Here is a 55,664-nt window from a genome sequence, read left to right as displayed (position 1 = left end):
AAAGAAATAGCATTTGTCGTGATCGAAGAGCCGCTTCGTGACGATGTGGCTGCCGCGCACCAGCCGCACACCGCCCTGCTGGTTGGATTTCAGCGTGCCGCGCAGCACGTCACCGACCCATGGACCGGCCGCGTTCACCACCATGCGCGCGGTCACCCTGCGCCTGGTGTCGGTCTCGCTGTTATCCAGTCCCACCTGCCAGATGCCATCCACCACCTCGGCCCCCGTGACCCGCTCGCGCGGGCAGATCGTGGCACCGCGTGCCTCGGCATCGCGGGCGTTCAGGACCACAAGCCGCGAATCCTCGACCCAGCAGTCGGAGTATTCGTAGGCGCGCTCGAACTTCGGCTTCAGCGCCTTGCCCTCGACCGCGTTGCGCAGATCCAGACGGCTTGTGCCCGGCAGGATTTTCCGACCACCAAGGTTGTCGTACATGAACAGACCCAGACGGATCAGCCACGCGGGCCTGCGCCCCTTCATCCAGGGCATCACGGTATTCAGGATTTTCGAAGTCGGCGTCGTGCCGTCGAACCGCATGCTGGAATGGTAAGGCAGCACGAAGCGCATCGGCCACGAAATATGCGGCATGGCGCGCAGCAGTGTCTCGCGCTCGATCAGCGCTTCGCGCACCAGCCTGATCTCGAAATATTCGAGGTACCGCAGACCGCCGTGGAACAGTTTGGTGGAAGAGGCCGAGGTCGCCGATCCCAGATCGTTCATCTCGACCAGACAGACAGACAGCCCGCGACCCGCCGCATCCCGCGCTATGCCGCATCCATTGATGCCGCCGCCGATTATCAGCAGATCGAAATCCGGTGTCACTGGTGTCCCTCCCAAGGCGCTGATCGTTGCCGCACCCGCGACATTGGTGACAAAAAACGAGCGCAACTGGAAGAAAAAAATGTTCGTTTGGGCGCGAATTGACCTTTGCGCCTGAAATTCCTCACAACTTTTCCTGCGAAAAGAGCCGTTGCAGGGGCCAAACAGGGGCCTAAGAGCGCCTCGGCTTCGCAAACGCGCATAAACGAACAACAGAATCTATGACACGCGCAAGAAACGCGCTAAGACGAACGGGCCGGCCTTTAAGGAGAGCCCATGGTGCAGACGCTGCGCAAACCCGAGATTATCAATATCGCCCGCCGCGAAGGCCGGGTGACGGTCGAGGGGCTGGTGTCGTATTTCGGCGTCACACCGCAAACGATCCGGCGCGACCTGACGGAACTGGCCGAGGCAGGCCAGTTGGAGCGGGTCCACGGCGGGGCAATCCTGCCGTCCACCACCGTGAACATCGGTTACGCCGAAAGACGCGATCTGAACCAGTCGGCGAAGGTGGATATCGCCCGCATGTGCGCCCGCGCGATCCCCAACGATAGCTCCGTATTCCTCAATATCGGCACAACCACCGAAGCGGTCGCGCGCGAATTGCTGCTTCACGAAGGTCTCTTGGTGGTGACCAACAACGTCAATATCGCCACCATCCTGTCGGCCAACCCGAATGTCGAAGTCATCGTGACCGGCGGCAACCTGCGCCGCTCCGACGGCGGGCTTGTCGGGGATCTTGCCGCCCACACGATCCGCCAGTTCAGGTTCGACTATGCGGTGATCGGCTGTTCGGCCCTGCACGAGGGTGGCGATATCCTCGATTTCGACGTGCAGGAGGTCAGCGTCAGCCAGACCATCATCCAGCACAGCGACCACGTTTTCCTTGTTGCCGATGCATCGAAATACGAACGCAAGGCTCCCGCGCGGATCGCGTCGCTCGAGGATGTGGACGTGTTCTATACCGACCGGTCCCCGCCTCCACGCTCTGTCGAACGCTGCGCGGCGGCGGGCACCACGGTGGTGATTGCCGCACATCCCGACCTTTCGGAAGGCGGCGGCGCCTGATCGTCGTCAAGCAGGATGCGCGCGGCATTCCCGGCCGCGTCATCGTATTGATCCGACCGGACGGTCCAGAGGAACGCAACCAGGCCGATCCCGCCCAGCACCAGCGAAATCGGGATAAGCACGACAAGGACATTCATCGGACAAGCCTCATGCGTTGGGCGTTCAGCAGAACGGTGATGGACGAAACGGACATCGCCAGCGCCGCGGCCAGCGGGGTCGCCAGACCGGCCAGCGCAAGCGGCACGGCGATGCAGTTGTAAACCGCCGCAATCGCGAAATTCTGGTGCGACAATGCCCGGGTCGCCCGCCCGATCCGCAGGATCAGCGGCAGGGTGGCGAAGCTCTCGTTCAGGATGACGACATCGGAGGCGCTGCGCGCAGCCTCCAGCGCGGTGGCGGGCGCGACAGAGGCGTGCGCCGCGGCCAGCGCTGCGGTGTCGTTCAACCCGTCACCGACCATCAGAACGCGATAGCCCTGCGCGCGCAGGTCCAGAAGATGCGCCAGCTTGTCCTCGGGCCGCGCGTTGGCGCGCACCGGAAGGTCGATCATCTGGCCCAGCCGCCGCGCGGGGCCTTCGCCGTCGCCGGTCAGGACTTCGGCTGGCAGGTCGAGATCGCCGAGCGCGGCCAGTATGCCGGGGCGCAGGGCCTCTGTCGCCTCAAGCGGTTGCGCGGGGGCATCGCCGATCCTGAAACCCGGCCCCGCGAAGGACCCACCCAGCCACGGCCCCCGCCCCAGCCGGACGGGCAGGCCGTTCCAGCGCGCCGCGATCCCCTGCCCCTGCACCTCGGTCAGATCGGTCAGATCGGCGGCGGCGGTATCGCCCAGCGCCTCAACCAGCGCCCTTGAAAGCGGGTGGTGGGAGTTTTGCGCAAGACCGCGCAGAATGGCGCGATCGCGGGCGTCCAGACCCTCCGGCAGCGCCACGGCCGGGCGGGTCAGCGTGCCGGTCTTGTCGAACACAATCCGGTCGACTTCGGCCAGACGCTCCAGCGCGGTTGCGTGTTTCACCAGAACCCCCTCGCCGAACAAGCGGCTGACCGCGGCGGTGGATACGGCAGGGACCGCAAGCCCCAGCGCGCAAGGGCAGGTAATGATCAGCACCGCAATCGCGACATTGAGCGCATGGCGGATATCACCGGTTGCAGTCGCCCATCCCAGAAACGCGACAAGCGCCAGCAGATGCACCGCCGGAGCGTAGACCTGCGCGGCACGGTCGGCGAGCGCGGTGTAGCGGTTGCGCCCGTTCTCGGCAGTCTCGACCATCGCGGCCATACGGCGCAGTGTGGTGTCGGCCCCCACCGCAGTGGCCCGCAGGCGAACCGGATCGGCAAGGTTGACCTCACCCGCCTGCAACAGATCGGACATGCCCGCCGCCACCGCAGCACTTTCGCCGGTCAGAAAAGACCGGTCCAGAAGCGCATGATCGCTCAGCAGCACGCCGTCCACCGGCACCCGCGCCCCTGAGGGGACGATGACCTCGTCGCCGACGACAAGATCCGTCACCGGCACCCGCCGGGTTCCCCTGGCGGTGACCAGATCCGCCGAATGCACTTCGAGCGCCGTAAGCTCGCCCGCGGCCGAGCGCGCGGCGGACCGTGTGCGGTGATCCATGTACCGCCCGATCAGGAGGAAAAAGGTCAGCGACAGGGCGGCATCGAAATAGGCATGAGCGCCACCGTTGAGCGTTTCGAACAGCGACATCGCGGCGGCCAGAATGATGGCCAGCGAAATCGGCACGTCCATGTTCAGCCGCCCCACGCGCAGCGCGCCCCACGCGCTTTGGAAAAACGGCTGGCCCGCGTAGGCGACCACGGGAAAGGCGATCATCGCCGAGATCAGGTGGAACAGATCGCGTGTCGCATCCGTGGCGCCGGACCAGACCGCAACCGACAGAAGCATGACGTTCATCATCGCGAACCCCGCGACTGCCATGCGGGTCAACAGCGCGCGCCCGGCGTCATCCGCCACCTGCGACAGCGCCGCAAGGTCGAGCGGGAAGCTGTCGTAGCCCAGATCGGACAGCGCCCTGTGGATCCTGTCGGGATCGACGGTGCCCTGCACGGTGAGCCGTTTCAGCGACAGGTTCACACGGGCCGACACCACCCCCGGCACCTCCGCGAGGCCACGCTCGATCTTGCCGATGCAGGCTGCGCAATGGACCTGGGGCAGCGAAAATTGCAGTGCCGGGCCGCTGGCGACGTCCTGCGCCAGATCGGCGGCACTACAGGCGGGGCAGGCGGCGATCATGGCACAACCTTCACGATCAGGCGCTGCTGGAACAATGTGCCATCTTCGGCGCGCGCCTTCAGGCGCAGGTTCCAGTTGCCCCTGCCCGCCTCGACACGCGCGCGCAGGGCGGTGCCGTCAAATCCGAATTGCGGGGCCTGATCGGCGGCGACCGATGTGGCCCGTCCGAAAACCGCGCTTTCGATGACCGGCGCGATCGGCCTGCCGTGATCGAGGATCACAAGGCGCAATTCGTTGCCCTCAAGCGTTGCGCTTACGTCCCAGCCCAACGACAGCTGCGCCGCCCTGTCCGCGTCGAACGACTGGCTTGCCACGTAGGAATTCCTGACCTCCAGCCCCGGAAAACTGCGCACCGCACTCACCGCGAGCGTGAGGTTCACCGCGATGATGGTTCCGAAGGCCAAGGCGAAAACGGTGAAGACGTGCCAGCCCTTTATTTCCCGTGTCATGGTTCTCTCCCGTTGAAGGTGGTTGCGCGGCCGGCACGATCGCCAGAGCCGAGATCTTCGACCCAGATCCGCAGGTCGCTGCGCTGTGCCGTTGCCGCCGGGTCGTCCGCCCGCGCGGTCACATAGACCCGTTGCAGGACGGTGGTATCGGCGGGCACGCTGACGCTCAGGTCGTCTGTCCCCTCAAGCGAGATGCGCAGGATATAGTCGCTCGTCAGGCTGAGGTGGAATTGCCGCGCCTCGCCGGTCTTGTTGCGCAGGCGCACGTCATAGATGTTGCGGATCGCCCCGTCCGACTGGACCACGAAGGTGGGATTGCGGACCGGGCTAACGGTCAGTTCGATATCCGAGCGGATGAACAGCGCGTATACCAGCCCGAAACCGATCAGCGACCAAAGCGCGGTATAGAGGATCGTGCGGGGACGCAGCACGTGTTTCCAGACGGGGACCGGGGCGGCGCCGCCGCGCTCGGCGGTTTCGTCGGACAGCGCGAGGTAGTCGATCAATCCGCGCGGTTTGCCGATCCTGTCCATCACATCGTCGCAGGCGTCAATGCACAGCGCACAGGTGATGCACTCCATCTGCTGCCCCTCGCGGATGTCGATGCCCATGGGGCAGACATTCACGCAGGCCATACAATCGATGCAGTCGCCGTGATCCTGCCGCTCTGCCGCCTGCTTGGCTGTGCCGGCACCCTGCAGCCTGGGATTGGGATAGGGTGTCGGTGAATACCGTACCTGCCCGGGGCCGGCGGCCTGCGCCTCACGCTCGGCCCGCTCGGCTGCGGCGCGGTCACGCTTGCGAACGTTGCCCTTGCCGCGCGGTTCGCCGCGCCAGTCGCGGTAGGCCACGGTGATGGTGTCGGAATCCATCATCGCCGCCTGAATCCGTGGCCACGGACAGGCGTAGATACAAATCTGTTCGCGCATGAAGCCGCCGAAAACGAACGTCGTCGCGGTCAGGATCGCGATGGTAATATAGGCGACAGGATGGGCCGAGAGCGATAGCAGGTCGCGCATCAGCTGCGGTGCGTCGGTGAAGTAGAATACCCACGCGCCGCCCGTCGCCACCGCGATCAGCAGCCAGACCAGCCATTTGCTGATCCGCAACCGCCACTTGCGCAAGCTCCAGTCCGCGCGATGCAGACGGATGCGCGCGTTTCGGTCGCCCTCGATCCAGCGCTCGACCAGTATGAACAGATCGGTCCAGACGGTTTGCGGGCAGGCATAGCCGCACCAGACCCGGCCCAGTGCCGAGGTGAAGAGGAACAATCCCAGCCCCGCCATGATCAGCAGGCCCGCGACGAAATAGAACTCGTGCGGCCAGATCTCGATCCAGAAGAAATAGAAACGGCGGCTTGCCAGATCGACCAGCACGGCCTGATCCGGCAAGGACGGCCCGCGGTCCCAGCGGATCCAGGGGGTGAGGTAGTAGATCCCCAGCGTGACAAGCATGATCCCCCATTTGAGGTTCCGGAATCTGCCCGAGACACGGCGGGGGAAGATCGGCTCGCGCGCCGCGTAGAGTGATTGGTCTGACATGGTGTTCCGTCCTGTTCGCACAGACCCTTCTAGGCAGCGATTCCGCAGGCCGCCTTGATCTGAATCAAGAGGCCCCGAAGCAGGTCACCTGATGCGAACAGGACCGCTTCGGGGCCGGGCCGCCCGAGCCAAAGGGCGACCGATCTGCCTACTCGCCTCCTCCAAGGCTGTGAACGTAGACAGAAACCGCGTTTACATCGGCATCCGACAGGCGCTGGCCCCATGCGGGCATCACGCCGAAGCGCGCGTAGCGCACCGTTGTCTTGAGCGTTTCGCGATCCCCCCCGTAGAGCCAGATCGCATCCGACAGCGCGGGCGCGCCCAGATCACGGTTGCCTTCCGCGCTGTCCCCGTGACAGGCCGCGCAATTGTCGGCAAACACCGCGCTGCCCGCTTCGGCCAGCTGCGCGTCGTACTCCTGTGACGACAGGCTCACGACGTATTCGACCACCGCGTCGATTTCCCCGTCCTCGAGGATCTCCGCGAAGGCGGGCATCTCGGACCAGCGCGCGTCCGGGTCGGTTTCGTTGCGGATGCCGTGGTTGATCGTGTAGGCGATGCTTTCCACGTCCCCGCCCCAGAGCCATGCGTCATCGAGCAGGTTGGGATAGCCTTTCGCCCCCGCCGCACCCGATCCGTGGCACTGGCTGCATTGCGCGCGAAACACCGATGCGCCGCGCGCCACGGCATAGCGGTGCAGATCGTCAGCCGGCGCCAGCGCCGCCAGATCGGCAGAGACGAGATCGGCCACCAGCGCCTCGTTGCGCGCATCGTGGGTGGCAATGTCCTCGGCCACCTGTGCGCGGGTCGAGAAGCCCAACAACCCCGCGCTGGCCCCCGACAGCATCGGCCATGCCGGATAGGCGATGGTGTATCCCACGCCCCAGATGATCGTGGCGTAGAGCGTCCAGAGCCACCAGCGCGGCAGCGGATTGTTCAGCTCCTCGATGCCGTCCCAGTTGTGGCCGGTGGTCTCGACGCCGGTTTCCTTGTCGATCTTGGTGTCAGACATCGCGCTGTCCTTTCAGGTCCTTCAGGGCGAAGCCGCTGCACGCGCAGGTCTCGCAGGTGCCGCTACAGGTCTCGTCCTTGTCGGGCGTGTCATTTCGAAACGGGATCTGTGCCGCGTCGTCGCGGGCGTGGCGCTGGCTGGGCAGGAAGGCCCAGATCGCCGTCCCGATGAAAAATACGACCATCGCCAGCAAGACCCAGCTGTCGGCGATTTCACGCAAGAGCGAATAGGTATCCATGTTCAAGTCTCCTCAGCGGCTGGCATCGGGGGTGAAGGTCGAGAAATCGACCATGGTGCCCAGCACCTGCAAATAGGCGATAAGCGCGTCCATCTCGGTCAGCGCCGGCTGGCCGTCGAAGTTCGACACCACCGCACCGGGGTAGCGCTCGAGCAGACCGTCCCAATCGCCGTCGGGATCGGCCTGAACATTGAAATCGACCTCGGCCAGTTCGATCTGTTCGTCCGAATAGGGCACACCGACCAGCCGGTGTGTGCGCATCGTCGCCTCGATCATCTCGCCGTCCAGCCGGACGTCGCGCAGGAAGGCGTATTTGGGCATGATGCTTTCGGGGACCACGGATTGCGGATCCATCAAATGATCGACGTGCCAGGTGTCGGAATACCGCCCCCCGACGCGCGCCAGATCGGGACCGGTGCGCTTGCTGCCCCATTGGAACGGGTGATCGTACATCGATTCCGCCGCAAGGCTGTAATGCCCGTAGCGCTCGACCTCGTCGCGCATCGGGCGGATCATCTGGCTGTGGCAGACATAGCAGCCCTCGCGGACGTAGATGTCGCGTCCGGCCAGTTCGAGCGGTGAATAGGGGCGCACACCCTCGACCTCTTCGATGGTATTCTCCAGCCAGAAGAGCGGCGCGATTTCCACGATCCCGCCCACGGTGACCACCAGCAGCGAGAAGGTCAGAAGAAGGGTGGGGCTGCGTTCAAGCAGGGCGTGTTTGTCCAGAATTGCCATGATGGGCGTTCCTTATTCGGCTGGAGTTGCTTGGGGGGCTGCGACATGGGCGGGGCTGGCGCCGCGGATGGTCATCCACATGTTCCAGACCATCACCAGCGCACCGCTGAGGAACAGGATCCCGCCAAGGCCGCGGACCAGATACATCGGGAACTTGGCGCTGACCGTGTCGGCGAAAGAGTTCACGAGGAAGCCCTGGTCATCCACTTCGCGCCACATCAGGCCTTCCATGATGCCGGTCACCCACATCGACGCGGCGTAGAGAACGATACCAAGCGTGGCGAGCCAGAAGTGCCAGTTGATCGCGCTGACCGAATACATCCGCGCCTGCCCCCAAAGCTTGGGCGTCAGGAAATAGATGCAGGCGAAGGTAATCATCCCGTTCCAGCCCAGTGCGCCGGAATGCACGTGCCCGATGGTCCAGTCGGTATAGTGAGACAGCGAGTTGACCGCGCGGATCGACATCATCGGACCCTCGAAGGTCGACATGCCGTAGAACCCGAGGCTGAGCACGAACATCCGCAGGATCGGATCGGTGCGCAGCTTGTCCCACGCCCCTTGCAGGGTCATCAGACCGTTGATCATGCCGCCCCAGCTGGGCATCCACAGGATGATCGAGAACACCATGCCCAGCGTCGAGGCCCAATCCGGCAGCGCCGTGTAATGCAGGTGGTGCGGACCCGCCCAGATATACAAGAAAATCAGCGCCCAGAAGTGAATGATACTCAGCTTATAGCTGTAAACCGGGCGCCCCGCCTGTTTCGGTACGAAGTAATACATCATCCCAAGGAAACCGGCAGTAAGGAAGAAACCCACGGCGTTATGGCCGTACCACCACTGTGTCATCGCGTCCTGCACGCCGGCAAAGACCTGCACCGACTTGCTGCCCAGAAAGCTGACGGGAATGCTGAGGTTGTTGACCAGATGCAGCATCGCGACAGTGATGATAAAGCTCAGGAAAAACCAGTTGGCGACGTAGATGTGCTTCTCGCGCCGACGGAAGATCGTACCAAGGAAAACCGCAAGATAGCTCAGCCAGACCACGGTCAGCCAGATATCGACGTACCATTCGGGCTCTGCGTATTCCTTGCTCTGGGTCGCGCCCAGAAGATACCCGGTCGCCGCCAGCACGATGAAAAGCTGGTAGCCCCAGAAAACGAACCACGCGAGGTTTCCGCCCCAGAGGCGCACGCCGCTGGTGCGTTGCACCACGTAAAGCGATGTCGCGATCAGCGCGTTGCCACCAAAGGCGAATACCACCGCCGAAGTGTGCAGGGGCCGCAGGCGTCCGAAGTTGGTATAGGGCTGGCCCCAGTCGAAATTCAGTTCCGGGAACGCCAGCTGGAAAGCGATGAAGGTGCCGACCAGAAATCCCGCGATGCCCCAGAAGGTCGTCGCGATGACACCTGCGCGGATCACGCCGTCCATATAGTTTCCAGCCGGTTCGGCATCCATGCGTGGCGGCTCGTCCGTCTGGCGCAGCACCCAGATGAACATCCCCGCCGAGATCGCCATGATCAGGAAGGCGTGGAACCGGTAGGCGGCATCGTGGCCCCAGTTGCTGGCGATCGCGGCCAGCAGGGTCACAAGGCTCAACACGAGCAGTTTGACGTAATTCATGGCAAGGTCCCTTGTCGGCGACACGCATCTTGCGCGCCGGTTGTCGGGATCTTCCTATGGGGTCAGGAACCGCGATTCTTTGACATGGATCAAAAAGGACGTTTTCGCGCGACGACGCTCAGACGAGCACACCACCGTCGGCGTCATCGCCTGTCGCATCGTGCAGGGACGCCAGATCCTCGATGCCGAAATACCGCCGGTCGGTAAAGCTGATGACGCCTTCCTTCTTCAATGCGTTCAACTGCCGGCTGACTGTTTCGAGCGTCAGTCCGAGGAAATTGGCAATCTGGTCGCGCGTCATCGGCAGGGCGATCCGGGTGGGCATCTGGCCGTCGATCTGGCTGCGCCGCACCAGCATCAGCACGAATGTCGCGATCTTTTCGCGGGCGGTCTTGCGACCCAGGAGCAGCATCCAGTCGCGCGCCACGTCCAGTTCGTCCAGCGCCAGTTCCATCAGGCGCTGTGCAACATGCGGGGTATCCTCAACCAGCCGCTCGAACGGGGCGCGGCGGAAGCAGCACAATGTCACATCCGTTGTCGCCGTCACGTCGAAGTCGATCCGCGCCCGTCCGGGCCGTCCGATGAAATCCGACGGCAGCAGCAGGCCGACCATTTGCGTGCGCCCGTCCTCGAGCGTCTTGGACAGCGACGCAACACCCGAGACCAGTGAGGCCACGAACTCCAGCGGCTCGCCCCGCCACAGGATCGGCTCTCCCGCCGCAAAGCTGCGGTAGGACTTCATGCTTTCCAGCAACGCGAGTTCATCCTCGTCGCACCGCGCACAAACGGCACGGTGACGAATCGGGCATTCGCTGCATCTGACAGCGTTCAGGGACGGAGGAGGCATGGGTTGATCTGGGTCAAAGTCATTGGCTACGCAAGTCTTATAACCGATCCCATGGACAAGATCGACACACTTCGCGACCACGGCCTCTTTGACGCCAAGGTACCCCGCTATACCAGCTATCCCCCGGCGAACCATTTCAGGGAGGGGATCGGCCCCCGGTATCAGGCGCACTGGCTTGACGCCGTGCCGCAGGGATCGGACATTTCGGTCTATGTGCATATCCCCTTCTGCAAAAGGCTGTGCTGGTTCTGCGCCTGCCGGACACAGGGCACGCAGACAATGCGCCCGGTCGAGGCCTATGTCGCCACCCTGATCGATGAGCTGCACCGCGTGCGCGACCAGTTGCCCGCTGACCTGCGGATGGCGCGGCTGCATCTGGGCGGCGGCACCCCGACGATCCTGACCGCACCGCTGATGGAAAGCCTGCTCGACGCGATGTTCGCGGCGTTCGACCGCCCGGAAGATTTCGAATTCTCGGTCGAGATCGACCCGACAGAGGCGTCCGCCCCCCTGCTCGATACGCTGACCGACTACGGGATGAACCGCGCCAGCATCGGCGTGCAGGATTTCGCCCCCGAAGTGCAGCGCGCCATCGGCAGACCGCAAAGCTTTGCCCAGACCCGCGCCGTGGTAGACCATCTGCGCGCGCGGGGACTGGAAAGTCTCAATCTGGATCTGCTCTACGGGCTGCCACTGCAAACAGCGCGCAGCTTCGGTGACACCCTCGGTCTGGTGCGGCAGATGTCGCCGGACCGCCTTGCGATCTACGGCTACGCCCATGTGCCGTGGATGTCGAAGCGGCAGGTGATGATCAAGGACAAAGACCTGCCTGACGCGCAGACGCGGTTTGCACTGTCCGAACAGGCCCGCGCGTTCTTTACCGGCGATGGATACGACATGATCGGGATCGACCATTTCGCCCGCCCCGACGACAGCCTTGCCCGGGCGGCGCGCGACGGGCGTCTGCGCCGCAATTTTCAGGGCTATACCGACGATACCGCGCCAACGCTGGTCGGGCTCGGGGCCTCTGCCATCTCGCGATTCGGCGAAGGCTACGTCCAGAACGCCGCCGCGACATCAGCCTATCAGGCGCGGATCGCGGCAGGCGGGCTTGCCGGCCACAAGGGATACCGGATGCGCCCGCAGGACAGTCTCGTCGCGGCGATCATAGACGACCTGATGTGCCGTTTCGCATTGGACGAACGCGCACTGGCCGCCGCGTTTCCGGCGCAAGCGGCAGTTCTGCGCGACATCGTGCGCGGTCTGCTGGCGACCTTTCCGGGGCTCTTCCGCATCGGCCCCGGCGGTCTGCACCTTGAGGAGGACGCGCACCCGCTGGTGCGAATCATCGCTCATCACGTGGACAGCTTTGCCGCCACCGGACAGGCGCATTCCGCCGCGATCTGACCGGTCAGGCGGCGCGGTGGATTTCCGGTGCCATCTGAGCGGACACTTCGGACGCAAGGATACGCGCCGTCGCGGCAGACAGGGTCCAGCCCAGATGCCCGTGACCGGTGTTGAAGAACACGCCCTGCCCCGCACCCGCGCCCACACGCGGCATCATGTTGGGCATCATCGGACGCAGACCGGCCCATGGCACGACACTGTCGGTGTCCACACCGGGGAAATAGCGTTCACACCATTTCACCAACGGCCGGATGCGGTCGTCGCGGATATCGCGGTTCTCGCCGTTGAACTCGGCGGTGCCGGCAATGCGGAACCTGTCCGGCCCCAACCGCGAGGTCACGATTTTCGCCGCATCGTCCAGCAAGGATACAGTGGGGGCCGCCGCGCGCGAGCCTTCGTCGCGCAGGTTCACGGTGATCGAATAGCCTTTGACCGGATAGACATTCAGCCGCTCGCCCAGCTGCGCCGCGAACCCGCGCGAGGCGACGCCCGCGCACAGCACGACCGCATCGTAGTGGGTGCCGTCCACGTCGACGCCGCCACTGTCCTTGCGCACCAGCTTTTCGACGCCGCGGCCCATCTCGAAACGCACGCCGCGCGATTTCAGCCAACCGGCAACGCCCTTCGTGAATTTGTGGATATCGCCGGTCATGTCGCTTTCTGTCCAGAAGCCACCGACAAGATCACCGTTCAGCTCGGGACAACGGGCGCGCACCTCGTCGGGTGTAAGCTCGCGCCGTTCAAGCCCGCCCTCGGCCAGCAGACGCGTGACCTCCCGCGCGTGGTCCATATCGTGTTCGTTTCCGTAGAAATGCAGGATCCCCGCGGGCAGCAGGTCGAATTCCACCCCCGCAGTCTGCGCCATCTCGCGCAGCCCGTCGCGCGCGGCAATCGCCATGCGCGTGGTGCGGATCGTGTTCTCGCGGTATTGCGGAATCGCGCGGACAAATTCCGCCATCCAGCTGGCCTTGTGCCAGCTCGGTTTCAGGCTGACCAGAAGCGGCGCATCGCGGCGCCACATCCATTTCAGCCCCTTCAGAACGGTGCTGGCCTGATTCCAGACTTCGGCGTTGGAGGCCGAAAGCTGACCCCCGTTCGCAAAGCTGGTTTCCATCGCGGCATAGCGCTGGCGGTCATGGACCGTCACATCAAAGCCGAGGCGGTGAAGTTCGTAAGCAGTCGTCACGCCGGTCACACCGGCGCCAATGATGGCGATCGAGGGCATTGGGTTCCTCTCCCAAATCACGCCCCCTCCGTCACTGGCCTGAGAGATTCACCCGGAAAGTCCGGGCTTGCTCCTGCGGCGGGCGGCAGATGCCGCCACTCTTCGGAGTGTTAGAGGATCGCCGGTCCAGGGTGCCTGAGAGTTTACCGGGGCGGTTGCTCCTTCGGCGGCGGATGTCTCCGCTCTCTCCCGATCGATCCTTGCTGATGTTGCGCGGCAAGGTGCCTCGTCTGCCCCCTCCCGCGTGTTGTTTCGTATCGGAAACATGCGCGAAATCCGCCCCCCGCGTCAAGGTTCTTTGTGCTCCGGCCACCGGATTTTTCTGCGCTGCCGCATATTTCTGCATGACCCTTGCCAAGCAACCCCTGCGCCGCCTAGCCTGAACCGGCAGGGGATCGCGGTCACGGTCCCGCCGCTGCGCCTAATTCTTGCGCAGGATGTCGGAAGCGGGCGGGAAAAATATCCGGCATGGCTGGAACATTCGCCGCAACTTGCCAAACCTTGCACCGAAAGAGAGGTCCGATTCCATGCGCTACTCCGGCCTGAGGGTCATCAAGGAAGCCCTGACAGGCCACAAGGGATGGACGCCCGCATGGCGCGATCCAGAACCGCAGGCGGCCTATGACATCGTCATCATCGGCGGCGGCGGGCACGGTCTTGCCACGGCCCATTACCTCGCTTCGGTTTTCGGCGAACGGCGCGTTGCGGTGCTGGAAAAAGGCTGGATCGGCGGCGGCAACGTGGGTCGGAACACGACGATCATCCGGTCCAACTACCTGCTCGACGGCAATGAGCCGTTCTACGAATTCTCCCTCAAACTCTGGGAAGGTCTGGAACAGGATCTGAACTACAACGCCATGGTCAGCCAGCGCGGGGTGATGAACCTGATCCATTCCGACGCCCAGCGCGATGCCTACACCCGGCGTGGCAATGCGATGATCCTCAACGGGGCGGACGCGGAACTACTCGATGCCGCACAGGTCCGCCGCGAGGCGCCGTTTCTCGATTTCGACAATGCCCGCTTCCCGATCAAGGGCGCGCTGATGCAGCGGCGCGGCGGGACGGTGCGCCACGACGCGGTGGCCTGGGGCTACGCCCGCGCCGCCGACAGCCGCGACGTCGACATCATCCAGAACTGCGAGGTCACGGGCCTGCGCATCGAAGATGGCCGTTGCCTCGGGGTCGAGACGACGCGCGGCTTCATCGGCGCGAAAAAGGTCGGAAGCGCCGTCGCCGGCTCCTCCTCGCGCATCATGGACATGGCCGGGCTGCGCCTGCCCATCGAAAGCCACGTTCTCCAGGCCTTCGTTTCCGAAGGTCTCAAGCCGGTGATCCCGGGGGTCATCACCTTCGGTGCCGGGCATTTCTACGTCAGCCAGTCCGACAAGGGAGGGCTGGTTTTCGGCGGTGACATCGACGGCTATAACTCCTACGCCCAGCGCGGCAACCTGCCCGTGGTCGAAGATGTCTGCGAGGGCGGAATGGCCCTGATGCCGATGATCGGGCGCGCGCGCCTGCTGCGCATGTGGGGCGGGATCATGGACATGTCGATGGACGGCTCGCCGATCATCGACCGCACCCCGGTGGAGGGGCTCTATTTCAACGGTGGCTGGTGCTACGGCGGGTTCAAGGCCACGCCGGCCTCCGGCTACGCCTTCGCGCATCTGCTGGCCCGCGACGCGCCGCATGACACCGCGACCGCCTACCGGCTCGACCGGTTCGCAACTGGCCATATGATCGACGAAAAAGGGATGGGCAATCAGCCCAATCTGCACTGATGCACCGGCGCTTCTCCATTTTGCCAATAAACTCAATCCCGCAGCCCGCCCGAGGCACCGACAGATGATTATCGATCACCCTCTTCTCGGCCCGCGTGACAGCGCCGAGTTCACCTATATCGGAGACGCCTCGCTGATGCGCCGCCCCGATCCCGCAACGGCCAGCGCTGCGGACTGGCACGCCTACGCCTACCTGCGGGCCAACCCCGCAGGGACACACCGCGAGCTTTGGTTTCACGAGGGCGGTGACCGGTCGTATCTGGTGGTGACGCGCAACACGCTCACGCACGAGATCGAGGGCGTGGAACTCGCCCGCGACGCGGCCCGCGCGGAGCGGACCCCATGACGCGGAACCTGCGCCTGACCGGCGGGCTGATCGACCGCGACCGGACGGTAAAATTCATGTTCGACGGGCGCCACTATACCGGCCACCCCGGCGATACGCTCGCCTCGGCGCTGCTGGCCAACGGGGTACGCCTGATGGGGCGCTCGTTCAAATACCACCGCCCGCGCGGGCCGCTGACCGCAGGGTCCGAAGAGCCGAACGCGCTGGTCGAATTGCGCGGCGGCGCGCGGCAAGAGCCCAACACCCGCGCCACCACCGCCGAACTCTACGACGGGCTGGTCGCGCGCTCGCAGAACCGCTGGCCCAGCCTCGCCTTCGATGCGATGGCGGTCAACGATGCCGCCTCGGATTTCCTGACGGCGGGGTTCTATTACAAGACATTCATGTGGCCCGCGTCCTTCTGGGAAAAGCTCTACGAGCCGGTGATCCGGCGCGCGGCGGGCCTCGGGTCGCTGTCGCGCAAACCCGATCCCGACAGCTACGCCAAGGGATACCGTCATTGCGACCTTCTGATCGTCGGGGCCGGACCGGCAGGGCTGATGGCCGCGCTCACAGCCGGACGCAGCGGCCGTCAGGTGATCCTTGCAGACGAGGATTTCCGGCCCGGCGGACGGCTCAACGCCGAGTTCGACACGCTCGATGCCATGTCGGGCACCGAATGGGTCCGCGAGACGCTGGCCGAGCTCGACACCATGGCAAACGTGCGGCTGATGACGCGCACCACAGTCATCGGCGCATTCGACCACGGGATCACCGGCGCGGTCGAGCGGGTGTCAGACCATCTGCGCACCCCACCCGAAGGCAAACCGCGCCAGATTTTCTGGCATATCTACGCCCGTCAGACATTGCTCTGTGCAGGGGCGACCGAACGGTCCATCGCTTTTGACAACAACGACAGGCCGGGGATCATGCTCGCCTCGGCGCTGCGCACATACGCCAACCGCTATGCGGTGACGCCCGCACGGCGTGTCGCGGTCTTTACCAACAATGCCGACGGCCACCGCACCGCCGCCGATCTCGACCGTCTGGGGGTGCATGTCGCCGCCGTGATCGACACGCGCCCTGAAGCGCCGCTGTCGAAAGACTACCAGGTTCTGCGCGGGGCGCAGGTGGTGAACACCTCCGGCAGGCTGGGCCTGACTTTCGTCGAGGTGCGCCTTGCCGATGGCAGCCTGCGCACCATCGAATGCGGTGCGCTTGGCGTGGCAGGCGGGTGGAACCCCAACGTCCAGCTGACATGCCACCAGCGGGGCCGTCCGGTCTGGGACGAGGCGATACATGCTTTCGTTCCCGGCCCCGATCTGCCGGCGGGGATGCAGGTTGCAGGGGCTGCTGCAGGGGCGTTTTCCACACATGCCGCGCTGCTGTCGGGCACCCGAGCGGCGGCCCGAATGCTCGATATCGCGCCAGTGGACGTCCCCGTTGCCGAGGACGCCGCAATCGAACAGACGCCGTTCTGGTTCGTCGAGGGGGCCAGCCGCGCATGGGTGGACCAGCAAAACGACGTCACGGTCAAGGACATCAGGCTGAGCCATCAGGAAGGCTTTCGCGCGGTCGAACATCTGAAACGCTATACCACGCTGGGGATGGCGACCGATCAGGGCAAGACGTCCAACATCACCGGGCTGGCGATCATGGCCGGGATCGCGGGCAAGTCGATCCCGGAAATCGGCACGACGATGTATCGCCCCCCCTACACCCCCACCGCCATCGGTGCGCTTGCCGGACGCGCGCGCGGGTCCGATTTCAAACCCCTGCGCCTGACACCCTCGCATCACTGGGCCAAGGAACGCGGTGCGGTATTCGTGGAAACCGGCCAGTGGCTGCGCGCCCAGTGGTTCCCCCAAGCGGGCGAGACCCACTGGCGCGAAAGTGTAGACCGCGAGGTCCGCCAGACCCGCGCGTCCGTCGGGGTCTGCGATTGCACGACACTGGGCAAGATCGACGTGCAGGGGGCGGATGCTGCGGCGTTCCTGAATTTCGTCTACTGCAACGGTTTCGCGAAGCTGCCAGTGGGGCGTGTGCGCTACGGGCTGATGCTGCGCGAGGACGGGATCGTTCTGGACGATGGCACCGCCGCACGGCTGGCCGAGGATCACTTCGTGGTCACCACCACCACGGCCAACGCGGGCCGCGTGTTTCAGCATATGGAGTTCGTCCGCCAGTGCCTGCGCCCCGACATGGACGTGCAGCTAGTCTCGACCACCGACGCATGGGCGCAATATGCCGTGGCGGGGCCGAATGCACGCCGCCTTCTGCAAAAGATCGTCGATCCTGCGCACGACATTTCGGACACGGCTTTCCCCTTCATGGCCTGTGGCGCCATCACGGTCTGCGGCGGGCTGCGCGCGCGGCTCTTCCGGATTTCCTTTTCGGGGGAGCTCGCCTTCGAAATCGCGGTTCCCGCCCGCTACGGTGACGCGCTGATGCGCAGGCTGATGGAGGAAGGAGCCGAATTCGACGTGACCCCCTACGGCACGGAAGCCCTGGGCGTGATGCGGATCGAAAAAGGCCACGCGGCGGGCAACGAACTGAACGGCACGACGACCGCGCGCAACCTCGGGCTGGGCCGGATGGTGTCGGACAAGAAGGACAGCATCGGTGCCGCCCTGTCGCGGCGCGAGGGCCTGAACACGGAAGCCGACCTGCGCCTGATGGGGATCAAACCGCTGCGCCCGGGCGACAAGATCACCGCGGGCGGGCATCTGATGGCGGCGGACGGTCCGATCGACGCGGCCCACGATCAGGGCTACGTCACCTCTGCGTGTTTCTCACCGACGCTTCAAAGCATGATCGGCCTGTGCTTTGTCAAAAACGGTGACGCGCGAACGGGCGAGCGGATGCGCCTCGTTTCGCCCCTGACACGGTCAACGGTGGAGGTCGAAGTGACCTCGCCGCATTTCATCGATCCGCAAGGGGAGCGTATGCGTGGCTGACCTGATCCCCCTCAACGCCCTTGGCGGCGACACCCCCCGCAGCACCAGCCACCGCGACATGCGTCTGGTCGAGGTCCCCGATCTGGCATTCGCCTCTGTCGCCGCGCGGCGCGGGCGCGAGGACGCCTGTGAGGCAAAACTCGCAGGCTGGCTTGGCACTGATGCGCCTGCGGTCGCGCAATATACGGGCGACGACACCCGCGCGGCCTTCTGGACCGGTGCGGCGCAGTGGATCGTCGCGACACCCTATAGCGCGGGAGAGGACCTTGCTGCGACGGTGAAAGACGCCGTGGGCGCGACCGGATCGGTTACCGAACAGACCGACGGCTGGACTGCTATCGACCTCAAGGGGCCGCACGTCGTCGCGGTGATGGAGCTGTGTTGCAGGCTGGACAGGCGGTATCTGCGCGATCTGCCGGCGCAGCCCGCTACCGGTCCGGTCAGCGCCCAGCGCACCAGCATCCATCACATCGGATGCTTCGTCATCTGCCTCAGTCCCGAACACCTGCGGCTGATCGGCCCGCGGTCGATGGCACAAAGCCTGTTTCACGCTGTCGAGACCGAGATGCGGGCGATCTGAACGGCGCATCTGGCCGCGCCATCGCCGGGTCAGCTGGCAAGTGCGGCGGCAAGCCGCGCGTGGGCGGAAACACCGCGCGCGTCGAAGGTAATGTCGCGCAGGAATATCCCCTGTGACTGGTTCACCCGCTGCAACAGCTTCTCGGTCAGCGGCGTCTGGAACAGGGTCTGGCGCAGAATGTCACGTTCGGGCGCTGTCAGGCGCAAAACCTCCGGTCCGGTCTCTGACTGGACGCTGACATAGGTCAGGGGGGCAAGCCGCCAAAGCTCGGACTGTTCGACCACCAGATGCAGCTCTCCGTGTTTCATGCCGCGCCCCGCGGCGATGCGGGTCAGTGCAGCGCGCGCCTGAACCCGCAGCAGATCGAGCGCGCGGTCCGCCGCCGCCGCGTCGATCAACCGGCCCCGTCGCGATTTCGGAACCCGCAGCAGGCGCATTTCCACGAACCAGATCATTGCGACCATCAGGATCGGAGCCTGCGCCATCGGCAGGGCCATCGCATTCCAGCTCAGCCCGATCAGGATCAGCGGTGCGAGGGTGAGCGCATAGCGCAGCGCCTGGAATTCGGCAATCAGCCGCAGGAACCGCCAGAAGCCCACGCTGTCGCGCGGCCAGACCGTCACCCGCCCGAAGAATTTCCGGGGCAGTTGGCGCACCTTCAGGATCGCTGGGTTGCGCAGGGTGTCATGTGTGACAATCAACATCCGCCGAAGATAGCGGATTTCAGGACGGTGGACAGGGTGCGCGGTGCTGCGTAGCGTCGCGGCACGCAACCCGAAAGGACGCAACATGAAAGGCTTTCCCGATCTGCCGCCGCTCTGGTGGCTGGGCAGCATCGCGGTGATCTATGCGGGCCGCTACGCGCTGCCGGGCCTGCACGTCGACCATCCGCTGCTCGATGCCCTGTCGTGGCTCCTTTTTGCCGCCGCACTCGTGCTGGTGGCATGGTCGGCGATCTGGTTCTTTCGCAAGCGCACCCCGATCGAGCCGCACCATCGCCCGAAAACGCTGATCGTCGAAGGCCCCTACAGGGTTTCGCGCAATCCCATTTATCTGGCGCTCATCATGCTGACGCTTGCCTCGGCGGCTGGGCATGGATCCATCATCGGCCTCGTGGCCACCGGAGTGCTGTGGTGGATTCTCGACCGTCGGTTCGCCGCGCCCGAAGAGGCGCTTTTGCGCGACACCTTCGGGCGGGAGGCCGACGCCTACATCGCCAGAACCCGGCGCTGGATCTGATCCGATTCGCACCACTGCGCCGGATGCTGCGCGGTGACGTCCCTTAATTTTCCATCCTTCTCAAACCCTTGACCGCTTGCCGCGCTGCGGCGGTCAATTTTATTGACGCGAGGGCAGTCTCAATGTCTCCTGACTGAGCGATCAGTCAGCCACGGAGGATGCTGTGGGAGCCGCAGAAAAACGCCCGCGAGAGGACGGTGTCGAAGACAGCCGCTATGCCGCGATCCTGAACGCGGCAGAGATCGTTTTCGCCAACGAAGGCTTCAAGGGGGCCAGCCTGCGTGAAATTGCGCGCCGCGCGGAGGTGGCGCAGGCCCTGATCCACTACCACTTCGAAACCAAGGAAAAGCTGTTCGAAGCGATGGCCGCGCGTCAGGCCGTGGCGATCAACGATGCGCGGGGTCGGATGCTCGACAAGGTGCTGGCCTTTGCGGACCCGCAGCTTGAGCCTCTGGTAGAGGCGCTGTTCCGGCCCACCATCGAGAAAGGGCAGGACATCGCGATGCAGGGCGGCGGGTTCTCGCGGATCCTTGTCTCCATCGCCAATTCGACCGACCCGCGCGATCGCGCCTATACCGAACGCTATTACGATCCCATCGCACGGCGTTTCATCGCCGCACTGGAGAGGATCGAGCCGCAACTGGGCCGCAAGGACGCGGTCTGGGCGTATATGTTCTCGATCGGGGTGGGGATGATGATGATGGCGCAGACCGGACGCTCCACCCGCCTGTCGGACGGGCAATGCGACGACAGCCAGATCGAGGACATGCTGGCGGAAATCATCACCTACGTCTGCGGCGGCATCCGCGCACTGGCACATAAGGAAGACTGAAAACCATCTTTTGGGAGGAAGATACATGAGACATTTCATCATCGCGGCGGGGCTTGCCCTTGCCGCAGGCACGACAGCGACACCCGCCAGCGCCGAGGAGATTTCGGCAACCGTGGTGGCCGGTCACCCGCCGGTTTTCCGCTGGGTGAAACACACCGCCGAAACCTTCATACCGGCGGTCAATGCAGCGCTGGAGGGCACCGACTACACCATCGAGTGGTCCGAACAATACGGCGGATCGCTGGCCAAGGTCGGCGACGAGCTTGAGGCTGTCGAAGAAGGGCTGGCCGAGATCGGCCTTGTGTCATCGCTCTTCGATCCGGCCAAGATGGGGCCGCAGAACATTACCTATTTCACGCCTTTCGTATCGTCCGACGCGACATTGGTGGGCCAGTGGATGGACGATCTGCAATCCACCAACGACATCATGCAGGCGCGCTGGGAAGAGAACAATCTGAAGTACCTTGGCGCCGCCATCGGCATTGACGACTACCTTCTGATGACGAATTTTCCCGTCGAAAACATTTCGGACCTCGAAGGGCGCAAGATCGGTGCGCCGGGGCCTGCGGTGAACTGGCTGAAAGGAACCGGGGCGGTCGGCGTGTCCGGCAACCTGACCACCTACTACAACGAGATCAAGACAGGGGTGTACGATGGCGTGATCGTCTTTGCCTCGGCGGCTCTGCCCGGCAAGCTTCACGAAGTGGCCCCCTATATCACCCGCGTCGGTTTCGGCGCGCAATACGCGGGCGGGCTGGCCGCGAACCTTGACTGGTACGAGGGGCTGGATCCCGTGGTGCAACAGGCCCTCATCGACGGGGCGAAAGCATCGCGCATTGCCTATCATCAGGATCTGGACGCCTCCGTGTCGAAGTTCCTTGAAATGATGGAATCGCAGGGGGCAACAATTACCGAGGTCAGTGCGGATTTTCGCAAAGAATGGGCGGACGGCATGGATAACGTCGCCCTCGCCTTTGTCGAGACGTTGAACAGCGCCGGTCTGGACGGGACGGCGGTTCTGACGAGCTACATGGATACGATGCGCGCCGCAGGGGCCACGCCCGTGCGCGACTGGGACAAGGAATAGGGCTTGTCCGGCGCATCCGACACATCCGGTCTCCTGTCGCGGCTGCGGCAGGGGATCGACGCGTTGACGCTGGCGCTGAATGTCATCGGGACGTTGATGATCGTCGCGGTGATGCTTTTGGTGAATGCCGACGTGATCGGGCGGGCGGCTTTTTCCAGCCCGATCGCGGGCGTGCCGATGATGGTGTCGATGTCCATCGTGGCAATCGTTTTCCTTCAGGTGGCACAGGCGTTCCGCATGGGGCGCCTGACGCGGTCCGACGCTCTGCTCGGCGCACTGGCGCGACGGTTCGCCCGGGCGCGCAGCGCGGTGGAGGCGCTGTTCTGCGCAGCCGCGATTTTCATCATGGTCGAGCTTTTGCGCGCGTCCGCCCCCCTGTTTGCAAAGGCATGGACGCGGGGCACTTTCGAAGGGACCATCGGCAGCTTCACCGCACCGATATGGCCGGTAAAGCTCATCATCCTGATCGGCAGCACCGCTCTGATCGTACAGCTGGTGATCTCCGCAATTGTTGCGATCTGCGAAACAGTAGCACCCCGAAAGGCCCCCGATGGAAAGCTTTGATGTCGGCCTTCTGTCACTGGGTGCGATGGTCATCCTTGTCTACGCCGGACTGTGGGTGCCCTTCGCGCTGATGCTGTGTTCCTACGTCGGCGTTTGGATCATCAAGGGCTCTCCGGTGCTGGCGGGCAAATTGCTGGCGCTGGCGGCGTCCGAGACGATCAGCAGCTATTTCTTCGGGGTGGTGCCGCTGTTCGTGCTGATGGGATATGTGGTGTCGGTCACGGGGATGGGGCGCGACGCCTTCGATGTGGCAAACCATCTGTTCCGCAAACTGCGCGGAGGGCTGGGTGTCGGCACGGTCGGCGCAAATGCCATCTTTGCCGCGATCACCGGCATCTCCATCGCCTCGGCGGCAGTCTTCACACGCATCGCGGTGCCGGAAATGGTGCGCCACGGCTATACCAAGCAATTCTCCGTCGGGGTGGTGGCGGGCAGTTCGGTGCTGGGCATGCTGATCCCGCCCAGCCTGCTGCTGATCCTCTACGGTCTTCTGACGGAACAATCGGTGGGGGATCTGTTCATCGCCGGGATCATTCCGGGCATCCTGCTGGCGATGATCTTTGGCGGAGGCGTGCTGCTGATGGCGCGTTTCTTTCCGCGCTTCGTGGGCGAGAATATTACCCCGCCCGATGACATCGACCCGCTGACGGCACGCGAGCTGATGGTCAAGGGAGTGCCCATTGTCGCGCTGATCGCGCTGGTTCTGGGCGGCATCTACGGCGGTCTCTTCACCCCGATCGAGGCCGGTGCGGTCGGCTGTCTTGGGGCCATCGTGATCGGCCTTGCGCGCCGGCAGCTTTCGGCCCGCGATTTCTGGCAGGTGCTGACCGATACGGGACTGGTGACCGCCTCGATCTGTTTTCTGATCATCGCGGCACAGATGTACAGTCGGATGCTGGCGCTTTCGGGGCTGCCTGCGGGTTTCGGCGATTATGTCGCCACCGCCGAGATCGGCTACTGGGGCATCATCCTCGCCTATGTCGCGCTGGTAATTGCCATGGGCACGATCCTGGACAGCTCATCGATCATGCTGATCCTCGTCCCGCTGATGCTGCCGGTGGTGTCAGGCATGGACGTGAACCTGATCTGGTTCGGCGTCGTCACCGTGATCGCGGTCGAGATCGGGCTTCTGACACCGCCCTTCGGCATCTCGGTCTTCGTCATCAAATCCGCGCTGAACGACGACAGCATCACCCTTGGCGATATCTTCAGGGGGGCCGCGCCCTTCGCGCTGATGATGGTGTTCGTTCTGGCGCTCGTTCTCGCCTTCCCTTTCCTCGTGACCGCACTGCTTTAGGAGACTTCCATGCCCCGTCGCTTCATCGACATTTCCGTCGCCCTCGAGGCCGATATCGTCTCGGACCCCGAGATGATGCTGCCCCAGATCGAGTATCTGGACCACTCCGTCACCGCCGGTCAGGTGGCCGCCTTCTTTCCGGGACTGGAAAAAGAACAGCTGCCGGATGGGGAAGGCTGGGCCATCGAGCGGTTACAGATCGCCACCCACAACGGCACCCATCTGGATGCGCCCTACCACCACCATTCGACCATGAACCGCCGCCTGACCGAGGGCGGCGAGCCTGCATGGAAAATCGACGAGGTGCCGCTGGAATGGTGCATGAACCCCGCCGTCAAACTGGACTTCAGACATATGGAGGACGGCTATATCGTCACCCCGGGCGATATCGAGGCCGAACTGAAGCGCATCGGCCACGACCTGCGGCCGCTCGACATCGTGGTGGTGAACACCTCCGCCGGCGAACGCTACGGGCAGGACGACTACCTGATAAAGGGCTGCGGCATCGGGCGCGATGCGACGCTGTGGATGCTTGAACGCGGGGTCCGGGTGACGGGCACCGATGCCTGGTCGTGGGATGCGCCCTTTCCGCTGACCGCCAAGCGCTGGCTGCAGGATCACGATCCGTCGATCATCTGGGAAGGTCACCGCGCCTCGATCGAGATCGGCTATTGCCACATGGAAAAGCTGTCGAACCTCGACACCCTGCCCGACCACGGATTTGAAGTGTCCTGCTTTCCGTGGAAAATCAAAGGTGCAAGCGCGGGCTTCGTGCGCGCCGTCGCCATCATCGAGGAGGACTGAGACATGCGACTGGCCACGGTAAATAACGGCACATCCGATATTCTTGTCGCCGATCTGGGCGAGGGGCACCTTCTGGACCTCTCCGCCGCCGCGGGCGGCACCGAAGAGGCGCTTTTTTCCATGCAAGCGCTGATCGAAGGCGGCGAAGAGGCCCTGGCACGCGCCCGCGAACTGGTCGAGATCGCGCCCCACCCTGCACGGATCGCCAGCGCCGACGTCAGTTTCCGCGCGCCCCTGCCCCGGCCTGTGCAGATGCGGGACTGTCTGGTGTTCGAAGAACACCTCATCAACTCTTTCGAGCGGGCGACCCAGATGACCGGCAAGGAATTCGCGATCCCGGATATCTGGTACAAACAGCCGATCTACTACAAGGCCAACCGGTTTTCGGTGATCGGGGACGGACAGGACGTGCGCTGGCCTGCCTATAGCAAGCAGATGGATTTCGAACTGGAACTCGCCATCGTGATCGGCACCGGCGGATGCGACATCAGCGCCGAAGACGCGCCGAAGCACATCTTCGGCTACACGATCTTCAACGACATGAGCGCACGGGACGCGCAGATGCTCGAAATGCCCGGGCAGCTTGGCCCCGCCAAGGGCAAGGATTTCGATACCGGCAACATTCTGGGCCCCTTCATCGTCACGGCGGATGAAATCGCCCACCCCGTCGCGCTCGATATGGAGGCAAAGGTGAACGGCGAGGTCTGGGGCGGCGGCAATTCGGGCGCCATGCACCACAGCTTTGCCGATATCATCGCGCATATCTCGGCCTCGGAAACGCTCCACCCCGGCGAAGTCATCGGGTCCGGCACCGTCGGCACCGGCTGCGGTCTGGAACTGGGGCGGTTTCTGGAAGACGGCGACGTGATCGAACTGACGGTCGAGCGGATCGGAACACTGAAAAACAGGATCGTGAAATCATGAGCGACACTCCCAACGCGGGCCTGCCGCCGCAGGCAGAGGTCGTATTCGACTGCCACGGTGATGCCACGGGCAAGATGCGCAACGATCTGGTTGTGCACATGCGCGAACCGATGCTCGAAGGGCCGTTCGAGCTGGCCACCGACGAAGGCCCGTTTCACGGCGGCGACGCCAGTGCGCCTCCGCCGCTTGCGTTGTTCGTGGCGGGGCTGACGGGCTGCATCATGACCCAGATCCGCGCGTTCGCCAAACGACTGGACGTGACGCTGGACGACCTGTCGGTGGACTGTCGCGTGGCGTGGGACTGGACCGCGAAGGGCCGTATCTATGAAACCGCGCCAAAGAGTTTCGAGATTGATGTCGATATCACCTCGCCCGATGCGGAAGAGGCCGTAGTCGCGCTGATCAACGCCGCGAAGAAAGGCTGCTTTCTGGAGCAGACGCTGGGTGTCGCGAATACCATCAACCACCGCATGAAAACGCCGGATGGCTGGAAAGCCGGTTGATCAGAACCGCGCTTTTGCCTGCATCGCCAGACGCCCTTGCGGGGTAGCGGCGGCAAGGGTTACCTCATCCCCTTCGGTGCGGGCGTGAATGTTGAAGGGTGCGGTGTCGAACAGCGGGCTCATCGCGCGGAAATCGAACGCTAGGGGCGCGCGCCCCATCACCCTTTGGGCAAGATCCACAAGCAGCGTGGCGATGAGCGGGCCATGCACCACCAGACCGGCGTGCCCTTCGACACCGGTTGCATAGTCGCGGTCGTAGTGGATGCGATGGCCGTTGAAGGTCAGCGCTGAATACCGAAACAGCAGAACCTCGGACGGTGTCACCGTTTCGACCGTCTCCCAGTCGTCGCCGATCTCGGGCGTGGGGGCAGCGGGCGGCGCATCCGGTCCGGAGTCTTCGCGGTAGACGATATCGTGCTCCTCCCAGAACGCGCTCTGCGCATTGCTCGCAACCTCGTGCCGGACGGTGACGAAACACAGCGCACCGCTGCGTCCCTGCTTGACCGCGACATCCTTGATCGTTGAGGTCTTGGTCGCCTCCGTTCCCAGAACAAGCGGTTGCGAAAATCCGAACCGCCCGCCTGCCCACATGCGCCGGGGCAGCGCCACGGGCGGCAGAAAGCCTCCCTTTGCGGGGTGCCCGTCACGGCCAAGCGCGCTCATCCGCGCGGTTTGCAGAAAATAGAGCCAGTGCCACAGCGGTGGCAGCGCATCCCCGTCACCGAGCCGCGCCTCGCGGTCCAGTGTCAATTCCATCCGGCGGGCGGGGCCTGCGTCGATCCTGTCCTGCGCCGTTTCACGCTTGCCGATCCAGCGCGACAGGGTTTCGGGGTCCAATGTGGCGGTCATTTCGCAGTCCCTTCAGGCAACCAGCGCAGCATCCTGCGTCCGGCCCCAAGCGTCAAGAAACAGAACGCTTTCGATGAATACGTGCCTTTCAGCGCCGATGTGCTATCTCACCCCGATGTGGTTTTTGGGGAGACCGATCCTTGCGCGATACATGGCAGGACAATCCGGTAGATGCAGTAGTGACATGGGTGGACGGAAATGCACCCGCCCATCGCGCCTTGCGAGAATGCTACATGGCGCAACACCTCGGCACCCTGTCTGAAAACGCCAGCAATCCGCACCGGTGGACCTCGAACGACGAAATCTATTATTGCCTGTCCTCCATCGTGCAGCACGCGCCATGGGTTCGCACGATCTGGCTGGTTGTCGACAATACCACACCCGATCTGGCCCGCCTTCCCGCGAGTGTGCGCGACCGGCTCGAGGTGGTCTACCACCACGAGATCTTCGGCGGTTTCGAACATGTGCTGCCGACCTTCAACAGCCTCGCGATAGAGACGATGTTGTGGCGCATCGACGGTTTGGCCGACCGCTTTCTCTATTTCAACGACGACGTCTTTCTTACCGGGCCATTGACGCCCGAGGACATGTTCGACGGCGATGCGCCGGTTCTGCGCGGCAGGTGGAGGGATCTCAGCGGTCTTCTGGCCGATCCCGCGGCGCGGGACGATCCGGCGTGTTTCCACGGCTTCATGCAGATCAACGCAGGGGCCATGGCAGGCCAGCCCGCCGACCGGATCTTTGCGCCCGCGCATGTGGTGCATCCGATGCGGCGGTCGGTGATGGCGCGGCTTTTCGCACAACACAGGCAGGCGTTTCTGGACAATATCGGCCACCGTTTTCGCGATCTGGACCAGTTCCTGCCACAGGCGCTGCACAACCACATCCTGATTGCCGAAGACGCCGCGCGACAGGCCGCAGCGACCGACCATCTGCATATCCGCAGCGGTCAGGGGCGCGGCGGCAGCGGCGAAGATGTCCGCGCCCTGCTGACGCCGGACGCGCTGTCGGGCGTGAAATTCCTGTGCGTGAACGATCTGCCGCAGCTCGAAGAGGTTTTACCGGACGCGCGCAGCCTGATCGCACAGGCCATCGGCCAGCCCGACAGCAGCGTCATCGCCGCCTAGCCGGCGGCGAATTCGTCGTAAGCCTCGAGCGCCTTGGCGCCGAAGGCGATGGATGGCCCGCCGCCCATGTAGCCGATCATCTCGAGCGCCTCGCACATCTCTTCACGGGTCAGGCCGAGGCGCACCAGCGATTTGACATGAAAGCCGATGCAGCTGTCGCAGCGCGTCGAGATCGCGATGCCAAGCGCGATCAGCTCTTTGGTCTTTTCGTCCAGCGCCCCCTCGCGTTTTGCCGCGCGGCCCATGGTGGCAAAGCCCTCGAACATGCCCGGTGCCTCGCGGTGCAGCTTGCCCATGCGGGAGTTGGTTTCGTCCAGAAAATCTTTCCACTTCATCGCGGTCTCCTCAGCGGCTTTCATCTGCGCCCATCCGGCGTTCCAGCCAGCGCACGAAAAAGCTGATCGCGAGCACCAGCACGAGGTATTCGAGGATCAGCAGCGTATAGATTTCAAGCGGGCGGTATTCGGTCACCACCAGTTCGTTGGCGCGGCGTGTCAGCTCCTGCATCCCGATGACCGAGGCAAAGGCGCTCACCTTGACGATATAGATGAACTGGTTCGCCAGCGGCGGCAGAATGCGCCGGATCGCCTGCGGCAGGATGACATAGCGCATGGTCTGGCGATAGTTCAGGCCGATGGTTTTCGCGGCTTCGGTCTGGCCCTTGGCGATGGACTGGATGCCCGAGCGGTAGATTTCGGCGGTAAAGGCGCTGTCGGAGATCGCCAGCGTGATGATCGCGCCCCAGAAGGCATCGATTGTCACCTGAAAGCCCATTGATTTCAGCACAACAGGCAGCCCGTAGAACACCCAGAACAGCATCGGCAGAAGAGGGATCGCGCGGATGAACTCGATATAGATGCGGCTGGGCAGGCGCAGCCAGCGGTTCGCCGACATCCCCGGCAGGGCCACCAGCAACCCGATGACCATCGACAGCACGGCTGCGATGACCGACAACAGGATCGTGTTGCCGAACCCGTTCAGCAGAAAGCGGACGTTGGACAGGCCCTTGGGGGTGGTGGGGTCGATCACGTACCAGCCCCAGTTTCCCCCCGAACAGCCCGCGAGAAGAACCAGAGCGCCCAGCGCAATCAGCGTGGAGATTTTCAACGGCATCCTCAATGTCTCAGGATCTGGTTCAGGAAGGTGCGGCAGCGCTCGGTCTTGGGCCGCTCGAAGAAATCCCCGGGCGTGCCGGTTTCGACCACGGCGCCCTGATCCATGAAAACCATCCGGTCGGCGGCACGGCGGGCAAATCCCATCTCGTGGGTGACCACGATCATGGTCATGCCTGAATTCGCAAGATCAACGATCACGTCCAGCACCTCGGCAATCATTTCAGGATCCAGCGCCGAGGTCGGCTCGTCGAAGAGCATGATCTTCGGCTCCATGCACAGGCTGCGGGCAATGGCGACACGCTGCTGCTGGCCGCCTGACAGGGCGCTGGGTTTCTTGTCGGCCTGTTCGGGGATGCGCACCCGTTCGAGGTATTTCATCGCCCGTGCCTCGGCCTGCGATCGCGACAGCCCGCGTGCCTTCATCGGACCCAGCGTGAGGTTCTGCAATATCGTGAGATGCGGAAACAGATTGAACTGCTGGAACACCATCCCGACTTCGGACCGGATCGCGTCGATCGAACGCGCGTCGCGCAGCTCTCTGCCGTCCACGGTGATGCGGCCCTTGTCGTGCCGCTCGAGCGCGTTGACGCAGCGGATCAGCGTGGACTTCCCTGATCCCGACGGCCCGCAGACCACGATGCGTTCGCCGTGCCCCACCGTCAGGTCGATGTCGCGCAGCGCGTGGTAGTCGCCAAACCACTTGTTGACGCCCTCGATCTGGATCGCAGCCTCTTGATCGGACATGGACGCCTCCCCCGTGAGGTGCTTACAATAGACATAGCTTGCCCAAGGGCCAGTCGGGATTACCTTCTGGCGGGTGAAAACAAGGTCACACCAAGTGACTATTATTCGACTCCACAGGGGACAACATATGAAATTCTTGAAAAAACTCGGCCTTGCGGTCGGTTTTGCCGCATCCGTTGCGGCGGCTCCGGCGGTCGCGCAGTCCGCGCTGAACGATATTCTCAGCAATGGCGTGCTGAAAGTCGGCACAACCGGCGACTGGAACCCGATGACGATGCGCGATCCCGCGACCAATACGTTTCAGGGCTACGACATCGACATCATGACCGAACTGGCCAGCGATCTGGGCGTTGAACTCGAGATGGTGCCGACCGACTGGAAAACGCTGGTAAACGGCGTTGTCGCGGGCAACTACCACATGACCGGTTCCGCCTCTATCAGCCCCGCACGGCTGAAGGCCGCAGGCTATTCCAGCAGCTACACAGCGGTCGAGATGTTCCCCTTCACCACCGAGGACAAGCTCGAAGCCTACAGCGGCTGGGACAGCATCAACACACCCGAGACCAAAGTCGCAACCACTCTGGGCACGTCCTTCGAGGCGATGGTGCGCGAATGGTTCCCCGATGCCGAGATCATCGTCGTAGAGGCGCCCGCGCGCGGCTTTCAGGAGGTTCTGTCGGGCCGCGCGGATGTGTTCATCACCTCCAACATCGAAGGGTCGACCCTGCTGCAGAAGTTTCCCAACGTCCGCCAGATCGAGGTAACCGAGGCGCGCGCGCCCACGCCGATCGCGATGCTGCTGCCCCAGGACGATCAGGTCTGGATCAACTATGTGAACAGCTGGATCGAGCTGAAACGGACCCAAGGCTTCTTCGAGGAAGTGGCCCTGAAATGGGGTCTGTGATGCTCTCGGCATAACACCCATGCAGGGCGCCTTTCACCGAAGGCGCCCTTTCTTGTTCAAGAGGCTGCGATGATCGACGAAGATCTGACCCAAGGTCCGCTCAGCGGCCATTTCCGCCGCCTTGCGCTGCCCGCGGCGGTCGGGATGCTGTTTTCCACGCTCTACAATGTGGTCGATACCTTCTACGCAGGCTGGTTCGGCACCGAGGCGCAGGCGGGCCTGTCCGTGGGATTTCAGGCATTCTTCATCCTGCTGGCCATCGGGTTCGGCACATCGTCATCGCTCAGCGCGCTTGTCGGCAATGCCAAGGGCCGCAAGGATGCCGCCGACGCGCGCCATCTCGCGGCGCAGGGGCTCAGCTTTGCCGTGCTGGCCACCGTCGCGATGATCCTTGTGGCGATCCTCGCAGGTCCGTCCCTGATCGCGCTGGTGTCCGAACCCGGTGCCTACCGCGACGCCGGAGAGCGCTATTTCGGGGTTCTGATCTTTTCCCTGCCCGCCTTTATCATCGGCTACGGGTCGAACGGCATCCTTCAGGCGCGCGGCGACACACGGTCCTTGCAACGCGCGCTGGTGGTCGCCTTTTTCGTCAACGTCGGTCTGAACCCGCTTTTGATGTACGGGATTCCCGGCGTGGTGCCCGGGATCGGCTTTAACGGCATCGCGCTGGCCACTGTCATCAGCCAAAGCTGCGTCGCGGTGTTCATCCTGTCGCGGGTGTTCGGGCGCAACGTGATGAAAGACCTGCGCGCCCGCGAATTCGTCCCGCAGCTTGCGAGATTCCGCGAGATCGCGGCGCAGGCCTTTCCGGCGGGTTTTGCGCTGCTCGTCACGTTCTCCAGCGGCTTTATCGTTCAATACGCGCTCAAGGATTTCGGCGAGGCGTCGATCGCATCCTTCGGCATTACCATGCGGATAGAGCAGCTGTTCCTGCTGCCCGCATTGGGGATCACCATATCGCTGGTGCCCATCGCCGCGCAAAACTACGGGGCCGGCTATCACGCGCGGGTGCGCGCGGCGTTCCACCGCTGCTGGATGCTGGGCGGCGTGATGACGGCACTTGCCTTTCCGGTGCTGTGGTGGGGCGGAGCGGCGGCGGCTTCTGTCTTTTCCGACGATCCCGAAGTGATCCGCATCACCGCCCTGTTCCTGAAGGTAGAGGCGGCGATCCTGCCGCTCTATGTCGTCCTGTTCTCAATCAATTCGCTTTTGCAGGCCCTGAAGAAGGCAAGCTGGACGATGTGGATCGGCATCTACCGGCAATGGATCGGGATCGCCTTCTTTATCTGGCTCTTCACCGCCATCTTCGACGGCGGGTTGACGGGCGTGCGCCTTGGCATCGCCGCAGGCGTGGGAAGCGGTGTCTTGCTGTCGCTGGCCGTCGCCCTCTACGTGGCGCGCACGCGGATCGGCGGGCTGGTACCCGCGCGCGATGCCGCCGGGGCGGAACCGGTCTAGGCCGACAGGTCGATCACCTGCCCGAAGGGGGGTGCCGCGACCTGCGGCCTGTCTGCCGCCCAGATGACGCGCAGATTGCGCGGCGCGGGGCCGGCATCGCCCTCGAGATCGGTCAGGATCACCAATGCCGCCGCCCCCAGCGCACGCGCTTCGGCAATGACGGGCGGAAAGGCGGTGCCGCCGCCGCGCGGCAGGTCGGGCAAAGGCATCTGGCTTGCGGCAGGATCAAGCCGCGCTCGGTGACGGATCGCATCGTCGAAAACCATCAGGTGCACTTCGGCGCGCATCCGCCGCGCGATCCCGCTGACCTCGGCCCAGAACAGCGACAGGCGGGCGTTGTCCACGCTGCTGGAGGCATCGACCGCGATGGCGATGCGCGGCACGTCCGTCACCGGACGCCTGCCCGGCTCGAACCCCGGCACCGGCGTCCCCGCCCTGTCCGCCTGCGCCGCTGCAGCGATCCAGCGGCGGGCGGGGCGCGCGGGATGCACGCGCGGGGCCTGCATTACCGCCTGCGAGAGCAGCCTGCGCAGGATCACTTCCCACGGCACACGGGGCGCCGGAACATCGGCCAACCTGTGCCCTATCCGACCGATACCGCGCCCCGCCGCGCGGCCCGCATCCATCGCGCGCGTGATGTGCTGGCGCCAGCGCGCGCTGTCCTGTACATCGCCTTCGGCATCCGGATTGCCGGACTGCCGGTCGAGATCCTGCGCGAATTCCTGCGTCCGGGCGTAGTGTTGCGCGCGCCCCTCCTGTTTCTGCCCCTGCCCCTCACTGCCGCTGCTGGCCAGCGCAAAATAGAGCCGTTCCACATCCCACGCGCCCAGCGCTTCGACGCCTGACAGATCGTCGCCCCGCACCTCGCGCAGAAGGCCCGTCAGGGTCACCGCCGGACGCGGCAGGGCGTGATCGCCCGCCAGAACCGCCTCGTTCACCAGCGCATCGGCGGCGAGGTTGAAGAGCGCGTCATCGAATGCAGGCCCGAGCCGCGCGGCCAGCGCATCGGCCCGCGCCGAGTGGCGCAGCGCCACGTGCAGGATATGGTGGGCGGCCAGACCGCGTTGCTCATGCGCGGGCATGCCTTCGAATTCGGGCCCATAGGTGATCCGGTCTCCGGCGGTGGCGGTGCGCGGACCGTCGCGGTGAACGCACCACAGCGACAGCGCGGCAATGGCAGGGTCGTATTCGGCCAGCGCCTGTAGCGCAGGGGCCGCGCGGGCGGAGTGGACGTCGCTCACCCCCGGTCCCGGTCTGCCATGTAATCGGCATAGCTGCGCGAGGTGCGAAACGCCTCCTGCAACCCATCGGCCAGTGCTTTTTCGATCAGCAGTTCGAAACCGTAGGTCGTAAGTTCGGCGAGCGGCAGGCGCTGGAACTCGGGGTCGGAGCGCGCACTGGCGAGCGTTCGGATTTCGGCCATCACGTCGATTGCTGCGTCGATGGTATCGCGATCCGCGAGTGTGACCAGCGCATAGACCAGCGCCGTCAGCCCGTGCAGGCTGCGCGGATACAGCGCCAGCCGCGCGGCCTCGGTTTCTTCCAGCATCGCCTGTGCCTGAACGCTCGCCGCGATGTCATCGGCCACGAGGATGAACTCCGCCGCAGCAGCATCGCCCAATGTGCCCGCCAGCAGGACATCGCGCAGCGCCCGATCGTCGGTGGCGCGCAAGATCGCGCTTGCCCGTGCCCAGGACCGCGGCGTGCAGGCGATCATCTGGCCCCGGCGCAATGCCTCTTCGCCGGTATCGAGCAATTCGGGCCGTGTGCGGATGAATGCCGTGATCGCCGGATGCAGCCCCTGCGGAACCGCGTAGGACTTCAGCCAGTCCGACGCCTCGGCACGCAGGTTCAGGTGAACAAGCCGGTCGGACAATGCCGTTCCCATCTCGTAGGCCACGGCGCCATCGTCGACCATATTGCCCGCCGCGACGATAAAGGTGGCGTCCGGCAGGCGGTTCTGACCGATGCGCCGCTCTTGCAAAAGGCCGTAAACCGTTGGTTGCAGGGTCGGGGCCGCAGCGGTCAACTCGTCAAGAAACAGGATGGCAGGCGTGTCTTCCTGCGGCAGATCCTCGGGCGGATACCACACCGTACGCCCGGTCTGGTGGTCGTAGAACGGAAGGCCGCGCAAATCCTGTGCCTCGATCGTGGTCAGGCGCAGATCGAACAGGCGGCTGCCGGTTTCCTGCGCAAGCTGCTGAACAATCTCGGTTTTGCCGATGCCGGGACGGCCGTGCAACATCCACGAGGTGACAAGCTGCCCCGCCGCCTGCGCCGCATATCCCGCGCGCAGCGCGTCAAGCGCGCGACCGGCCGATACCGGAGTTGTGTTGACTGACATCGCAAGCGTCCCCCTCGGCAGGCAAGGTAACCCCACGGCGGGCCGTGGCAAGCGGTGGACCCGCGCGCAATCAGTCCCGCGTGCGGTTCGGCCAAACGGTTGTTTCGGCGCGCCGTCCAACGGATCGGCATCTTTTCTCCGACTAAAATGATCGGAAATCTTGCAATCCAGTACAGAATCGGTAATTGACTAAAACAGTCGGAATACAAACCAAGGAGTCACCATGACCCGTACCTCTTTCATCACCTCCACCGCAGTCGGTGCCCTTGCCCTTGCGGCGACCACGCTTGGCGCCGCCGCCGAAAACCATTCCGGGGAGGTCAATCTCTACTCTTCGCGTCACTATGATACCGACGAGCGGCTTTATTCCGACTTTACCGAAGCGACCGGGATCACCGTCAACCGGATCGAAGGCAACGCCGACGAACTGCTGGCACGCATGCAGGCCGAAGGCGCGAATTCGCCCGCCGATGTGCTGATCACAGTCGATACCTCCCGTCTGGCGCGGGCCAAGGAGGCAGGCGTTCTGCAATCCATCGACAGCGCCACACTCGAAGAGCGGATCCCTGCGAACCTTCAGGATGCGGACAACCAGTGGTTCGGCTTTTCCCAACGTGCGCGGATCATTTTTTACGACAAGCAGGACGTGCAGGATCCCCCGATGGACTACCTGTCTCTCGCGGACCCGAAATACAAAGGCCTTGTCTGCCACCGGTCTTCGACAAACGTCTACACCCAGACACTGGTCGCCTCGATCATCGAGAACCACGGCGAAGAAGCCGCACAGGACTGGGCCGAGGGAATGGTCGCCAACTTTGCGCGTGATCCCCAGGGCGGCGATACCGACCAGCTTCGTGCGCTCATCTCGGGCGAATGCGAAATCTCTGTCGCCAACAGCTACTACTTTGCCCGCGCCCTGCGCACCGATGTCAGCGGCGTGACCGAAAACATCGACCGGATCGAGTGGATTTTCCCAGCGCAGGACGCCGAAGGGGCGCATATGAACCTTTCGGGCGCCGGTGTCGCGGCAAATGCTCCCAACCGCGAGAACGCGATTGCCTTCCTTGAATATCTCGCCTCCGATCAGGCGCAGGAATACTTCTCGGCCGGAAACGATGAGTTCCCCGCCGTGCCCGGCGTCGAGAAGAGCGAAAGCGTCGCCAAACTGGGCGAGTTCAAGGCAGACGAGGTCAACCTGTCGGACGTGGCCGAAAACCTCGCAACCGCGCAGAAAATCCTGAACGCGGCAGGCTGGAAATAATCCGCCTCAGCTGACAGCCCCTGCTGAGAAACAAGAACGCCGGCCCAGACGGGCCGGCGTTTTTGTTGCGAACGGGCGCGCGGCGATCAGGCGAGATGCGCACGCATCATCCACGCAAATTTCTCGTGAACCTGCCCGCGTGCGATGCACAGATCCTCGGACAGGCTGTCGCCCGCCTCCGCCGACGTTTCAGCCGCGTCTGCCAGCGTCTTGGCAAGGGTTTCCTGCGCGCTGTGCATCATGGAAATCATTTCCTTGTCCGTGGCGTGGCCGTCGCTTTCCGCGACCTTGGAGCGTTCGAGCATGGTCGCAAGCCTGCCCTCGGCGTGGCCGCCCAGCGCGCGCACACGCTCGGCCAGATCATCCTGCGCGGCAAAGTGATCCTCGTAGATCTCCTGGAACAGCGCGTGCAGCGATCCGAACGCCATGCCCTTCACGTTCCAGTGAAAATTCTGCGCCAGCATCGTGGTTACCGCTGTTTCGGCAAGGCTTTGGTTCAGCGCATCGACAATCCGCGCCTGTGTGTCATTGGGCAGCGATTTTGCAGTCTCGGTCATTCCAGTCTCCTTCTCGTGCTGCGGCGACATCTGCCACCGCCGTTGCTCCTTGAGATACGGTTGATCCGGAAAATTCCAAGCCCAGTTTAGAATAATTCTAATACTTCGCGGATTCTTGCCTCGCCACCCTTTCCTTCCCGAGACGTTCGGCCCTATTGTCCAATCGATCCCATGACCGGAAGGACCGCCCATGTACCTCGCCATGAACCGCTTTACCGTACCCACCGGCAATGCAGACGCGTTCGAGGATTTATGGCTGGGCCGTGACAGCCATCTCAAGCAGATGGACGGCTTCGTTGCCTTCCATATGCTCAAGGGTGCGGAAAGCGACGGGGCGATCCTCTATGCGTCGCATACCGTTTGGCGCGACGAGGACGCCTTTCGCGCGTGGACCCGCAGCGATGCCTTCCGCGAAGCGCATAAAGGGGCGGGCGACACCCGCAAGCTTTATTCCGGAACGCCCGCCTTCGAGGGGTTCACGTCGATTCAGGAGATCACCTGAACCGCGCAGGCGTTCACGATATCAGGCAGACGGGCAAAGTCGTCGAAGCTGGCATCGCTGCGGATCTCTTCGACCGGTGATTTCCGGTATCCTTCGGTGAATAGCGCGAAGGGCGTCTCCGCCGCCTTGGCGGTTGCCGCGTCGACCTCGCTGTCGCCGACAAAGATCGCGGGCCCCTCGCCCAGAGCTTCCAGCGCCGCGCGCAGCGGTGCGGGATCGGGTTTGGACTGGGCCAGCGTGTCACCACCGATCACCACATCGAAAAACCGCGCCAGATCCAGATGCGCCAGCACGGCCCGACAGGGTGCTTCCGGCTTGTTGGTGCAGATGGCGAGCCGATGGCCGGCACCGTGCAGCACCTCAAGGCCCTCGACGACGCCCGGATAGATCGTGGTCAGGGAAACGGCGTCGTCGTAGCCCGCGCGGAACTGGGCGACCATCGCCGCGTGAAACGCATCGGGCAGGCCCAGCGCCGTGCGGGTACGGCGTACGAACACATCAACACCGTTGCCGATAAATTCCCGCGTCTGCGCAAGTGTTATCTCGCCCCCGCCCAACGCCGCGAGCACCTCGTTCATCAAGGCATGGATGTCAGGCGCGCTGTCGATCAGCGTGCCGTCCAGATCGAAAACGATGCGGGCCATCAGGTGATGGGCAACCGCTGCCGGACAAGCGTTGTCCAGTAGGAACAGCCCCAGGCGATCACATCATCGTTGAAGTCATACTTCGGATGGTGAAGCCCCGCCGAGGGGCCATTGCCGACATTGATCATCGCGCCCTGCACCTCGTTGAGCATGAAGGAAAAATCCTCCCCCCCGAGAGAGGCCGGCATATCGCGCGCAACCTTGTCTTCGCCCGCAACCTCGACCGCCGCAGCCGCTGCACGTTCGACACCCAACGGATCGTTCACGGTGACAGGATACATGCGGGTGTATTCCAGATGCCCCTTCGCCCCCTGCGCGGCACAGGTCTGTTCCACCAGTGTGCGCAGGCGGCCTTCGATGTGATCGCGCACCTCTTCGCGCAATGTGCGCACGGTGCCGGTGATCTCGATTTCCTGCGGGACCACGTTGAAGGCATCGCCCCCGTGGATCGAGCAGAGAGATACCACAGCGCTGTCCATCGGATCGAGGCTGCGCGAGGTCATGCCCTGAACCGCCTGTATCAGCGCGGCGGCGATGGGCATGGGATCGACCGTGGTGTGGGGCATGGCGGCGTGGCCTCCGACACCTTCGACCACGATCTTGACGGAATCGACCGATCCCATGATCGGACCCTCGTTGATGGTGAACTGCCCGACCGGCAGGTTCGGCCGGTTGTGCATGCCGTAGACTTCATCGCAGGGCCAACGGGTGAAAAGACCGTCCTTGATCATCGCGTCGGCGCCCGCGCCCCCCTCTTCGGCAGGCTGGAAAATGACCAGAACGCGGCCATCGAAGCTGCGGGTTTCGCACAGCTGCTTGGCGGCGCCCAACAGCATCGTTGTATGTCCGTCGTGCCCGCAGGCGTGCATCTTGCCGGGCACCGTCGATGCCCACTCCGCGTCCGTCTCCTCGTGAATGGGCAGCGCGTCCATATCCGCACGCAGCCCGATCGTACGGCCCGAGGTATTGGACCGGCCCATGATCACGCCGACAACGCCGGTTTGGCCGATGCCCTCGGCGACCTCGTCACAGCCGTAGGCGCGCAGGCGCTCGGCCACCGATGCCGCGGTGCGGTTCACATCATAGAGCAGTTCGGGATTGCGGTGCAGATCGCGGCGGAATTCGGTGAGTTCTGCAATATCCTTGGCGACCCAGTTCTCGACGGCCATGTTCAGCCCTCCTTTTTCATGCGGTAGCGGAAATCGCAGTGCGTCGCGCCCTTCATGATCGTCTGGGTGCGCGTCAGCTCCATGTCGGGGTTGTACCCGATGCAGAAATCCCCGTCGCGATTGCACGACAGAAGATGGCCGATATCGCCCAGTCCCATCTCGCGGTACATCTCGGAGTATTTGCAGCGGGTCACGTTGAAATCCATTTTCTCGTCGCTGACTTCCAGCGGTTCGATCTCGAGCGCGCCGCTGGCGCGCCACTGCGGCATGATCGCCTCGAAATCGTGGAAGGTGGGATCGCGGTCCTTCTCCTCGCGGTTGCGTTCGCGCAGCCCTGCGCCCTGTTCGATGGCCGAGCGTGAACATGTCTCGCCGATGACGGCCTCGGCTTCCTCGCGCCCCGACCGTTCGGTGATGACCTCAAGCACGTGCGCCAGCAGCATTGCCTCGATCTTGCGGCGCAGAAGGATCGGGATGTTGTGCAGATCGACTTCGGCGAATTCGGTGTTGGCTTGCTCGGACATGGAAGGCTCCTAGTGTTTGATTTCTTTGGTGTCGGCGCGTTTGAGCCACGCAAGATAGGTTGGTGCAACCCGTCTGAGCAAACCCTGCACCGGAAACGGTTCGGGGTCTGTCAGCGGCATGGCGAGGGTTTCGATGTCTTCACCGGTGACCGCACGGGCCAGTTCGCGGCCCATGGCGGTGCCGAAGGCAACGCCGCGACCGTTACAGGCCATCCACGCAAAGGCATCCGGACCGATCTGGTGGATGCGCGGGAAACGGTCCCAGTTCATGCCCACGTATCCCGACCAGACGTGGGTCATCTCGGGTACGCCGAGTTCGGGAAAGGCCTCGGCGATGTTACGCGCGGCTTTCTCCTTCACGCGCCGGGCCATGTCGTGGCTGCCCATGACGGCGCCGCCGGTGATCAGGCGGTTGCGCGCGTCGTAACGGAAGAACCGCAGGTCGCCGCGCGTGTCCGACACGGCCTGACGGCCCGGCAGGATGCGGGCGCGCAGGTTGTCGCCCACGGGCTCTGTTGCCATCTGCCAGCTCAGCACCGGGATCAGGGACCGCGCCAGCCGCGGGGCCAGTTTCGGTACCAGCTCGCCTGTATAGGCATTCGTCGCCAGGATCAGCGCGCGCGCTTTCAGAGTGCCGGTTTCGGTGCGGACCACCCATTCCGATCCGACGCGGTCGTATCCGATGACGGGCGATTGTTCATGCACCACGGCACCCTTCCGCTCGGCGGCCTGCGCGAGGCCACGGGCGAAGGCCAGCGGGTTGATGTGGCCACCGGTCGGGTTGGCCATCGCCCCGTACCAGAAATCCGTTCCCAGCAGGTCCGCCGTTTCGGCCCGGTCTTTCAGCTCGGCCGGGAAGCCGTACCGCTGCCACGCCTCGACGCGTTTTTGCACCAGTTTCACACGGCCCGGCGAATGCGCCGGCTGCATCCATCCGGCCTGTTCGGCCTCGGCGTCCATGTCGAATTCGCGTGCCAGCCCGAAAAGCATATCGGCCGAATTGCCGATCAGGTCGACGACCCGCCGACCGGCATCGCCGTAGCGTTCGACCCATGCGTCCGGCTCGGCGCTGGTCAGGATCGGGATCACCTGTCCGTTGTTGCGGCCCGACGCCCCCCAGCCCACGGCCATGCCTTCCAGCACGGTCACCGCGTGGCCGCGCCGTGCGGCCTCAAGCGCGGCAGACAGGCCGGTGAAGCCGCCGCCGATCACGGCGACGTCCGTCTCGTGCGTTCCTGTCAGAGCCGGGCGCGGCACGCGCACGGGTGCTGTCGCGGCCCAGATCGACGGTTGGTGCCGGATCTTGGTCATGCTGCGGGCACTTCCAGGCGGGGCGGTGTCCAGTCCCGCCCGGGGATCGAGGTCATCAGCGTGCGGGTATATTCGTGCTGCGGATTTGCGAAAACCTCGGCGGTCAGGCCGCTTTCCACGATCTCGCCCTTCTGCATCACGATGATCCTGTCGCACAGTTGCGCCGCGACGCGCAGATCGTGGGTGACGAAGAGCAGCGACAGCGACATCCGCTCGCGCAGATCCGCCAGCAGCCTCAGCACCTGTGCCTGCACGGAAACATCCAGCGCCGACACAGGTTCATCCGCCACGATCACCCTCGGTTCAAGCGCGAGCGCGCGGGCGATCCCGATCCGCTGGCGCTGGCCACCGGAGAATTCGTGCGGAAACCGGTTGGCCGCCGCCGGGGAAAGCTCGACCAGTTCAAGCAATTCGCGCGCCTTTTCGCGCGCTTGGGCACGCGGCATTCCGTGGACGATCGGGCCCTGCGCGATCAGGTCCACCACCCGCTTGCGCGGGTTAAGCGATGCCATGGGATCCTGAAACACCATCTGGATCTGTTTGCGCTGTGCCCGCAACTCTGCCGGAGAGCATGCCAGAAGGTCCACATCGCCCATCTGTACCGCGCCGCTGTCGGCCTCGAGCAGGCGGGTGACGATGCGGCTGACCGTGGTCTTGCCCGATCCGCTTTCGCCTACCACACCAAGGGTTTCACCCCGGCGCAGGGTGAAGGACAGATCGTTCACTGCAACGACCGCACGCCGCTTGCCGGTCAGAAATCCGCCGCGGGCCTTGAAAGTCTTGCGCAGGTTTCGCCCTTCCAGCACCACGGGCGCATCGCTGGGGATCGGCGCCGGTGGCTTGAGATCGGGAACAGACGCGATCAGCGCCTTGGTATAGGCGTGTTGCGGCGCGTTCAGCACCTGATCGGCGGGTCCGCTTTCCACCATTTCGCCTTCACGCAGGACCACGACGTGATCCGCAATCTCGGCCACGACGCCGAAGTCGTGGGTGATGAACAGAACGCCCGCGCCTTCTTCTTCCTGCAATTCGCGGATCAGCTTGAGGATCTGCAACTGCGTCGTCACATCCAGCGCGGTGGTGGGTTCGTCCGCGATGATCAGCTTGGGGCTGAGCGACAGCGCCATGGCGATCATCACCCGCTGACGCTGGCCGCCCGAAATCTGGTGCGGATAGGCGTTATAGGCACCCTCCGGATCGGGGATCTGCACCCGGTTGAGCATCTCGATCGCGTGCGCGCGCCGCTCCTTGCGTCCGGCGTTCATGTGCAGGCGCAACACTTCGTCCAGCTGCCAGCCCACGGGTTTCTGCGGGTTCAGGGCCGTCATCGGCTCTTGGAAGATCATCGCGATGTCCTTGCCGCGGATCTTTTTCATCTGCGCCTCGGACTGGGCGATGATGTCGGTCCCGTCAAAGGTGATTGCCCCTCCGGCCACATGCACATGCGGTTCCGGCAGCAGGCGCATCACGGCGCCTGCGGTCAGCGACTTGCCCGACCCGCTTTCGCCGACAAGGCAGACGACCTCCCCCGGTTTGACTTCGAGGTCCAGCCCGTCGAGCGCAAGCGGGCGGTCCGATCCTTTCGGCAGGGCGATTTGCAGCCCCTCGATTTTCAGCACCGGGTTCATTGTTTCTGCCTTGGGTTCAGCGCGTCGTTCAGCCCTTCGCCCACCAGCGAAAAGCTGAGCACGGTAAAGACGATGACGATGCCGGGGATCGCGGCGCAGTACCAGTCGGTGCGCAAGACGGCGCGCCCCTGCCCGATCATGTTGCCCCAGCTTGCATAGTTCGGATCGCCAAGCGCGAGAAACGCGAGCGCGGATTCCAGCAGGATCGACAGCGCCATGATGACAGAGGCATAGACGATGATCGGTGGCAGCGCGTTGGGCAGGATTTCCTTGAAGATGAGCGCCGTGTTCGACACGCCGAGGTTGCGCGCCGCATCGACGAATTCGCGGTCGCGCAGGGACATGAACTCGGCCCGGACCATGCGCGCGGGTGCGGTCCAGCTGACGATCCCGATGGCCACCGTGATCCATTCGATCTTGGACCCCATGATTGCCACGAGCGTCAGCAGCAGCACGAAGTTCGGGATGGTCTGGAACGCTTCGGTCACGCGCATCAGCAGATCGTCGATCCAGCCGCCGAAGTAGCCCGACAGCGCGCCGATGACCACGCCGATGGCAATGGCGACCAGGGTTGCCGCAACGCCGACCAGCAGCGAAATCCGTGCCCCGTAGAGGATACCGGCAAGAATATCGCGGCCAAGCTGGTCCGTGCCCAGCGGGACCGACCAGTCCTGAAACGGCGGCGTCAGCGGATCACCGGCACGCGACAACGGATCACCGGGCGTGATGACACCCGCGAGCAATGCCATCAGCAACACGATGATGAACAGGCCAAGGCCCAGCATCGCCGCGCGGTTCCGGCGATAGCGACGCCAGAAGACGACGGGGCGGGACGGCTCGGGCGCGCTGAGCTGCGTATCGGTCAGGGTCATTTCAACTCAATCCTGCTGTCGAGGCGGGCGTAAATCAGATCGGTCGCGAAATTCACGACAATCACGATGATGGAGCAGAGGAAAATGATCCCCATCAGGGTGTTCATGTCACGCTGTACCACCGACTGGTAGGCCAGCTGTCCCAGCCCCGGCAGGGTAAAGATGGTCTCGACCACCACGGACCCGCCCAGCACGGTTGAAAATTGCAGGCCCAAAAGCGTTACCACCGGCAACAGGGCGTTGCGCATGATGTGGTGGATCATCAGCCGCCCCTCGCTCGCGCCCTTGGCGCGGGCGGTGCGGACGTAATCCAGTTCGGCCACTTCCATCACCGAGGCCCGCATCAGGCGCAGATAGAAGCTGAGATAGATCAGCGACAAGGCGGCCGTGGGCATCACGAGGTGGCGCGCCACATCCAGCACATGGTCCCAGCCGGTGTAGAACCCCGCGATGGTCTTGATCCCGCCGACGGGCAGCCAGCCCAGCTTGACCGCGAAAAGCAGCATCATCATCAGGGACAGAAAGAAAGAAGGCGTGGCGTAAAAGACCAGCCCCAGCGTGGAGATCACGTTGTCGGTCAGCGAATAGGCCCGCCGTGCGGCGATCGCCCCCAGCGTGATCCCGATGGTGAACGCAAGGCTCAGCGAGGTGGCCATCAGCAGGAGCGTGACGCCCAGCCGGTCCCACAGGACGGTCGCCACGGGCTGTTCGTAGACGAAGGACCAGCCGAAATCGAATGTCGCAAGTTTGGTCATGTAGACCCAGAGCTGTACGTAGACAGGCTGGTCCAAGCCGTACTCCGCCCTCAGACGGGCAATGAATTGGGCATCCGCGCCGCCCATATCGCCCACAAGCGCATCGACCGTATCGCCGGGGGCGAGTTTCAGCAGCAGGAAAGTTCCCACCATGATCAGGATCACGACCGGAACCGCCTGCAAGAGGCGGCGCAGGGCGTAGATCAGCAGGGGGGGGAGCGGCAGCTTCATCTCTTCTTACCTGAATTCTGGCAGCCGCCGCGGCGGCAAGGGTGTGTCGGCCCCCGTCAGGCGGGGACCGACAGGGTCAAATCACTCGTCGAGCCACAGATCATACCAGCTGGAGGAATTCCAGCGCGGGGTGTTGTGGTGGTTCTTGAGCTTCTTGTTCGTGACCGAGATGAAGGGATGCTCGATCGCGAACATGACAGGCAGGATTTCCTGATTCTTGCGCTGGATCTCATGGTACATCTCGGCGCGTTTCTCAGGGTCCAGCTCGGAGGCGGCATCGTCGATCATCTGGTCGATCTCTTCGTTCTTCCACCCGAACTGGTTGGTCCATGGCGTGCCCTCAGGCTGGCCGGAGCGCAGCCAGACCATGGTCGACACGGCAGGGTCGGAGCGGAACTGGTGCCAGCCGTTCGCCGTATCGAAATCGTGGTCGCGATAGACACCGTTCAGAAAGCCCGGCGCGTCATTTGTCAGGATTTCCACCTCGATACCGACTTCGGCAAGAGCCTGCGCGAAATACTCGCCCCAAAGCTGGGTGTATTCGCCCCATGGCGCGGGGCGGTGGCGCAGGCTGAACCGGATGCCGTCATCGCCGGCGGGATAGCCCGCCTCGTCAAGCAGCGCTTTGGCCTTTTCGACATCGTATTCGTAGACCGTCACATCGTCGGTGTAATTCGCCCCACCGGCCTTTGGCACCGGGCCACGGCCGGGCGCCGCAAAGCCGCGCATGATGGTTTCGATCGCATAGTCGATGTCGAGCGCGTGGTGGATCGCCTGCCGGACCTTCGGATTGGCCAGGATCTCGTTGCGATGATTGAATTCGACCGTGGAGTGGGCGACGTTGTTTTCATACCCCTTGGTGCCCACGTCGAACCGGTCGTCATTGGACAGACGCTCGATGTCGGCCATCGACACGCCGATGAATCCGCTTTCGTGCACCTCTCCCGCCTCGAGCGCTGCGGCAGCGGCGGATTTATCCTTGATGAAGCGCCAGACGATCCGGTCGAGGTACGGATACCCCTCGCGCCAGTAGTCCTCGTTGCGGACAGCCATCACGTATTGGCCGCGCTCGTATTCGACGAACTTGAACGGGCCGGTCCCGACCGGCGCGGTGTTGTATTCGTTCTTCAGGATGTCCGTGCCCTCGTAGAGGTGTTTTGGCATCGGATGGCCCAGATCGGGCATCGCGGCCACGAACAGCGGCAGCGGCATGGGCTTGGAATAGTTGAAGACCGCGGTGTGGTCGTCCGTGCAATCGACAGACTCAAGGTTGGATTGCAGCGCCGAGGAATAGTTCAGCAGCGGCTTCCACATCTCCATCGCGGTGAAAGCCACGTCATCACAGGCGAAATCCTCGCCGTCGTGCCATTTCACGCCTTCGCGCAGTTTCACGGTGATCGTCAGGCCATCATCGCTGCCCGACCATTCTGTCGCCAGAACGGGCTCGTAGCCGTCATAGCTGCGGTCGATCAGCGGCTCCACGATCTTGCCCGAAATGTTGTAAACACCGGTGGATGCCCGCAGCGCCGGGTTGAGCGTGCGCTGTTCGGAAATCATGTGGACAACCGCGGTCCCGCCGCGCTTGGGTTCTTCCTGCGCCTGCGCCGCCGTGCCCAGCGCGAGCGTCGCCACGCCGGCCAGCAGCAAACTGCCGCGTTTCATCGTTGTTTTCATCATTTTGAACTCCCTGATTTGGTGCCGTTATTCCGGTTAGCAGATCGAGCATCCACAATTCTAAGTCTCCGAAAGAAGCGGTCAATACGGCCCACCGCCCCCTTCGCGCAGGACGGGAAAAGCCAAGGTGGCGAATCCCGATCATTGTTGACAATATCATTGACAGTAACGGGAATGACCAGCCGCACAAAAATTCACCAAACCCGAAAGGATACTCCCTTGGCGCACCCCACTCTCGGCATCGATCACTGTTTTGCCCTCGTGAACGACCTCGAAGAGGCCGCAGACCAGTACCGGCGCCTCGGCTTTACGCTGTCGCCACGCGGCCTGCATTCGGAAGCGAAGGGATCGGCGAATTACACCATCATGTTTCCGCGCGATTACTTCGAACTGCTGGGCCTGCTGAAGGATACCCCGCTGAACGCTCCCCGGCGCGCGATGCTGGACAAGATGGGCGAAGGGCTGCACGCCATCGCCTGCCGGATCGAGGATGCCGCCGCCGGAGAAAAGGCATTGGCCGAGCTTGGGATCGCGGCGGGCAACCTGAGTGATTTCGAGCGCCCGGTCCCCCTGCCCGATGGCAGCACGGGACGCGCCGCGTTTTCGACAATCGCCTACGAGCCCGGCGAAGTGCCCCGCGGGATCGTGTTCATGTGCCAGCACAGGACGCCCGAAACCGTCTGGCTGCCCGAGCTTCAGGACCATGCAAACGGGGCGACCGGGCTTGCGGCGATTGTTGCCGTTTCGGAGGATCCGGCAGCCGAAGCGCCACGTTTCGCGCGGCTCTGGCGGGACGCTGAAGTCCATGGTGACGACGACACCCGCGTCGTCGAGACCGGCAAGGACTCGGCGCCGCTGATCCTGATGACGGCACAAGCCTTCGGGCGCGCATATCCCGGCATCGATCTGGGCGATACAGCGCAGGGTGCCTTCACGGTGCTGCGGCTCACATCATCGAAGCCGGACGCGGCGAAAGAGCTGATCGAGGCGAATGGCATCGAGACCCACAAGACCGCTGAAGGCTTCGCCGTGGCTCCATCGGTCGCCAGCGGATGCGTTGTGGAATTTGTCAGCGGCTGAGGGCGCTTTGCCTAGGACACAGGCATTTCGCGGGACCGTACATCCAATGCGAACTGCTTCATCTTCATCATCGCCGCCTGTGACCGGTCGCCATCCAGCTCCATGACCGGACCGGCGGGAAAGGCGCTCATCCCGATGCGCTTGCACCAGCGGTGGAACACGGCCGGCACGATCCCGATGATATAAGAGCATCCCAGCCCGCGCGCGGTAATCGCCATCTGCTCCATCAGAATGGTCTGAACCCGCCCGCGGCGTTTCGCGGTGACACGCTGGGACACGAAAAGCCGCGTTGCTTCCCAGATCTTGTCATTCACCGGCGCTTCGAAAAACAGGACGCTGCGCGGGATGCTGGGTAGCAAGCCGTCCTGCGCATCCTTGATCATATAGGTCGACTGCCCACAACGTGCAGTGGTAGGGGTCAACCGTATTCCGGCAAGGATCTCGCCGTACTCGTGCAGGATGACCCACTTGCTGAGCGGCGTGTCGTACTGGTCGAACTCCATTCCCGAGACCTGCGGAAGATCCCACCCCTTATGATCGATGAAGGTCTCGCGCCGGGCGCGAAGGTAGTTGACGAACAATTCGCCGTGTTGGTGGATTGTCGTGAAATCGAGGGTGGTGACCCGGATGCCCGGCTCGTCGACGGGTGACGTGGGCAGGATCGGTGGCAATTGCTGTGGCACAGAAATGGCATCATAGGCCTGCGCGCTCTCTGCGCTCTGCTGCCTTGCAGGAGAGTCGTCAAGAGTGGGAAATACATCCCTCGCACGGCGAGGAAATGCTTCATACCGTTGATAGGTCATCTGTTTTTTGCTCGCTTCTTCACCTACCTTCTTAACCTAAGGTTGCAATCAATCAACACGAAAGCGCCACATTTAGGCAACAATCTGAGACTAGCTGCTGAATTGTCTCAGACGCAGCCGGTCACCCGAGCCACAAAATGGAGCGCGTGACATCTTGAAGGTAGCGAGACAGGAAGCAGGACCGAGTATGATGATAGGGCCAAACGGCATCATTAACCCATGGCGGCATCCACCAGACCTCGACACTCTGGTGACGCAGATCAATGACTATTGCGCGGTCGGCCGCGCTCTTGTCGTTCAACGCACCCTGATCTTTATGGCGGCGCTGGTCCTGCAGGCCGTTTATATCAGCACAACCAACGCGGGTATCTGCCTTGTCCTGATCCTGATCGCGGAGCTCTTCGATTTCAAGACATTCCGCATGGCGCGCCTTATGGACCGCACGGACCCGAAACAGGTGCGGTCGATCCTGCGACGCATCCACTTCGGCACCCTGCTGAGTTCTGGAGTGATCAGTTTCTTCGCCATCTCGATCTCTGTCATGCAGACCGAGAGCAACTATTTCATGCCGCTGTTCTTCCTGCTGGCAGCGGCGATCTTTGCCGCGATGAACAACCACCAGATCGTGTCGGTTCTCGTGATTCGCATAGGGATCTATGGCGCGACCTTCATCTTCATCCCGATGTGGGATCTGGTCCTGTCCGGCGCGGGGCTCAGCGATCCAATGTGGCTGAACTTCTTCACCAGCCTCTTCGTGCTCTATTTCATCATCGACTGCTCGATGACGGCGCTGAAATACTACCGCACCAGCAAGCGCCATCTGAAACAGCTTCGTTTTGAGAACGAACGCGCCCGCGCGGCGCTGGTAGCCAAGACCGAGTTTCTTTCGACCGTCAGCCATGAATTGCGTACCCCGCTGACATCGATCAAGGCGTCTCTGGACATGACAATGGCCGGCGCGTTCGGCCCGGTACCCGAAAAATCCGAAGCGGTTCTGAAGATCGCGCAACGCAATGCTGGCCGCCTGAGCCAGTTGATCAACGAGCTTCTTGATCTTCAGAGAATGGAAATCGGGAAGATGAATTTCAATTTCGCCCCGGTCGAGATCGCTTCGCTGCTTGCGGACGCCCTTGCGGACAACCGCTGCTTTGCGGACGAGCTCGGCGTGAAGCTGGCCCTCACTCCGGTAGAGGCAGGCCTGACCGTCAACGGGGACCGGATGCGGCTTGAACAGGTTGTCACGAACCTCTTGTCCAACGCCGCGAAATTTTCGGACTCCGGAAAGGAAATCCACCTTTCTGCCAGGAAATGCGGGGACAACCGCGTTCAGATCGCCGTCCGCGACCAAGGCTTTGGTATCAACGAGTCGGATCGCGATCGTATTTTCGAAAGCTTCACCCAGCTTGACGCATCCGACCGCCGCAAGGTCGGTGGCACCGGGCTCGGACTGAACATCACCAAACGGCTGGTCGAAGCCCATGGCGGCGACATCGATTTCACAAGGAACTCGGACGGCGGAACCACGTTTTTCGTGACGCTCGACCTTATCGAAGATCAACCCAAACCTGTCGACACTTCAAAAAAAAACATGGCGGCCAATAGTCCACTCAGCCCCGTCCGCAGGGCAGTCCGCTGATCCGGTCAGACGACCCGCAGATCAATAGCTGGGATCCGGCGAGGAACACCGCGCCCCGCGATCATTCCCAGCCTCTGGGCAAGCCGCAGAACGGTCCAGTACCCCAGATCCGTCGCCTCGGCGGCGGCGGTGCGGCAGGACGGCAGCAGGATCGCTTCGTCGAATTCGCCATTGCGGACGCCCGGCCTGAAGCCCTCCCTCTCGAAGACATCGATATAAACAAGGTGCAGGCTGCCGCGCATCCATGGAAGCGTCGGCAGGCGGCTCAGCCGGTCGAGAACGGCATCAACCATGGCCGCCTCGCCCACGGCCAGAACATCCGGCCCCGAAAGACCACCGGCGAGCACACCGCCCGCGACATCCCCGCTGTCGGCGCAGGTCAGGATTTCAACGAAGGGGGCAGGCGCGTCCTGAATACAGCGGCGCGCGGCCAGTGAAAGTATCGTCATGTCAGTCTCCTCGGGTCCGTAAACCTCGGCAGGATTGCCTGACCTGTTGTCTATTCCACTAGTTTAAAAGAGCATAATTCAAAATACTGGCCTTTAAGGGTATAATTACTCATGCGAAACAGCTCCCATCCGGGGCACATCGGCGTCATCACCGATCCTGGCCGCGGATCCGAGGATCGCATCCTGATCTTCCTCGGCCTTGTTCGCAACTTGGGCAAGGCTCGCGCGGGCGGTGGCGGCGATATCTGGCTTCAGATCATCGCGCCAGACCGACCAGACCGGATAGGCGAACCGAGGCGCCTCGGGCACCAGATGCAGGCGCCCCGCATCCAGATACCGCTGGACACTACGCGCGGGCAGGTAGGCTGCGAGGCGCCGGTTAACGATGTATTCCGCCCCCAGCGCCCCCAGCGCCATTGTCACACCGCTGTCGGTCAGATGCGGCAGGCTGAGCGCGTGGGCATGGGTGAATTCGGGCCCCCAGTCCACGAAGACATAGCTGCCTTCCAGATGGGTGTCCTGCGCCGGCCAGGACGCGACAAGGACCAGTTCGTCCTCCATCACCGGCTCGACCGTCAGGCCCGGTCTTTGCTGGGGGGCGTAGGTCAGTGCCACCTGGATGACCCCTTCGATCAGGAAACGGGTCAGGCGATCCGGCATGCCAACCTCGGAGCGGATGCTGAGAGCGGGGTCGCGACGTTGCATCTCGTCGATCATCCGGAAACCTAAGCGCGGCCAGAGCGAATATTGCGCACCGAGGGTCAGCGCCTTGCTGTAGCCTTCGGGGATCGCGATTTGCTGGCGCGCTTCCTCCCACAGCTTGATCAGGCTGAAGGCGTAGGTTTCAAATTCCTGTCCAGCGGAGGTTAGGATCGCCCCCGCCTTGGACCGGGTGAAAAGCGGCGTTCCAAGACTGTCTTCCAGTCGCTGGATCCGCAGGCTGACCGCAGATTGCGTTACGAAGAGACGCTCGGATGCGGCGACGAAGGACCCCGTTGCTGCGACTTCGAGAAAGGTCTTGATCAGTGTGATATCCATTCGCGCACCTTGACCGACCGGATCGCGCCACGCCAGTTTCTTTTTATCGCGGCCCTGCCCGCAAGGCGCGGTGATAGAGAGCCCCAGCGAACCGATGCCGGGCGCCGAAAATAGAACTGTTACCTATTTTATTCTTCTGCCGGATTGGTCTAGAAAGTCACAAATTGTATCAGTTACCGGAAAATCCGTGACATGACGACTGCACCGACCGAAGACAAGGACGCCCTCGCCCGGACGCTCGAGCTTGATATCATTTTCGGTCGACTGTTTCCCAATCAACGCCTGATCGAGGACGAATTGATGGCCCGTTTCGGGCAGTCCCGCCACCGGGTCCGCCGCGCCATCGACACGCTGGTGCTCAGCGGTCTCGCGGTGCGCGAGGTCAACAAGGGCGCGCATGTCTGCAGCTACTCGGGCAACGAAATCAGCCATATGTACGAATTGCGCAACATCCTTGAGGAAGCGGCAATCGGGCGGATCAAACTGCCGGTTTCGCAAGAGCTTATCGATGATCTGTGGAAGCAGCACGCGCAACAGATCGCCGCGGTGAAGGCACAGGATCTGCCGGAGGTTTTCCAGCTGAACAATGCCTTCCACCAGACCATCTTTGCCTGCTGCGGCAACCTTGTCCTGTGCGAGGCGATCGAGGCGCAGGCGCGGCGGACACAGCCGATCCGTGCGCTGAATTTCAACAATTCGGTCTACCTCGACGAAGCACTGGTCGAGCACGAGCGGATGATCGAGACGCTCCAAACGGGCGATCTGGACGAGCTGGTGCTGCTCAACCGCGCGCATATCCTGCGCCCGATGCAGGCATACCTTGCGCAATACGGGTTGAGTTCGACGTTCTGATTTCAGCGGTCCGCGCGACCATTGACATATCAAATAGTCGAAACAATGCAGCCAAGAAGCCCTTACTATTTCTTAATCTGTCCTACTTTCGCCACCTTTTCAGGGGAAGTTAAGACCTAGCCGATAGGCTGATTATGATTATGGAGTTGGCACATGAAAATTTTGGCGGTCGATGATGATCCCATCATCCTTGAGCTTTTGGGCCAGTTCATCGCGGCTTTCGGTGAGCATGACCTGATCACTGCGGAATCTGGAAAAGACGCGCTCGACCTTCTCAACGGAAGAAACGCACCGGATTTCGACTGCTTCATGCTCGACATCCAGATGCCGGTGATGGATGGCATAACACTTGCCAGAAAAATCAGGGCATTGGACGGACACCAGCAGACGCCGATCGTCATGCTGACAGCCATGTCCGAAAAGCGCTATATTGACGGTGCTTTCACTGCGGGTGCGACGGATTACGTCACAAAACCATTCGATATCACCGAACTCCGGACCCGTCTCGGGCTGGTTTCGCAGCTGACGAAAGAGCGCAAGGCGAAGACCGACAAGATCTTCGCGACACAGTCGCTGGCTGCAGGCGGCAGAGACCCCAACCAGATCGAACTGCACTCGCCGATTCCACTCTACGACGTGGATAATGTGATCGATTGCACCGCGATGGAAAACTACGTGGCACAGCTGTCGCGGTCGTCCCTCTTCGGCTCTACGGTCTTTGCCTTTACCATCCGCAAGATCAGCGGGTTCCACAGCACGCTCAGCACGGCCGAGTTCAAGTTCCTGATCGAAGACGTGGCGGAAGTGATCTCGGACACGCTGTCGGGGCACCAGTTCCTGATGTCATACGCCGGCAGCGGCACGTTCATGTGCATCACCGAAAGCGGCTGGCGGCCCGAGATGACGCGGCTGATGGATCAGGTAAACCTTTACCTGAGCCGTGCGCAGATTGTATCAAATGATGGAGTAGAGCTGCATCCGCGCGTCAGCGCCGGTAACGCGATCCGCCTTGTTTGGAAATCCGGAGACCAGATCATGAATGCACTCGGTCAGGCGCAATCGACGGCTGAACACGCGGCTGACGAACATGAACGGCTCAAGACTGACTTCTTCCAGTTCGGGAGAACCGCATGAACGCCGCGGCCCTGGAACTTCCCGGGCTGGACCGGATCAGGGCACGGTTTGTCGAACTGCTCGACGACCGGCGGACCCTGATTGCGCAGCACGCGCTGGCCGCGTGGGATGCCGAGACATCCGAAGACATCAACGGCAATCTCGAGGCCGCGAAAGCGCTTCTTCACCAGATCGCGGGAACGGCAGGCACCGTCGGCTATCCGCAGCTTGGCTCAGCCGCGCAGCAATGCGAGGCGGAGATCATTGCACATCTCGAAGGCGATTATGCCGATCTGGCAGTCTGCCCCGGAGAGATCATCTGGCGCATCGACGGCTTCGTCGCCGCCTGCGAGGAAGTCGTCGCTCTCTAAGCCCATACAAAGACATGCAAAACGCCGCGCAGGGAAATCCTGCGCGGCGTTTTGCTTTGCCCCTTACGCTCCATCCCGCCTGCTCGACCCGAATGGCGATCCGGTCGTGCGCTGTGGCACTTCAAGGTTTGAAAAGGGAGTGTAACGGGCGGCTCAGCCCATTGCCGCCTTGATCTGTTCGGCCAGCGACATCGGATCGAAAGGCTTGCTGATCACGGCTGCCGCCCCCATTGCACGCAATTCATCCAGTTCGGATTCCTGCGCGCGTGCTGTCATGAATACTGCGGGAGTGTCACGCAGATGGGGCATTTCGCGCATCAGCTCGAGCGTCTCTTTGCCGGTCATGCCTGGCATCATCATGTCGAGCAGAATAATGTCGGGTGTGTTGTCTTTTACGAACTCAAGAGCCTCCGGTCCTGAGTCGCACTGCGTCACATCAAACTCTCCTGAAAGTTCCAATGAGAGCTTTGCGATTTCGCGTATGTCCGCGTCATCTTCGACGTGAAGCAATTTAATCATCCGGTAATCCCTATCGGCTGGCGCAGGGGCTATCCTGCCTGCCGCATCTCTATCGCAGCGCCGGAGGGCTGTTCAATGATTTCTTGCTTTGGCAAAGAAAAATAGAATGTCGAGCCACAGCCTTCGACGCTGCGGAACCCGATTGTTCCGTTCAGGCTTTCGACGATGGCCTTGCAGATGCTCAGCCCCAGCCCGGTGCCACCCTTTGTGGATCGGTCGGAATTGCTCATGTCCGCAAATCTCTGGAAGATCTTGTGTTGTTCGGCCTTCGGGATGCCAACGCCACTGTCTGTCACGCTGATGCAGATGTCGACGTCGGTGTCTTCAAGCGCGAGGGTGACCTTGCCACCCGGCTTGGAAAACTTCGCGGCATTTGTCAGCAGGTTGGTCAGCACCTGGTGGATCCGGTTTGCATCCGTATAGATCTCAAGCGGACGGTCCGCGCCCAGCACTTCGACCTCCATATCGAAGCGCTGGAGGTAGACGCAGGACGCTTCAACCGCCTCTCGCGCCAATGCGGACAGGTCGACCGGGCTGTAATCGAACTCCATCCCGCCCTGAGCGATCTTTTCCAGATCGAGAATGTCGTTGATGATCAGCACAAGGCGCTCTGCGTTGCGATGCGCGATCTCCAGCAGGCCGCGTGCGGACTTGGGCAGTTCGCCCGCCGCATTGGACAGCAACAGCCCCATGGACCCCTTGATAGAGGTCAGCGGCGAGCGCAATTCGTGGCTGACGGTGGAAACGAAATTGGCCTTCATCTGCTCGTGTTCGATGCGGTCCGAAATATCGTGAAGCGTAATCAGAACCTGCGGCTTTTCACCCGGCGGCGTGAACCGCTGCAACGTCACCTCAAAGCTCGCCTCGCGAAGCCGCAGAAGGCTTTCGGTCGGCATGTCCTCGCCCGCCCGCAAAGCATTAAACAGCTTGTTGTGCTTTTCGGGGTTCAGCAGATCAAAAAGAGTGTACTTGCGATACTGGCCTTCTTCCAGGCCGGAGCGATCCAGTGCCGCCTTGTTGAGGAACCGCAGTTGCAGCGTCTCCTCATCCAGAAGCCACAACTCGTCGCGCATGGTGTTCAGCAGCTTCGGATGGCGCTCTGCGTTCTGGGTTACCACGATCGGCGCCGGGCTGCGCGTGTTGCGACGGCGCAGCATCCTCAGCGCAAGTGGAACCCCTCCGCCGATGGCAGCGGCGCCAAGACCCGATATCAGTTGAACCGGACCCGCCGGCAGCGCGGCCGCGGCCCCCACGAAAAAGAAGGAGCCCGTCGCAGTCCCAATCAAGAAAGTTTTCAATTCATTAGGATACGGTCGAGTCATCGGATAAATGCCTGTATAAATCTTACCGACAGAAAGGCCAGTATTTCATTTCGTATGGACAGACGTATGATATATCAAAATGTCGATAATGAGGCAGCGACCTGATCAACCCGAGAAACTTTTTGTCGATCCCGCGTCGCCTTCGCTGGATGCACGGATCAGTTCCACGATCTCCTCGATCTCGACTTGCGACTTCGTAAGCGTCAATTCGACCTTCGGGTGGTCCGCTTCCTTGTTGGCTGCGGACAGGACGATCACGCGCGTATCGGGATGATCGGCTTCGATCTGGTCCAGCAGCGCATGCCCGTCTCCGTCCGGCAAGCTCCAGTCGATCAGGACGATATCCCACTCGCGTGCGTCGATCTGGCGGCGCGCAACCGCCAGCGACGGGGCATGCGCGAAATCGGCCATATCACCCACGCCCGCACGGATCACCTCGGCAAAGTCCGGGTCGTCCTCGACGTGCAGCACGCGCAGGGTTTTCTTGCGGGGTGTGGTCTTTTTGGCTGTCTCTTCGCGTGACAGGATCGCATCGACGTTGACCAGCGGCACCGTGAACCAGAACACCGTCAGGCCGTCCGGCGTGCTCTCAAACCCGATACGGCCCGATTGCCGCGCCACGATCTGGCGTGTGATGTTCAGGCCCAGACCGGTTCCGCCCTTGGACCGTGTGTCGGACCCGTCAAGTTGAGTGAACGCATCGAAGA

Annotated in this window: 56 protein-coding genes, 2 pseudogenes and 1 riboswitch (2 of these 59 cut by a window edge); of the genes and pseudogenes, 25 read left to right on the top strand and 33 right to left on the bottom strand. The window is 63.0% G+C overall.

The features are described 5' to 3' along the window. A protein-coding gene (gene glpD / locus ABMC89_RS14060; RefSeq protein ID WP_349568976.1) for a glycerol-3-phosphate dehydrogenase crosses the window boundary here: on the bottom strand, positions 1 to 822 show its 5' portion. It extends 765 nt beyond the left edge of the window; 822 of the gene's 1,587 nt are visible here — the first part of the coding sequence; it begins with the start codon at positions 820 to 822; the stop codon falls past the left edge of the window. Positions 823 to 1,095: 273 nt separating this feature from the next. Here glpD and ABMC89_RS14055 point away from each other — a divergent pair, with 273 nt between their 5' ends. Next, positions 1,096 to 1,887, top strand: a complete 792-nt coding sequence (locus ABMC89_RS14055; RefSeq protein ID WP_349568974.1) for a DeoR/GlpR family DNA-binding transcription regulator — start codon at positions 1,096 to 1,098, stop codon at positions 1,885 to 1,887. On the opposite strand, the pseudogene ccoS reads toward ABMC89_RS14055, so the two are convergent. From ccoS to fnrL, 9 genes and pseudogenes are all read right to left on the bottom strand, one after another. Further along, positions 1,875 to 2,024: pseudogene (gene ccoS / locus ABMC89_RS14050) on the bottom strand (cbb3-type cytochrome oxidase assembly protein CcoS); the annotation flags it as partial. The gene ABMC89_RS14055 and the pseudogene ccoS overlap by 13 nt on opposite strands. Then, entirely contained in the window at positions 2,021 to 4,138 is a 2,118-nt protein-coding gene (locus ABMC89_RS14045; RefSeq protein ID WP_349568972.1) for a heavy metal translocating P-type ATPase, read from the bottom strand. The gene ABMC89_RS14045 and the pseudogene ccoS, both read right to left, overlap by 4 nt. Beyond that, on the bottom strand, positions 4,135 to 4,587 hold the full coding sequence (locus tag ABMC89_RS14040) for a FixH family protein (protein ID WP_349568970.1): 453 nt from the start codon (positions 4,585 to 4,587) through the stop codon (positions 4,135 to 4,137). Before ABMC89_RS14040 ends, ABMC89_RS14045 begins: the two co-directional genes overlap by 4 nt. Then, positions 4,584 to 6,128, bottom strand: coding sequence for a cytochrome c oxidase accessory protein CcoG (ccoG, locus tag ABMC89_RS14035; RefSeq protein WP_349568968.1), 1,545 nt, complete (start codon positions 6,126 to 6,128; stop codon positions 4,584 to 4,586). The genes ABMC89_RS14040 and ccoG overlap by 4 nt, the downstream gene beginning before the upstream one ends. A 148-nt stretch (positions 6,129 to 6,276) precedes the next feature. Beyond that, positions 6,277 to 7,140: a cytochrome-c oxidase, cbb3-type subunit III gene (gene ccoP, locus ABMC89_RS14030; RefSeq protein WP_349568966.1), complete on the bottom strand. Its 864-nt coding sequence runs from the start codon at positions 7,138 to 7,140 to the stop codon at positions 6,277 to 6,279. Beyond that, complete coding sequence (locus tag ABMC89_RS14025) at positions 7,133 to 7,378, bottom strand: cbb3-type cytochrome c oxidase subunit 3 (RefSeq protein WP_349568964.1); 246 nt, start codon at positions 7,376 to 7,378, stop codon at positions 7,133 to 7,135. Before ABMC89_RS14025 ends, ccoP begins: the two co-directional genes overlap by 8 nt. Positions 7,379 to 7,390: 12 nt before the next feature. Further along, positions 7,391 to 8,116, bottom strand: coding sequence for a cytochrome-c oxidase, cbb3-type subunit II (gene ccoO, locus ABMC89_RS14020; RefSeq protein ID WP_349568962.1), 726 nt, complete (start codon positions 8,114 to 8,116; stop codon positions 7,391 to 7,393). A gap of 12 nt (positions 8,117 to 8,128) precedes the next feature. Further along, positions 8,129 to 9,736: a cytochrome-c oxidase, cbb3-type subunit I gene (ccoN, locus tag ABMC89_RS14015; protein ID WP_349568960.1), complete on the bottom strand. Its 1,608-nt coding sequence runs from the start codon at positions 9,734 to 9,736 to the stop codon at positions 8,129 to 8,131. 118 nt (positions 9,737 to 9,854) lie between these two features. Further along, the gene (fnrL, locus tag ABMC89_RS14010) at positions 9,855 to 10,583 is read right to left on the bottom strand and encodes a transcriptional regulator FnrL (RefSeq protein WP_349568958.1); all 729 of its coding nucleotides are present in this window, start codon (positions 10,581 to 10,583) and stop codon (positions 9,855 to 9,857) included. Positions 10,584 to 10,634: 51 nt separating this feature from the next. Here fnrL and hemN point away from each other — a divergent pair, with 51 nt between their 5' ends. Continuing rightward, positions 10,635 to 11,990 (top strand): oxygen-independent coproporphyrinogen III oxidase, encoded by a 1,356-nt coding sequence (hemN, locus tag ABMC89_RS14005; RefSeq protein WP_349568956.1) that lies wholly within the window; start codon positions 10,635 to 10,637, stop codon positions 11,988 to 11,990. Positions 11,991 to 11,994: 4 nt separating this feature from the next. Here hemN and ABMC89_RS14000 read toward each other — a convergent pair whose 3' ends face one another. Beyond that, positions 11,995 to 13,215: a D-amino acid dehydrogenase gene (locus ABMC89_RS14000; protein WP_349568954.1), complete on the bottom strand. Its 1,221-nt coding sequence runs from the start codon at positions 13,213 to 13,215 to the stop codon at positions 11,995 to 11,997. A 113-nt stretch (positions 13,216 to 13,328) separates the two neighbouring features. Further along, positions 13,329 to 13,417, bottom strand: a riboswitch (glycine riboswitch). A 325-nt stretch (positions 13,418 to 13,742) separates the two neighbouring features. Here ABMC89_RS14000 and ABMC89_RS13995 point away from each other — a divergent pair. The 4 genes from ABMC89_RS13995 to ABMC89_RS13980 all read left to right on the top strand — a co-directional run bounded on the left by ABMC89_RS13995 (position 13,743) and on the right by ABMC89_RS13980 (position 18,855). Continuing rightward, entirely contained in the window at positions 13,743 to 14,993 is a 1,251-nt protein-coding gene (locus ABMC89_RS13995) for a sarcosine oxidase subunit beta family protein (RefSeq protein WP_349568952.1), read from the top strand. A gap of 64 nt (positions 14,994 to 15,057) precedes the next feature. Continuing rightward, a complete protein-coding gene (locus ABMC89_RS13990) occupies positions 15,058 to 15,339 on the top strand; it encodes a sarcosine oxidase subunit delta (RefSeq protein WP_349568950.1) in 282 nt (93 codons plus the stop codon). Then, complete coding sequence (locus tag ABMC89_RS13985; protein ID WP_349568948.1) at positions 15,336 to 18,275, top strand: sarcosine oxidase subunit alpha family protein; 2,940 nt, start codon at positions 15,336 to 15,338, stop codon at positions 18,273 to 18,275. Before ABMC89_RS13990 ends, ABMC89_RS13985 begins: the two co-directional genes overlap by 4 nt. Beyond that, complete coding sequence (locus ABMC89_RS13980; RefSeq protein WP_349568946.1) at positions 18,268 to 18,855, top strand: sarcosine oxidase subunit gamma; 588 nt, start codon at positions 18,268 to 18,270, stop codon at positions 18,853 to 18,855. Before ABMC89_RS13985 ends, ABMC89_RS13980 begins: the two co-directional genes overlap by 8 nt. Positions 18,856 to 18,884: 29 nt before the next feature. Here ABMC89_RS13980 and ABMC89_RS13975 read toward each other — a convergent pair whose 3' ends face one another. Then, a complete protein-coding gene (locus tag ABMC89_RS13975; protein WP_349568944.1) occupies positions 18,885 to 19,559 on the bottom strand; it encodes a hypothetical protein in 675 nt (224 codons plus the stop codon). A gap of 85 nt (positions 19,560 to 19,644) precedes the next feature. Here ABMC89_RS13975 and ABMC89_RS13970 point away from each other — a divergent pair, with 85 nt between their 5' ends. From ABMC89_RS13970 to ABMC89_RS13935, 8 genes are all read left to right on the top strand, one after another. Beyond that, a complete protein-coding gene (locus tag ABMC89_RS13970; protein ID WP_349568942.1) occupies positions 19,645 to 20,094 on the top strand; it encodes a methyltransferase family protein in 450 nt (149 codons plus the stop codon). A gap of 163 nt (positions 20,095 to 20,257) precedes the next feature. Further along, entirely contained in the window at positions 20,258 to 20,926 is a 669-nt protein-coding gene (locus ABMC89_RS13965; protein WP_349568940.1) for a TetR/AcrR family transcriptional regulator, read from the top strand. A gap of 25 nt (positions 20,927 to 20,951) precedes the next feature. Then, positions 20,952 to 22,013, top strand: coding sequence for a C4-dicarboxylate TRAP transporter substrate-binding protein (locus ABMC89_RS13960; protein ID WP_349568938.1), 1,062 nt, complete (start codon positions 20,952 to 20,954; stop codon positions 22,011 to 22,013). Between the two features lie 3 nt (positions 22,014 to 22,016). Then, complete coding sequence (locus ABMC89_RS13955; RefSeq protein ID WP_349568936.1) at positions 22,017 to 22,577, top strand: TRAP transporter small permease subunit; 561 nt, start codon at positions 22,017 to 22,019, stop codon at positions 22,575 to 22,577. Continuing rightward, the gene (locus ABMC89_RS13950) at positions 22,564 to 23,874 is read left to right on the top strand and encodes a TRAP transporter large permease (RefSeq protein ID WP_349568934.1); all 1,311 of its coding nucleotides are present in this window, start codon (positions 22,564 to 22,566) and stop codon (positions 23,872 to 23,874) included. Before ABMC89_RS13955 ends, ABMC89_RS13950 begins: the two co-directional genes overlap by 14 nt. A gap of 9 nt (positions 23,875 to 23,883) precedes the next feature. Beyond that, a complete protein-coding gene (locus tag ABMC89_RS13945; protein ID WP_349568932.1) occupies positions 23,884 to 24,678 on the top strand; it encodes a cyclase family protein in 795 nt (264 codons plus the stop codon). 3 nt (positions 24,679 to 24,681) lie between these two features. Further along, positions 24,682 to 25,602: a fumarylacetoacetate hydrolase family protein gene (locus ABMC89_RS13940; protein WP_349568930.1), complete on the top strand. Its 921-nt coding sequence runs from the start codon at positions 24,682 to 24,684 to the stop codon at positions 25,600 to 25,602. Further along, positions 25,599 to 26,105, top strand: coding sequence for an OsmC-related (seleno)protein (locus tag ABMC89_RS13935; protein WP_349568929.1), 507 nt, complete (start codon positions 25,599 to 25,601; stop codon positions 26,103 to 26,105). The genes ABMC89_RS13940 and ABMC89_RS13935 overlap by 4 nt, the downstream gene beginning before the upstream one ends. Here ABMC89_RS13935 and ABMC89_RS13930 read toward each other — a convergent pair whose 3' ends face one another. Then, the gene (locus ABMC89_RS13930) at positions 26,106 to 26,954 is read right to left on the bottom strand and encodes an HTD2 family dehydratase (RefSeq protein WP_349568927.1); all 849 of its coding nucleotides are present in this window, start codon (positions 26,952 to 26,954) and stop codon (positions 26,106 to 26,108) included. Between the two features lie 140 nt (positions 26,955 to 27,094). Here ABMC89_RS13930 and ABMC89_RS19090 point away from each other — a divergent pair. Continuing rightward, a pseudogene (locus tag ABMC89_RS19090) lies at positions 27,095 to 27,187 on the top strand (Stealth CR1 domain-containing protein); the annotation flags it as partial. After that, positions 27,188 to 28,081 (top strand): stealth family protein, encoded by an 894-nt coding sequence (locus ABMC89_RS13925; protein ID WP_349568925.1) that lies wholly within the window; start codon positions 27,188 to 27,190, stop codon positions 28,079 to 28,081. On the opposite strand, the gene ABMC89_RS13920 is transcribed toward ABMC89_RS13925, so the two are convergent. The 3 genes from ABMC89_RS13920 to ABMC89_RS13910 are packed head-to-tail and all read right to left on the bottom strand — an operon-like array spanning position 28,078 to position 29,940. After that, on the bottom strand, positions 28,078 to 28,416 hold the full coding sequence (locus ABMC89_RS13920) for a carboxymuconolactone decarboxylase family protein (protein WP_349568923.1): 339 nt from the start codon (positions 28,414 to 28,416) through the stop codon (positions 28,078 to 28,080). The two genes, ABMC89_RS13925 and ABMC89_RS13920, sit on opposite strands and share 4 nt — an antisense overlap. Before the next feature lie 10 nt (positions 28,417 to 28,426). Continuing rightward, positions 28,427 to 29,194 carry an amino acid ABC transporter permease gene (locus ABMC89_RS13915; protein ID WP_349568921.1) on the bottom strand — a complete coding sequence of 256 codons (768 nt, stop codon included), beginning with the start codon at positions 29,192 to 29,194 and terminating at the stop codon, positions 28,427 to 28,429. A gap of 2 nt (positions 29,195 to 29,196) precedes the next feature. Next, positions 29,197 to 29,940 (bottom strand): amino acid ABC transporter ATP-binding protein, encoded by a 744-nt coding sequence (locus tag ABMC89_RS13910; protein ID WP_349568919.1) that lies wholly within the window; start codon positions 29,938 to 29,940, stop codon positions 29,197 to 29,199. A 127-nt stretch (positions 29,941 to 30,067) separates the two neighbouring features. Here ABMC89_RS13910 and ABMC89_RS13905 point away from each other — a divergent pair, with 127 nt between their 5' ends. Next, a complete protein-coding gene (locus ABMC89_RS13905; RefSeq protein ID WP_349568917.1) occupies positions 30,068 to 30,844 on the top strand; it encodes a transporter substrate-binding domain-containing protein in 777 nt (258 codons plus the stop codon). A gap of 69 nt (positions 30,845 to 30,913) precedes the next feature. Next, positions 30,914 to 32,302: an MATE family efflux transporter gene (locus ABMC89_RS13900; protein WP_349568915.1), complete on the top strand. Its 1,389-nt coding sequence runs from the start codon at positions 30,914 to 30,916 to the stop codon at positions 32,300 to 32,302. Here ABMC89_RS13900 and ABMC89_RS13895 read toward each other — a convergent pair. After that, a complete protein-coding gene (locus ABMC89_RS13895; RefSeq protein ID WP_349568913.1) occupies positions 32,299 to 33,543 on the bottom strand; it encodes a vWA domain-containing protein in 1,245 nt (414 codons plus the stop codon). The genes ABMC89_RS13900 and ABMC89_RS13895 overlap by 4 nt on opposite strands. Continuing rightward, positions 33,540 to 34,646, bottom strand: a complete 1,107-nt coding sequence (locus tag ABMC89_RS13890; RefSeq protein WP_349568911.1) for an AAA family ATPase — start codon at positions 34,644 to 34,646, stop codon at positions 33,540 to 33,542. The genes ABMC89_RS13895 and ABMC89_RS13890 overlap by 4 nt, the downstream gene beginning before the upstream one ends. 223 nt (positions 34,647 to 34,869) lie before the next feature. Here ABMC89_RS13890 and ABMC89_RS13885 point away from each other — a divergent pair, with 223 nt between their 5' ends. Then, entirely contained in the window at positions 34,870 to 35,907 is a 1,038-nt protein-coding gene (locus ABMC89_RS13885) for a Fe(3+) ABC transporter substrate-binding protein (protein ID WP_349568910.1), read from the top strand. 86 nt (positions 35,908 to 35,993) lie between these two features. Here ABMC89_RS13885 and ABMC89_RS13880 read toward each other — a convergent pair whose 3' ends face one another. Continuing rightward, a complete protein-coding gene (locus tag ABMC89_RS13880; RefSeq protein WP_349568908.1) occupies positions 35,994 to 36,464 on the bottom strand; it encodes a Dps family protein in 471 nt (156 codons plus the stop codon). 190 nt (positions 36,465 to 36,654) lie between these two features. Between ABMC89_RS13880 and hmuQ the strand changes: the two genes are divergently transcribed. After that, complete coding sequence (gene hmuQ / locus ABMC89_RS13875) at positions 36,655 to 36,966, top strand: heme-degrading protein HmuQ (RefSeq protein WP_349568906.1); 312 nt, start codon at positions 36,655 to 36,657, stop codon at positions 36,964 to 36,966. Here the strand turns inward: hmuQ and gph are convergent. From gph to ABMC89_RS13835, 8 genes are all read right to left on the bottom strand, one after another. Further along, positions 36,951 to 37,610, bottom strand: coding sequence for a phosphoglycolate phosphatase (gph, locus tag ABMC89_RS13870; RefSeq protein WP_349568904.1), 660 nt, complete (start codon positions 37,608 to 37,610; stop codon positions 36,951 to 36,953). The two genes, hmuQ and gph, sit on opposite strands and share 16 nt — an antisense overlap. Further along, on the bottom strand, positions 37,610 to 38,779 hold the full coding sequence (locus ABMC89_RS13865) for a M20 aminoacylase family protein (RefSeq protein WP_349568902.1): 1,170 nt from the start codon (positions 38,777 to 38,779) through the stop codon (positions 37,610 to 37,612). The genes gph and ABMC89_RS13865 overlap by 1 nt, the downstream gene beginning before the upstream one ends. A gap of 2 nt (positions 38,780 to 38,781) precedes the next feature. Then, positions 38,782 to 39,303 carry an L-2-amino-thiazoline-4-carboxylic acid hydrolase gene (locus tag ABMC89_RS13860; RefSeq protein ID WP_349568900.1) on the bottom strand — a complete coding sequence of 174 codons (522 nt, stop codon included), beginning with the start codon at positions 39,301 to 39,303 and terminating at the stop codon, positions 38,782 to 38,784. 9 nt (positions 39,304 to 39,312) lie between these two features. Next, positions 39,313 to 40,614 (bottom strand): NAD(P)/FAD-dependent oxidoreductase, encoded by a 1,302-nt coding sequence (locus ABMC89_RS13855; protein ID WP_349568898.1) that lies wholly within the window; start codon positions 40,612 to 40,614, stop codon positions 39,313 to 39,315. Beyond that, the gene (locus ABMC89_RS13850; RefSeq protein ID WP_349568896.1) at positions 40,611 to 42,242 is read right to left on the bottom strand and encodes an ABC transporter ATP-binding protein; all 1,632 of its coding nucleotides are present in this window, start codon (positions 42,240 to 42,242) and stop codon (positions 40,611 to 40,613) included. The genes ABMC89_RS13855 and ABMC89_RS13850 overlap by 4 nt, the downstream gene beginning before the upstream one ends. Further along, the gene (locus tag ABMC89_RS13845; RefSeq protein ID WP_349568894.1) at positions 42,239 to 43,114 is read right to left on the bottom strand and encodes an ABC transporter permease; all 876 of its coding nucleotides are present in this window, start codon (positions 43,112 to 43,114) and stop codon (positions 42,239 to 42,241) included. Before ABMC89_RS13845 ends, ABMC89_RS13850 begins: the two co-directional genes overlap by 4 nt. Then, a complete protein-coding gene (locus ABMC89_RS13840) occupies positions 43,111 to 44,100 on the bottom strand; it encodes an ABC transporter permease (RefSeq protein ID WP_349568892.1) in 990 nt (329 codons plus the stop codon). The genes ABMC89_RS13845 and ABMC89_RS13840 overlap by 4 nt, the downstream gene beginning before the upstream one ends. A gap of 81 nt (positions 44,101 to 44,181) precedes the next feature. Continuing rightward, positions 44,182 to 45,777 carry an ABC transporter substrate-binding protein gene (locus ABMC89_RS13835; RefSeq protein WP_349568890.1) on the bottom strand — a complete coding sequence of 532 codons (1,596 nt, stop codon included), beginning with the start codon at positions 45,775 to 45,777 and terminating at the stop codon, positions 44,182 to 44,184. A gap of 216 nt (positions 45,778 to 45,993) precedes the next feature. On the opposite strand from ABMC89_RS13835, the gene ABMC89_RS13830 reads away from it, so the two are divergent. After that, positions 45,994 to 46,854: a VOC family protein gene (locus ABMC89_RS13830; RefSeq protein WP_349568888.1), complete on the top strand. Its 861-nt coding sequence runs from the start codon at positions 45,994 to 45,996 to the stop codon at positions 46,852 to 46,854. A gap of 11 nt (positions 46,855 to 46,865) precedes the next feature. On the opposite strand, the gene ABMC89_RS13825 is transcribed toward ABMC89_RS13830, so the two are convergent. Continuing rightward, a complete protein-coding gene (locus ABMC89_RS13825) occupies positions 46,866 to 47,537 on the bottom strand; it encodes an acyl-homoserine-lactone synthase (protein ID WP_349568886.1) in 672 nt (223 codons plus the stop codon). A 307-nt stretch (positions 47,538 to 47,844) separates the two neighbouring features. Here ABMC89_RS13825 and ABMC89_RS13820 point away from each other — a divergent pair, with 307 nt between their 5' ends. After that, on the top strand, positions 47,845 to 49,293 hold the full coding sequence (locus tag ABMC89_RS13820) for a sensor histidine kinase (RefSeq protein ID WP_349568884.1): 1,449 nt from the start codon (positions 47,845 to 47,847) through the stop codon (positions 49,291 to 49,293). 5 nt (positions 49,294 to 49,298) lie between these two features. Here ABMC89_RS13820 and ABMC89_RS13815 read toward each other — a convergent pair whose 3' ends face one another. Continuing rightward, entirely contained in the window at positions 49,299 to 49,742 is a 444-nt protein-coding gene (locus ABMC89_RS13815; protein WP_349568882.1) for a hypothetical protein, read from the bottom strand. Between the two features lie 105 nt (positions 49,743 to 49,847). Next, positions 49,848 to 50,780, bottom strand: a complete 933-nt coding sequence (locus ABMC89_RS13810; RefSeq protein WP_349568880.1) for a LysR family transcriptional regulator — start codon at positions 50,778 to 50,780, stop codon at positions 49,848 to 49,850. Between the two features lie 192 nt (positions 50,781 to 50,972). Between ABMC89_RS13810 and ABMC89_RS13805 the strand changes: the two genes are divergently transcribed. The 3 genes from ABMC89_RS13805 (at position 50,973) to ABMC89_RS13795 (ending at position 53,116) form a co-directional block, all read left to right on the top strand. Then, a complete protein-coding gene (locus ABMC89_RS13805; RefSeq protein WP_349568878.1) occupies positions 50,973 to 51,632 on the top strand; it encodes a GntR family transcriptional regulator in 660 nt (219 codons plus the stop codon). 153 nt (positions 51,633 to 51,785) lie between these two features. Then, complete coding sequence (locus tag ABMC89_RS13800; RefSeq protein WP_349568876.1) at positions 51,786 to 52,766, top strand: response regulator; 981 nt, start codon at positions 51,786 to 51,788, stop codon at positions 52,764 to 52,766. Beyond that, positions 52,763 to 53,116: an Hpt domain-containing protein gene (locus ABMC89_RS13795; RefSeq protein WP_349568874.1), complete on the top strand. Its 354-nt coding sequence runs from the start codon at positions 52,763 to 52,765 to the stop codon at positions 53,114 to 53,116. The genes ABMC89_RS13800 and ABMC89_RS13795 overlap by 4 nt, the downstream gene beginning before the upstream one ends. Before the next feature lie 153 nt (positions 53,117 to 53,269). On the opposite strand, the gene ABMC89_RS13790 is transcribed toward ABMC89_RS13795, so the two are convergent. The 3 genes from ABMC89_RS13790 to ABMC89_RS13780 all read right to left on the bottom strand — a co-directional run. Further along, positions 53,270 to 53,635, bottom strand: a complete 366-nt coding sequence (locus ABMC89_RS13790) for a response regulator (protein WP_349568872.1) — start codon at positions 53,633 to 53,635, stop codon at positions 53,270 to 53,272. 29 nt (positions 53,636 to 53,664) lie between these two features. Then, a complete protein-coding gene (locus ABMC89_RS13785) occupies positions 53,665 to 54,792 on the bottom strand; it encodes a sensor histidine kinase (protein ID WP_349568870.1) in 1,128 nt (375 codons plus the stop codon). Positions 54,793 to 55,062: 270 nt separating this feature from the next. After that, positions 55,063 to 55,664 carry the 3' portion of a CHASE domain-containing protein gene (locus ABMC89_RS13780; protein WP_349568868.1) on the bottom strand. It continues 2,548 nt past the right edge of the window, so the window shows 602 of its 3,150 coding nt (coding positions 2,549-3,150); its start codon lies beyond the right edge, outside the window; it ends in the stop codon at positions 55,063 to 55,065.

It is taken from the genome of Sulfitobacter sp. HNIBRBA3233 (assembly GCF_040149665.1).
Classification (GTDB): Bacteria; Pseudomonadota; Alphaproteobacteria; order Rhodobacterales; family Rhodobacteraceae; genus Sulfitobacter; species Sulfitobacter marinivivus.
Note: the sequence above shows the minus strand (reverse complement) of the source record. Positions and strands in the feature narration are given on the sequence as shown.

Coding starts and splice junctions, on each gene's coding strand:
- ABMC89_RS14055 (WP_349568974.1), top strand. CDS start 1,096: ATGGTGCAGACGCTGCGCAAACCCGAGATTATCAATATCGCCCGCCGC.
- ABMC89_RS14045 (WP_349568972.1), bottom strand. CDS start 4,138: ATGATCGCCGCCTGCCCCGCCTGTAGTGCCGCCGATCTGGCGCAGGAC.
- ABMC89_RS14040 (WP_349568970.1), bottom strand. CDS start 4,587: ATGACACGGGAAATAAAGGGCTGGCACGTCTTCACCGTTTTCGCCTTG.
- ccoG (WP_349568968.1), bottom strand. CDS start 6,128: ATGTCAGACCAATCACTCTACGCGGCGCGCGAGCCGATCTTCCCCCGC.
- ccoP (WP_349568966.1), bottom strand. CDS start 7,140: ATGTCTGACACCAAGATCGACAAGGAAACCGGCGTCGAGACCACCGGC.
- ABMC89_RS14025 (WP_349568964.1), bottom strand. CDS start 7,378: ATGGATACCTATTCGCTCTTGCGTGAAATCGCCGACAGCTGGGTCTTG.
- ccoO (WP_349568962.1), bottom strand. CDS start 8,116: ATGGCAATTCTGGACAAACACGCCCTGCTTGAACGCAGCCCCACCCTT.
- ccoN (WP_349568960.1), bottom strand. CDS start 9,736: ATGAATTACGTCAAACTGCTCGTGTTGAGCCTTGTGACCCTGCTGGCC.
- fnrL (WP_349568958.1), bottom strand. CDS start 10,583: ATGCCTCCTCCGTCCCTGAACGCTGTCAGATGCAGCGAATGCCCGATT.
- hemN (WP_349568956.1), top strand. CDS start 10,635: ATGGACAAGATCGACACACTTCGCGACCACGGCCTCTTTGACGCCAAG.
- ABMC89_RS14000 (WP_349568954.1), bottom strand. CDS start 13,215: ATGCCCTCGATCGCCATCATTGGCGCCGGTGTGACCGGCGTGACGACT.
- ABMC89_RS13995 (WP_349568952.1), top strand. CDS start 13,743: ATGCGCTACTCCGGCCTGAGGGTCATCAAGGAAGCCCTGACAGGCCAC.
- ABMC89_RS13990 (WP_349568950.1), top strand. CDS start 15,058: ATGATTATCGATCACCCTCTTCTCGGCCCGCGTGACAGCGCCGAGTTC.
- ABMC89_RS13985 (WP_349568948.1), top strand. CDS start 15,336: ATGACGCGGAACCTGCGCCTGACCGGCGGGCTGATCGACCGCGACCGG.
- ABMC89_RS13975 (WP_349568944.1), bottom strand. CDS start 19,559: ATGTTGATTGTCACACATGACACCCTGCGCAACCCAGCGATCCTGAAG.
- ABMC89_RS13970 (WP_349568942.1), top strand. CDS start 19,645: ATGAAAGGCTTTCCCGATCTGCCGCCGCTCTGGTGGCTGGGCAGCATC.
- ABMC89_RS13960 (WP_349568938.1), top strand. CDS start 20,952: ATGAGACATTTCATCATCGCGGCGGGGCTTGCCCTTGCCGCAGGCACG.
- ABMC89_RS13950 (WP_349568934.1), top strand. CDS start 22,564: ATGGAAAGCTTTGATGTCGGCCTTCTGTCACTGGGTGCGATGGTCATC.
- ABMC89_RS13945 (WP_349568932.1), top strand. CDS start 23,884: ATGCCCCGTCGCTTCATCGACATTTCCGTCGCCCTCGAGGCCGATATC.
- ABMC89_RS13940 (WP_349568930.1), top strand. CDS start 24,682: ATGCGACTGGCCACGGTAAATAACGGCACATCCGATATTCTTGTCGCC.
- ABMC89_RS13935 (WP_349568929.1), top strand. CDS start 25,599: ATGAGCGACACTCCCAACGCGGGCCTGCCGCCGCAGGCAGAGGTCGTA.
- ABMC89_RS13930 (WP_349568927.1), bottom strand. CDS start 26,954: ATGACCGCCACATTGGACCCCGAAACCCTGTCGCGCTGGATCGGCAAG.
- ABMC89_RS13925 (WP_349568925.1), top strand. CDS start 27,188: ATGGCGCAACACCTCGGCACCCTGTCTGAAAACGCCAGCAATCCGCAC.
- ABMC89_RS13920 (WP_349568923.1), bottom strand. CDS start 28,416: ATGAAGTGGAAAGATTTTCTGGACGAAACCAACTCCCGCATGGGCAAG.
- ABMC89_RS13915 (WP_349568921.1), bottom strand. CDS start 29,194: ATGCCGTTGAAAATCTCCACGCTGATTGCGCTGGGCGCTCTGGTTCTT.
- ABMC89_RS13910 (WP_349568919.1), bottom strand. CDS start 29,940: ATGTCCGATCAAGAGGCTGCGATCCAGATCGAGGGCGTCAACAAGTGG.
- ABMC89_RS13905 (WP_349568917.1), top strand. CDS start 30,068: ATGAAATTCTTGAAAAAACTCGGCCTTGCGGTCGGTTTTGCCGCATCC.
- ABMC89_RS13900 (WP_349568915.1), top strand. CDS start 30,914: ATGATCGACGAAGATCTGACCCAAGGTCCGCTCAGCGGCCATTTCCGC.
- ABMC89_RS13890 (WP_349568911.1), bottom strand. CDS start 34,646: ATGTCAGTCAACACAACTCCGGTATCGGCCGGTCGCGCGCTTGACGCG.
- ABMC89_RS13885 (WP_349568910.1), top strand. CDS start 34,870: ATGACCCGTACCTCTTTCATCACCTCCACCGCAGTCGGTGCCCTTGCC.
- ABMC89_RS13880 (WP_349568908.1), bottom strand. CDS start 36,464: ATGACCGAGACTGCAAAATCGCTGCCCAATGACACACAGGCGCGGATT.
- hmuQ (WP_349568906.1), top strand. CDS start 36,655: ATGTACCTCGCCATGAACCGCTTTACCGTACCCACCGGCAATGCAGAC.
- gph (WP_349568904.1), bottom strand. CDS start 37,610: ATGGCCCGCATCGTTTTCGATCTGGACGGCACGCTGATCGACAGCGCG.
- ABMC89_RS13865 (WP_349568902.1), bottom strand. CDS start 38,779: ATGGCCGTCGAGAACTGGGTCGCCAAGGATATTGCAGAACTCACCGAA.
- ABMC89_RS13860 (WP_349568900.1), bottom strand. CDS start 39,303: ATGTCCGAGCAAGCCAACACCGAATTCGCCGAAGTCGATCTGCACAAC.
- ABMC89_RS13855 (WP_349568898.1), bottom strand. CDS start 40,614: ATGACCAAGATCCGGCACCAACCGTCGATCTGGGCCGCGACAGCACCC.
- ABMC89_RS13850 (WP_349568896.1), bottom strand. CDS start 42,242: ATGAACCCGGTGCTGAAAATCGAGGGGCTGCAAATCGCCCTGCCGAAA.
- ABMC89_RS13845 (WP_349568894.1), bottom strand. CDS start 43,114: ATGACCCTGACCGATACGCAGCTCAGCGCGCCCGAGCCGTCCCGCCCC.
- ABMC89_RS13840 (WP_349568892.1), bottom strand. CDS start 44,100: ATGAAGCTGCCGCTCCCCCCCCTGCTGATCTACGCCCTGCGCCGCCTC.
- ABMC89_RS13835 (WP_349568890.1), bottom strand. CDS start 45,777: ATGATGAAAACAACGATGAAACGCGGCAGTTTGCTGCTGGCCGGCGTG.
- ABMC89_RS13820 (WP_349568884.1), top strand. CDS start 47,845: ATGATGATAGGGCCAAACGGCATCATTAACCCATGGCGGCATCCACCA.
- ABMC89_RS13815 (WP_349568882.1), bottom strand. CDS start 49,742: ATGACGATACTTTCACTGGCCGCGCGCCGCTGTATTCAGGACGCGCCT.
- ABMC89_RS13810 (WP_349568880.1), bottom strand. CDS start 50,780: ATGGATATCACACTGATCAAGACCTTTCTCGAAGTCGCAGCAACGGGG.
- ABMC89_RS13805 (WP_349568878.1), top strand. CDS start 50,973: ATGACGACTGCACCGACCGAAGACAAGGACGCCCTCGCCCGGACGCTC.
- ABMC89_RS13800 (WP_349568876.1), top strand. CDS start 51,786: ATGAAAATTTTGGCGGTCGATGATGATCCCATCATCCTTGAGCTTTTG.
- ABMC89_RS13795 (WP_349568874.1), top strand. CDS start 52,763: ATGAACGCCGCGGCCCTGGAACTTCCCGGGCTGGACCGGATCAGGGCA.
- ABMC89_RS13790 (WP_349568872.1), bottom strand. CDS start 53,635: ATGATTAAATTGCTTCACGTCGAAGATGACGCGGACATACGCGAAATC.
- ABMC89_RS13785 (WP_349568870.1), bottom strand. CDS start 54,792: ATGCTGCGCCGTCGCAACACGCGCAGCCCGGCGCCGATCGTGGTAACC.